This window comes from Pontibacillus chungwhensis BH030062, from assembly GCF_000770675.1.
Classification (GTDB): domain Bacteria; phylum Bacillota; class Bacilli; order Bacillales; family BH030062; genus Pontibacillus; species Pontibacillus chungwhensis.
Genome location: NZ_AVBG01000008.1, coordinates 115,344 through 173,014, shown reverse-complemented (window position 1 = coordinate 173,014; position 57,671 = coordinate 115,344). Strand labels below are relative to the sequence as shown.

The following is a 57,671-nucleotide window of genomic DNA, read 5'->3' as shown; positions in this document are numbered from 1 at the left end:
GGATTGTTGGCTTTATCCTCTTCGCGGTTTGTACCTACATTACGTTTAGTTGGGTACGGAAATCTTATCTAAGACACTTTAATGAAGGGCAGTTACCGACGCTTGTTACGAGTAAGAAGTGGAGTCGATCGTTGGTACTTCTTTTGGCTCTATTCATTGGACTGATTGGAAGTACAATTGTTCAAGGAGTGGGCTGGGAGCCATGGCTTAAGTTTTTAAATTATGAGCCTTTCGGTGTAAGCGATCCACACTTTGATCGTGATGTATCCTTCTATATGTTCGTGCTGCCATTTATAGAGTTCGCACTATCGACAGTACTAGGTCTTGCGATTTTCTTCTTGTTTGTGGAAATTGGGTTGTATTCTGTTTTCACGATGTATCGCACAAGTCGTACGGCGCAATTGCATCTAGGTACGACGCTAGCGATTATTGGTGTGTTACTAGCAGCGCAACATGTGCTTGAACCGTTCTATTCACTACTTACCAATCAGGTCAATGTGGCGCAACAAAGTGTTGTGCATGGCTTAAGCTATACGGACGATGTGATTAATAACCCAGCTTCATATGTTCTGGCTGGTGTCGCTTTACTCGGTACAATCTGGGTGATCATTTCTTTATTCCGTGGCAATTGGAAGAGCATGATTCTGCCGATTATTCTTTATATTGTCGTGGGGATTGTGGCACAAGGTGCATCCATGATTGTACAAAACTTCGTTGTGTCGCCGAATGAATTTTCTAAAGAAAGTCCTTATTTGGAAGAGAACCTCTCTATGACAAGAACTGCCTATGAGCTTGAGGATATGACGGAGGCTCAGCATCCTGGAGCGGATACGCTTGATCGTGAGATGGTGGAACGAAACCAGGATACGATTAATAATGTACGCATTAATGATAGTCGACCAATTCTTGATGTGTACAATCAGCTGCAAACGTTCCGTACGTATTACGAATTTAATGATATTGATATTGATCGTTACAACATTGACGGGGAGTACCAACAAGTCTTCTTGGGAGCTCGTGAATTGAATACGTCTGACTTACCTTCACAAGCACAGACGTGGGTGAACCAGAACCTTCGTTATACGCACGGTTACGGGCTTGCGATGAGTAACGTTCATGAGATTACACCACAAGGACAACCGGAGTATATGGTTCAGAACTTGCCTCCTCAAGGAGAACTGGAGATCACACGACCGCAAGTTTACTTCGGTGAAGAGCAGTATGACACGGTTGTTGTAAATAGTGGGGTCGACGAGTTTGATTATCCTTCTGGGGATGAGAACAAGTCGAACCGTTTTGAAGCGGATACCGGCATTCCGCTATCTGGTATTAACCGGGCACTTTTTGCTCTTGATGAAGGATCGTTCCGATTATTTGTTTCGGACCAGGTAACGGGGGATAGCCAAATGCTTCAGACACGAAACATTATGGATCGTGTGGAGCGTATTGCACCATTCCTTTCTTATGATGAGGATCCATATATTTTCGTCAGAGATGATGGCACAATGGCCTGGATGATTGATGCATATGTAACAGAGAGTAATTATCCTTACTCTGAGGCCTATGAAGGAAGTAAAAACTATATCCGTAACTCGGTGAAAGTAACCGTAGATGCGTATACAGGAGAAACAACGTTTTATGTGGTAGACCCTGAAGAGCCATTGCTTGGGACGTACCGCAATATCTTCCCAGACCTGTTCACAGAAGAAGTGCCTGAAGATGTTCGCAGTCACTTCCGTTATCCGATCGATCTGTTCAAGATCCAGTCTAATCTGTATCAGACGTATCACATGACGAATCTTGAAGTCTTCTATAATCGTGAGGACTACTGGGAGATTCCAACGGAGAAATACTTTAACGACGATGTAACGATGGAACCCTATTATGTGACGATGCGTCTGCCTGAAGCAGAGGAAGAAGAATTCGTCCTCATGACTCCATTCACTCCGCGTAATCGTCAAAATATGATTGCTTGGATGGGTGTTCGAAACGATGGGGATAACTACGGGGAGATGATGGTGTACGAATTCCCTAAACAAGAAAACGTATACGGTCCGCAACAAATCGAGAACCGAATTAACCAGGACAGCGATATTTCGCAGCAATTGAATCTGTGGTCTCAAGGTGGATCTGAGGTTATCCGAGGAAACTTACTCGTTCTGCCAATTGAGGATACGATCCTTTACGCGGAACCAATCTATATAAAATCTTCTAATGAAACATCTTTACCAGAAGTCAAACAGGTCATCGTTGCCTATCAGAACCAGATTGTGATGGAGCCGACCTTTGACCGTGCTTTAGAAGTCTTGCTATCCCGCATTGATCCTGATAGCGAAGCGCCAGAAGGAGAAGGTGAGCAAGGCGAGACACCTGATACAGGAGAAATGCTTGAATCAAGTCAAGTGCTTCAAGAAGTATCCGATCTATTTGATCAGTATCAGGAACAAACGTCAGAAGGAAACTATCAAGAAGCCGGACGTATTATGGAGGAGATTCAGTCCTTGTTGGAAGAAGCTCAACAAGAACAACAACCTTCCCAGCCGGAAAATGATGGTGAAGAGGAGTCTGAAGAATCTTCTTCTGATACAGAAGGATAATAGATGCCATACCCACCCCTTTTAGGGGTGGGTATTTTTTTGGGAAGGGGGGACAGGTACCTTGTCCCACTTTTTTGGGCAGGGGGCAGTAAAAGTGGCTGTATTTGTGACGTTATGAGGTAGATAAAATGAAAAAAGGTCACTGATTCAACCGATCAGTGACCTTTTATTAGGTTTTTGTATTCAAAAAGTAAGAGAGCGAGGCTACCAATGACCTTTTTAAAGGTTATAAAGCTTGAAAGGTAAGAGAATGTCGCTCTCTGTTACCTTTTGACTTGAGAAAGGATGCAAAAGGTAGTAGATGCCCCCATGGGGACAAGGTACCTGTCCCCATGGTCCACGCGGCCCGCTTGTCCCCCCGGCCCGCTAAATGCTCCACAAACCCTCCGTGCCCCATTCGTAAGGAGTCTCCTGATAAACGCAATAATTCAGCCAATTCGAGAATAGCAGGTAGGCCTGTGATCGCCAGCGATTGAGAGGTTTCTGTTCAGGGTCGTCATCTGGATAGTAACCGGATGGAACATTGACATCGAGCCCTTTTGCTATATCGCGCTCATATTCTTCAGCTAATGTAGTCGATTCATACTCGATATGACCGGTGATCATCACATGCTTCTCATCATTAGACATCATCAATAATGCCCCAGCTTCCTTTGATGAAGCAAGGAGCGTTAATCGGTCGTTCGCAAGAATCTCCTCTTCTGATACATCAGTGTAGCGTGAATGAGGAGCCAGGAACGCATCATCCATTCCGCGGATTAACTTATTCGTCTCATTCATAATACGATGTTGAAAAACACCCGATATTTTCTCAGGCAGTTCATACTTCTTAATTCCGTAATGATGATACAGAGCCGCTTGTGCACCCCAACAAATATGAAGCACAGAGGTAACGTTTGTTTTCGTCCATTCCATAATTTCCGTTAGTTCTTCCCAGTATGCTACTTCTTCAAAAGGGAGCTGCTCGACAGGGGCGCCAGTAATAATCATCCCGTCGTAATTTTTCTCTTTAATGTCATCATATGTTTTGTAGAACTGACTCAAATGGGACTTGCTAATATTTTTCGATTCGTATGTAGACGTGTGTATGAATTCGACGTTAACTTGTAATGGTGAATTACTGAGTAAACGTAGCAATTGGCGTTCGGTTTTCTCTTTCTCTGGCATTAAGTTCAGAATGAGGATATTCAAAGGACGGATATCCTGGTTATTGGCGCGTGGGTCTTCCATGAGAAAGATGTTTTCTTTCTCCAAGATGTCTTTAGCAGGAAGTTGCTCTGGTATATTAATAGGCATTCGTATTCACCCCATATTTGAAATTTTTCAATATTTTATCTATTATAACAAAATTTAATGTATTCACCATCCCTGGATAGCAGGTTCCTTGCTTTATTTCGCTGTGGCGGGACAAGGGACCTGTCCCCAGATCCCAAAAAAATGCTTAATCGTCCAAACATTTACCCTTCATGTTGAATAGTCTATATATGAGTTGAAATTCACGATGAAAGGAGAAATAATGTATGGGATTTAAAGAGTTTGATGAATTCGATGATTTCTATGAAGAGGATGAGTTTGAAAGTAAGAGTGATTTTGAAAAGATTCAAAGTCTAAACAAGTGTAAATGCAAAAAATGTGATTGTTTGTGCAACCTTCTTAATAAATTTGCTAAAAACAAAGATGTAATCTTAAAAACAAAATCAGGAGATATGATTGAGGGAGAGTTATTAGCCATTACGAAAGACTGCTGTGCTGTTGTTCTTGAACCTGAGATGCTTACACCATATATGGAAAAACGAATTACTGCTGTTAGGTGTGAAGATATTGAGAGTTTCTCAATTGAACTTCCACACAACTCCTCGTGTTAAGTACATCTCTGATGTACTTAACTTTTTTTATTTCAGTTCATGTATATGGTTAATCTTTCGTATAAAGGTACTTCTACTGCGTAAAAGTGTATCTTTCATATCGGAGGTGTGATGGGCTGGATCGTTATAGCGGATGTGAATATAGTGTTGTTCTGATGTTGAATACATAGGTAAACCTCTCTCGAAGCACCTTCTCTGAAGACCGCTATCTTCTCCTTGATTAACATCTGGGAAAGGGTTCGTTCCAACCAAACATCGATTCCAGACCATAGTGGCTCCGCATAGAAAATGCTTGCTACTAAACGATTCTTCAACGTTCTTAGTAACCCATCTGTTTTGATGGTGAGGGTGATAAAGGCGTAGCTCACCAAATGCTTGTAAGTAGATTTGAAAACTTCCTTTACCGACCACAGCACACTGCTTAGACGTAATCGTTTGCACAGCTTCTTTAAGGAAGTGATCCTCATAATAATCATCGTCATCCAATTTGGCTACCAAATCGTATGTGGCTATTCGGTTCCCGTAATTTAGACATTCTCCAAGGGATTGATTCTTATCTAACTGAAAACATTGAGCCTGAATCTGTAAATCCTTCATCGTTTTTTGAACCTTTGATAGATTAAACTCCTTAGAATGAAGTAAAAGAATGAGTTCTTTATAGGGAACTGATTGACGCTTATAGTTTCTTATAATGTTCTCTATAAACTCCGGACGCTTTGTGCAAACAATGACAGAAATCAATTCTTTTCACTTCCTTTGCCAAAGTAATGATCGAAATCATTTGTTAAGGCTACTTTGTGGCAATGATGAAATAGACGGTCATCGCTGACTGTCCATGAATGTCCATGACCTAAGCCATATCTTTTTAGTACATATCCTTCGGCGCTGCCGGAGTATAAAGGAATTCCTCTTTGTATACACGCCTTCTGAAACCCAATGTCCTCTCCTTTATTGAGGTGAGGGAAGCTCGAAATGCCTTTTTTAAACACAAGTGTCCCGCCAGCTAAAGGAGTCTTAGTCGTTTGAATCCTCGCATTTTCCTTTCCATTCTGGAATAAAGTGAGCCATCCATTCTCTTCAAAATAGATATAGTACGTTGATTTCCCTACCACACCAGCATGATGGTGCTCCATATCCATTAATGATTGCTTCAGATAATCGGTGCCATAATAGTCATCATCATCAAACTTAGCGATCGTTTCATAAGAGGCCTTTGAAGAAGCCACATTTAGACACTCTCCTAAAGTGGTTGATGAGGGTCTTTGTTCTACATGAATAGATTTATAGGATTTTACTTTCTCTCGATAAATATCTATATCCAAGCTATCGGAATTTAGGATAAGGATTAACTCTTTAGGGGAAACATTTTGCCTCAGAAAGTTAGCAAGTAAATTATCGAACATGTCCTCACGGATCGTACTCGTGATCACAGTTATCATCACAAATGCCTCCTGCCCATACAAAACTCCTTATTCTTTCATATGATAATGATCATCATACTATTCAGCAATTAGGATCGGAGTGTGGCAAATTGACGAAAAGAATCGTAGTGACAGGTGCAGCTGGGTTCTTAGGATCTCATTTAGTGCAGGAATTAATTGAAGAAGGTCATGAAGTCATTGGAATTGATAACTTCCTCTCAGGGTCAGAAGATAATTTGGCTCATCTCAAAGATCGTTTTACGTTTGTGGAAGCAGATGCTTGTTCAACAGATTTATTGAAGCATACGTCGATATACGATATAGACGAAATCTATCATCTAGCTTCTCCTGCGTCTCCGAAATATTATCAACAATTTCCCTTTGAAACCATTGCGATTAATACAGACGGTACGAGAAATATGTTGAACCTCGCCGTTCAACAAAAAGCTAAAATGGTCTATACGAGCACGAGCGAGGCATACGGGGACCCTCTTATACATCCTCAATCTGAAAGCTACCGAGGAAATGTGAATACGTGGGGGCCACGTGCTTGTTATGATGAGGCAAAGCGTCTAGGAGAAGTATATTGTTATGAATATTTTACCCGATACCATACAAAGGTAAAGGTAGCTAGAATCTTTAATACCTATTCTGCAGGCCTTGCAAACGATGACGGGCGCGTGATCTCGAACTTCGTTAACCAAGCTTTAAAGGGTGAGGACATAACTGTATATGGGGATGGAACGCAAACGCGCTCATTCTGTTATGTGACTGATACGATTAAAGGGCTTAAGTTGATGATGAAACGAGATGAGGCAAACGGTGAAATCATAAATCTTGGCAACCCATATGAACATACCATTTTAAATGTAGCTCAATTGGTCAAACGGCTAACCGGAACTAAGAGCGCAATAACTTTTCACCCTTTACCTGAAGACGATCCAAAGAGAAGAAAACCGACCATTGATAAGGCAATGGAGTTGTTAGGATGGAAACCCGAAGTTTCATTGCAGCATGGGCTGGAACAGACTATTAACGCTTACCGAAACACCTTACAAAAATCCATTAAGGATAAAAAGGGGTAATTCTCTTGGAACTGTCTGTCGTGACTGCAGTATACAATGGTGCTCAGTACATTGAGGAGGCTATAGACAGCATTCTTAATCAAACGTATGAAGCATTTGAATGGATTATCGTAAATGATGGTTCCACAGATACAACGCCCTATATATTAGATAGTATTACTGACAAGCGAGTACGCATCATACACAATGATCAAAATAAAGGAACGGCTGCATCACTGAATAAAGCGATAGAATGTGCAAGAGGGGATTGGATCGCCATACAAGATAGTGATGACAAGAGCGTCCCTCATCGTTTAAATACTCAATTAGCTTTTCTAAAGCAACATCCAAAGACCCAACTTGTCGGGTCCTTAATCTCATGCATTCCAGGCGCAGAGAAGATATCTTCTCTGCGCCTGCGTAAAGAGGCAGAGGGGAGTAACCGTTTTAAGGAAACAGAAGAGTTGATGAAGAATCGGTTTCACGGCTGCCATCTGGCTCACGGAACGGTCATGTATTCGAGATCGTTATTTAATGAAGTAGGGGGATACAATCCTGCAATTAAGGTTGCGCACGATTACGACTTATTTATGAGGCTTTACCAGGTGACAGACCCTTATAAATTAAATGAAGTCCTTTACCTCTCGCGGGTGCATCCAAATTCCTTATGTCGTAGTGATATTGAACAAACGTGGAGAGAGGTGGTTGAGGTTTCTACCGATTATTTAAAAAGAATGATCCCTACTACTAGTAAAATCATTCTTATAGGTTCACCTCAAGCATGTAAACAACTTATGCTGCTAAATAAACCGTTCCCAATTTATGAGCATATAGACGTATCATCTCTGAAAGGTGAGAACCACGCTGATCCATCTCAACATGTTATCCTTATTCTGGATCATAAACACGCTAATCGAATCTCGGATAGAATGGAACGTAAAGGTTTTTCTTTAGGGGAGAACCTATTTAAACTATGGAATGTATACGGATAGGTTGATAGATTAACGGTTGTCTGCTAAATAATTATCAAAAAAAGAAACACGATTTTCGTGTTTCTTTTTCATTTCTAAATGTAGTTAAGGAGTTGATTGGTAGCCATCAGGGTGCCTCTTCATCCACTCCCAGTGTGATGAGATCATATCTTCTAATTGATGATGAGGCTTCCAGCCAAGTGATGATTGAATCTTCGTTGAAGACGCCACGAGGTGAGGGGGGTCTCCAGCACGCCTTGGCTGGGAGGTATAGTGTACTTTCTGGCCCGTTACCTTTTCGCATGCCTTAATGACCTCTAAAACAGAATATCCTCTTTCTGATCCGATGTTATAAACCTCTTGTTGGTTAGAAGTATTTAAAATCGAATCGAGGGCCCTGATGTGTGCATCTGCTATATCATTTACGTCGATAAAATCTCGAACGCACGTCCCGTCCTTTGTTGGATAGTCTGAACCATATATTTTTAACTCTTTGGAACCCTCTGCGATATGATTCAAGATCGAAGGGATCAGGTGAGTTTCAGGTGTGTGATCTTCTCCGATCTCACGAGATGGATGTGCTCCTGATACGTTGAAATATCTTAGAGAAATGTAAGATAATCCATGTGCACGCGAGAAATCTGCTAACATTTGTTCAACCATCAACTTAGAGCGCCCATAAGGGTTAATTGGGTGTGTAGGGTGCTTTTCATCTAATACGGAAGTGGTTGGTAGTCCATAGGTCGCGCATGTAGAAGAAGCAATAATCTTTAGGACGTTATGCTTCAACATGCACTTTACTAACTGCAAAGAATTAGCGACATTGTTCTCGTAATACTTCTCAGGGTGAATAACGGACTCATGTACATAACAAAGGGCAGCTAAATGGATGACAGCGTCCACGTGAAACCTTGTGAACACGTCTTCTAATAGCTGATTGTCTCCGATATCGCCCTCAATAAATGTGGCTTCTTTGTCAATTGCTTCTTTGTGGCCAGTTGATAAATTATCGATGACGATGACCTGATATTTCTTTAGGATTAGTTCCTTTACGATATGGCTTCCTATATATCCTGCGCCACCTGTAACAAGAATCATCGATAAATTTCCCCCTTTGTTTTAGGTTCATATCTTTTACCTTCCAACTCCATAATACTTATAGCCCATAGATCGCATTTTATCTCTATCCAACATATTTCTTCCATCGAAAATAACTGCCTGTTTCATCATATCTTTTAAATCATTCCAATCAGCCTCTTTATACTGAGGCCAATCTGTACAGATAATGACAGCTTCTGCATCTCTAACTGTTTCTTCTATTGTGGCATTTTGTACGGTACTCTCTAATGATATGTTGACAATAGGATCATGTGTATGCACTTGAGCACCCGCTTTTTTTAAATAGTCAATAATGAATAGACTGCGAGTTTCTCTTACATCATCAGTATGGGGTTTAAATGATAATCCAAGGACAGCGACTTTCTTATGGTTTAGGTCCCCCGTGTTTTCTTTTATCTTCTCAAAGAAGTATAAGGGTTGGGTTTGGTTTACTTGGGTCGCAGTGTTTAAAATGGACAAATCAGATTGATAGGTGTTTGCAATCTGAATTAATGCATTTACATCTTTGGGGAAGCATGAACCACCATATCCGATTCCAGCTTCCAAGAAGGAATTACCTATTCTGTGGTCTAGGCCCATTCCTTTTGAAACTTCATTAATATCGATGCCTAACTTATCACACAATCTCCCAAGCTCATTGATATAAGATATCTTAAGTGCGAGAAATGAGTTAGCTGCATACTTAATCATCTCTGCTGCAGAAGGGGAGGTTTCGATAAGCGGACATGTTAAATTCTTATATAATTCTTTTAAGAGTAGAGTTGCTTTGTGACTAGAAGTTCCTAAAATTACACGATCAGGATGTAGTGCATCTTGAAGGGCAGAGCCTTCTCTTAAGAATTCAGGATTTGATGCTACTTCGAAAGGAATAGATTTAATTTGAGAGGCAAGTATCCATTGCGTCACTTGTTTTGCCGTGCCAACAGGTACCGTGCTCTTAGTAACAATGAGTTTGTAACGGTTTATATATCTTCCAATTGACTCAGCTACCGATTTCACATACGACAAGTCTGCACTACCATCCTTAGATTCTGGTGTGCCTACACAAATATAGATAACGTCATTTTCTTTAACAGCTGTTTGTACATTATTTGTAAAGGTAATAGTCCCATTGTTTAAATGTTTCTTTAGTAAATCTTCAATACCTGGTTCGTAGAAAGGGAGCTTACCGGACTTCAACATGGATAGCTTGCTCTCATCCAGGTCCAGTCCTGTTACATCATGCCCCATTTCACAAAATAGAAGGGCAGTAGTGGTGCCTACATATCCCGTTCCAATTATTAAAACTTTCATACTGGCTACACCTTTCCGTTTAATTTATGAAAAAGGAAATTTATTAGCTTCACATATTCTGTTTCTTGGGCAATATCATAGCGGTCCCCGTTGATTTCTATACCATAACAATCTTTATTGGCTAACATCTTTTGGATACCATCTGTAAGTTGTATTTCTGCTCCGACTCCTGGTTTGAGGTCTGATAAGTATTGAAAAATCTCAGGGTCAAATACATACCTTCCTATGACTGCTAGTTGAGAAGGAGGATTTAATTGAGGTTTCTCAATGATATCGAGTACCTTGTAGCACTCCTTTGAAATCTCTTCGGCTTCCACTACCCCATAATGTTTAAGTTCATTCTTTCTCACTTTTTTTAAAGCAATAATATTTCCTTTATGTGATTGATACATATTTATAAGCTGAGTGAGGATGTTTTCTTCTTTAGTGATCATAATCTCATCCGGCAACATAACCACAAAGGGGTCAGATCCTACAAATGATTTCCCTAGTAGAATGGCAGAACCCAGGCCGGTTGGTTCAATTTGTCTTACATACTGAAGGTGCACATTAGGTGGGGTGATTATTTTTATTAGGTCACTCTTATGCTTAGCTTTTAAGTGCTCCTCTAACTCAATAGAACGATCGTAGTAATCTATAATCATGTCCTTTGAGCGAGATGTAACAATGAGGATTTCTTCTATACCCGCCTCTATTGCTTCCTCTACTAAATAATCAATAGCTGGTCTTCCACATATGGGGAACATCTCTTTAGGCAAGACTTTTGTTATAGGTAAAGATCTGGTTCCCATACCAGCAGCAGGTATAATGGCTTTTTTGATCAACTTATTTCCCCCTTTCGGACGACTTAGGTTTACAGTATTCAAATAGAAACGTTGTGGAAGTTGTACTTAGGTATTTTGGGCTGTATAAATGATCGGGGAATAGAAAAAAGCCTGCGTAAGGTTAGCAGGCATCTACTTACATTTATAAATAAATCTTAATGGGAGCTTTAACTACACAAAGGTGGAGTGAGTGAATAGATTGTAAGAGTAAGGATCTAAGGGGGAGATAGTAGTTTAAATTCTAAAGAAAATAAAAATAAAAGAGTTTGAAAAATTTTACTTGCAAACCTCTTAGTTAATAAAAAGGGTCCCTAGAGGAGGGGAATGAATGGGCAATGAACCAAAAAGAAATTTAATTATGGGCTTGATTTCTCACTATTCTTGGGAAGATATAAAACCATTTTTTTTATCATTAGAAAAGGTGAATTATAGTGGGGAAGTTGTTATGTTCTTTGAACATATTAATGAAGAAACCCAAAATACTCTAAAAAATTTAAACGTTAATATAAGTCTTATCCCTTACGAAAGAATAGGGTTAGAAAAAACTTTCGATATTATTGATTATAGACATTATCTTTATCTTAACTTCTTGAGAGCGCATGGACATCGCTACAATAAAGTTTTATTAACAGATGTTAGGGATGTCTTCTTTCAGTTAAATCCATTTGATGCTGGATGGAGCGATGGCTCTATAACTGTTGCTAAAGAAGAATTGAAAATAAAAGATGAATATTGGAATACGAAATGGATTTTAACTAAATTCGGAAATCATATTTATCAACAATTAGAAAACGAAACCATTATTTGTGCAGGAACAACTTATGGACCAACCGAATTGATTTTAGCTTATTTAGAAGAAATGGTTTATCATTTATTCCAACTTCATTACTTTCCTCAAATTATTAATGATCAAGCTGTTCATAACTATTTAATTCACTCAGGCAAAGTTCAACCAGTAGCTTATTCTGACAATGAAAAAGGCCCCATAATGACTGTGGCTTTTGAGCATAACTTTCATATTAATCATGCAAACCAAATCCTGCTTAAAAGTGGGGCAGTTGCAGCTATTATTCACCAGTATGATCGGCATGAGCATTTAATGAACTTAATTAAAGAAAAGGTAGATGAGTAAGGTCGTAGAATTATTTGTTTTGTGGATGTATAATCAACACCAAAAAATAGGCACACCTATGGCATCCAAACCTTAAATAAATTATCAGTGTATGAAAACCCTCTTTGGATTAAAAAGCGCAAAATCTCGTTATATCTTATGCTGACAGATAATATAACCCCATCGTAATGACCTGAACGTATAATGGTTCCAATCTCTCTTAACTTGTTAATGTTATCTTCATTCACACAATGCATCATTAGATAATCATCTCTTATTTTGAGATTCTCCTGGTAAAATTTAATGTTGCTTTCTGTGCCTAAAAATAGGATATTTGGTTTCCTGTTTAAATGGGCATACCTTATTTTTGAGATATTCTTAAAAGTGCTAATTAAGACTTCATTGGTGGTAACTAATTTATTGGAATGAGCTAGAGAGTCTCCATGAACCCTGTATTTATATAAAACCTCCGGAATTTTAAGGATGTCTCCTTTATCAAACATTCTCGTCCATAAATCATAATCATAGGCAATCTTAAACATAGGATCGTAACCTCCGATTGCATCATGTGCTTCTTTTAAATAAAAGCCGCTGCCATGGCAAAGAGGCGTACTGAAAAATTGGTCTACTCTTAGATTAACTTTATTATTAAAAAAGGATTCTTCCCATTCTAATGATGATTCATCCATCTTCTCCTTTCCTGTTATACATTCAATCGAGGAACCAACGGCCACAAGCTGGGGGTGTGATCTCACATAATCTATTTGCTTTTCAAGCCTATGTTTGACGCTCACGTCATCCGCATCTTGAATAGCAATCCATTTTCCCTTAGCTTCTTGAATACCGATATTTAATGCATTAGCGGCTCCACCGTTATTCTTTAGGTGGATCACTTTAACCCTTGAATCTTGTATTTTATCCAGGATCATCTTTGTATGGTCATGGGAGCCATCATTCACGATAATATATTCAAATTCGGTAAACGTTTGGTTCAAGATGCTATCGATCGATTCTTTAAGGTACTCTTCGCCATTATATACAGCAGTCACAACAGTTATATCCATCTCTCTCCTCCTTATTAAAGCTATCTGAACCATTGTATGTAAACAAAAACCTCTTTAAATACAACACGAATAAGATTTTTGATGAATAAACTACACTGATTATTCATTAGGAGAGGAAGAATGTTATGAAAAAGGTGTACTGTGTTGGTATGGTGAAAAATGAAGCAGACATCATCGAGTCGTATATACGTTATCATCTCAATATTTTTGATGGCATCGTGCTTCAGGATAACGGTAGTACGGATCGTACCATAGAGATTATCAAACTATTACAATCAGAGAACCTTCCCATTTATCTGCTCCAAGACGAAAACTTATCCTATGCTCAAGGTGAGAAGACCACTAAATTAATTCATTATACGTTTAATAAATTTGAGCCGGAATTTATCTTCCCTTTAGATGTTGATGAGTTTTTAATATCACCCAATCACTCTGCAAACCCGAAAGAATTCATAAATAAGTTATCATCTTCTAAGATATGTTACTTAGAAAGAGAACTTACGTATTTTCCTATACACTTAGATGAAAAAGAGTCATTTGTACCGGCTAGAGTCACTTATGCAAGTCCCATTAAAGATTACTGGCCAAAGGTAATTGTATCGAAAGAGATATGGGAGAAATACTCACCATCGATTACAGGTGGCAACCATGACTTGATGTTTGATAAGACAGGGGTGCAAGTTGAGGTGTTACAAGATCTGAAGCTCCTCCATTATCCTTATCGATCATTAGAACAAATAAAGTCAAAAATAACTGTCGGTTGGATTAACACACTAGCAACTCATTATTATAATGAAGGGCATAATTATCATTGGCAGGAGTTATTTGAAGAACTTAGAAAAAACAATTTACATTTTGACATGAATAAGATTTTGCAAAATGATGAAAGAAGTGTCCCGATGAAGTACGCCTTTTGTTCTCCGATAGAAATGAAATATACAAATCATGATGAAATCAGTGCGGTTAATAATCTATTACTCTACTGTGAGGCCTTAGCAACGAAATACAGAGAATTAGATCAACGTTTACGAGAGGGGTATTAGATGGACCCGATTTCAATTGTTGCACTTAGTAATGACCATTACGCGGTACATTTAGCTACCATGCTTTTTTCTTTATTTGAGAATAAAAAGGATGAAACAGAATACCAAATTTATATTATAGACGGGGACTTATCTCCTGAAAACAAAAGCAAGATCACTAAGCTTCTACAACAATATGATGCTACTCCTATCTATTTAGGTGTTGATAAAACAAAGTATAAAGACTGTAAGGGGTGGGGGCATGTAAGCCAAGAGGCTTTTTATCGAATATCTATTCCTGAGCTTTTAGATCACAGTGTGAAAAGAGCCCTTTACCTTGATAGTGACATGATTATTAAAGGCGACCTCCAAGAATTGTGGGACTCTAATCAATTGGATAGCTATGCCTTAGGCGCAGTTGTAGACCCTGTGGATTTCGCTGGTATTACACTGCCTGAAGGGTATGAATACTTTAATTCTGGCGTTTTGCTCTTTAATCTTTCCAGGTGGAGAGAAGAAAACATTTCAGAAAAGGTTCTGACATTTATAAGAGATAATCCTTCAAAGATTATGTGGTGGGATCAGGATGCCCTTAATGCGGTCTTATACGACAACTGGTTTCCACTCGATTATAAGTGGAATTTTCAAGTCTTTAGAATGAAGGATTTGAATATAGTGCCAAAGGTTATTCACTTCAACACAGATGTGAAACCCTGGAATGGAAATACATTTCTTAAAGAGGAATACGAGTTCTATAGAAATAGGCTGGAATGGTAGACGTCTAACACCTCTTGATTTTTCACGATCAATTCTATGGCCAACTATGTCTTGACCCTAAGCTCCTGGCTGTTAGAGAAAAACAAAATTCAGAGGGGAAAAGGAGGTGTTTCTTTGGATCAAACTTCTTTGCCATTTGGAACCTTTGAAACTATAAAAGATTGGTTAGATTCAGAAGGGGATTCTTGGGCAGGTGGGAATATGCTTAAGAAAATCCACGGGGAGTTTCCTGTACCACAGAATGCAAAGCTCCGGCCTCCTTGTCCTCCTTCATGGTATCCCAATCAGTTTTCAGGTGGTGATGTGTCGGTTATTCCAAATGGGCGTATATGGGGGAAGAATGGTGCCATTCTCACTCCTGACAATTATTTGATAGGCGATGTATCTTTTGAAGGCGTTCACATTACATCTGAAAATCACTCAATTTTCAAGCAAAAGGGGCTTCCTTCTGTTTCTCATTATAAGAATGTAGCCGACTTAACCCATGTTTATAGCGGAAATTATTATCATTACATGTATGAAGTACTTCCTAGAATTGACTTGCTTCATCAGAGTAACTTAACCATTAATTATTATGTCGTCAATGAAGGTTTTGGGGAAAGGTACCAATCTGAAACTTTGAAACGATTAGGTATAGACGAGAGACAGCTAGTGCCTACACATGATCATTTTCATCTTCAAGCTGAAAAATTAATTGTACCATCCCAGCCATCTTTCCCAACTAAGTGGGCTTATGAGTTCTTGCGTAAAACCTTTTCAAATCCCAACACCTCCTCTTCTGATAAGAAAAGGATTTTTATTAAACGTAGATGGTCGCGAAATTTCACAAATATTGATCAATTAGTAGAGCTTTTAGAAGGATTAGGTTTTGTAACATTGGAATTGGAAGACCTATCAGTAGCTAATCAAGTTGAAATCTTTTCTAGTGCAGAAATAGTAATTGCTGCGCATGGGGCAGGTTTAACAAATTTAACCTTTTGCCAGCCAGGAACAAAGGTTCTTGAGATTTTTGCACCAACTTACATCATTCCACACTATTGGGCGATTAGTGCTTTGGGAAATCTGAGGTATCACTATCTTATCGGTGAACCAAAAGACTCTTCTTCTGGTGTGAAGAACGAATGGGCAGGAGGAGATAATATCACGGTAGATATTGATAAACTTAAGACATATATAGAAGAGAATTTGTTGGCGTAAGGGATTGGGGGACAGGTTCCTTGTCCCGCCTTCTGGGACAGGAGAAGGATAGGTGGCTGGATCTGTGTCTTCTTGAGGTAAATGTAAACGAAAAAGGTCACTGATCCAATGGATCAGTGACCTTTTAATAGGTTTTTGTATTAAATAAGTAAGAGAGAAAGGGTATCTGCGACCTTTTCAAAGGGAAAAATGCTTGAATGGAAAGAGAAGGTCGCTATCTGTGTCCTTTTGTAGAGGTAAAGGATGCGAACGGTAAAAGATGCCTCTCTAGCGGGACAAGGTACCTGTCCGAGGCCACTGAAAAAAGGGGTGTTTTTTACGCCTTAATTTCGGCTAAGAGGCTTTGACATTGAATAATTCAATAAAATGGTAAAATGCGTATTATATTTACCTTTATTAGAGGATAGGATCTTGCCTATCCTCTTCAAGTTAACGGCAATAGCCGTTAACTTGGCCTGTTTAGACATACTTAAGCGACTGTACCACCTGGCACAGTCTAATCCGTGGAAGTTTTTCATCTCCCCATTCTTCCATTCCTGACAAGCTCGTTTTCGATACTTCTCTTTAAACTCATCAGACTTTTGACGTTGGCTATAACTATAAAGTGCCGGTGTGTTCACACCGACTTCCATAATCTTTGCCACAGTATTTGCGGTAATGCATTCATTCCTCAGAGGACAGCTCCTGCACGTCTCACGTTCAAAATAATATTTTAGAGACTGTTTGCCACACTTTCTAACTTTGTGATCCTTTCGAATTGTTTTATTCCCTTGATCACAAAACCATTCATCTGAATCCTTATTATAACTAAAACGATCCTCATCAATTTTATAGGCCATTTCACTAACTGGAATATATGGAATAGCTCCGAGCGATTCAATACTTTCTAGTATTGGCTTTCTAAAATAGGCTTTATCACCGAAGAATTCTTTAATAGTTAATCCACATTTCTTCGTCTTGTCTAACAGTTCATCAAAAGCTTTTCCATCTACATACGCTCCATTTTCTACATGAACGGCAGTAATAATACGTTCTTCTGTTGTCATCATATATTCCGTTTTGTAACCAAAGAATCGCTTCGTTTTACTTTTGTGACCGACTCGCGCTTCCTGATCAACGATAGAGCGAACCCCTTTAGATTGGAGGAATTTTGGGTCTTCTAATATTTCCTTAGCGTTCTCAATAACGCTTTTGGTTTTCGGATGATTCTTAAGTTCTACGGCTTCTTCAACTTGTTTCATCGTTTTTTCTAAATGAGACTTCATCGTCTGTTTAGCCTCTCGATGGTCCTCTATCTCCTTGTAGTTTGGGATATCCTGGTCCAATTCCTCCGGAATTGACCCGTTTTCTTCATCCAAATTTCGATAGATTTTCTTTGCCAGGCGCTTCATGACCCTTTCAGGGGTTGCTTGGAAGGTATGCGCCCGTGTGTGAGTCGTATCTATAGTTAGACCCGAACATTTGATAATTCCTTTTTCCACACACTGCCGATTAATGGTCTCCAGGATCTCATCAAGTAAAGAATCACCTAGCCGATGAACTCTGAACTTTGATAATAAACTTGGATCAGGCAGCTCATCTTCCGGGTTTATTCCTAAGAAGTATAAGTAAGCTAGATTTAAAGAAGCTTCTTCAATTAAGCGTTCATCAGATAAATCATATAAGTATTGAAGAACTAACAGTTTTACCATAAGTTCAGGTTCTTTGGCTGGTCTGCCATAGTATTTAGAGTAGGAATCTTCAAGAAGATCGTTAATGAAACTAAAATCAATCGCTTCATTAATCCTTTTAAGAGTATGATTTTCGGGGATTTTATCGTATAATATAGAATATAAACTTGCTTGCTTATTTTGAGTGAGCATTAGAAAAAGCCTCCAATTTGGTAGATGGTTTCTAGTCAATTCTATTTTACCAAACTTGGGGGCTTTTTCTTTATGCTTTTTTATGATTACCTTTTTTTAGGAGTCGTTTTTCAGTGCCTTCTACCTGTCCCCCAGTCCCGCTATAAACTCTCGCAAGCTAGCCCGTCATTATCCGATCCATCTAATCGATGGGGGTCTTGTTCTGGGCCTCCTGCTGCTTCAAAGAAAGCCTGGGCTTCTTCATGAGAATTGAAATCTCCGCAGTCACGATCGGGGCCGTCTGGGTCATAAGGTAAACTACTTCCGTTTTGTTCTTCAGATGTTTTGGGCTGCTGGGTATCTTCCTTAGCATTTGATGAAACGAGTACTTCCTGGTGGAACCCGTCATCTTGAACATAGTTGCCTTCTACACTCCAAATGCCAAGTTCTTGAGATTTAGCCTGATTCTGTGCTTTCATGAACGTTTCGTAATGGGTATAGGGAGGGTCGTACCTATAGGCTAACCGAGCATATCCATTTTCGAGTAATGCTTTATTAAAATTTCGTCCTTCTATCCAAACATAAGCAAGAAGTCGGTCGTATTTATCCCGTTTCGGACCGTCAAATTCGAGTCCAACTTTTGTTCCTGGTGTTAACATCTTCTTTGCATATGCCGATGCTTCTGGCCCGAATTCTTGAACAGGCTTTGATGGGTGTTTCACTTCAGGTGTATCCACAAGTAACAAGCGCACGTCTTCGGTTTTCCCGTTGTAGGTAACTTCGATGGTGTCGCCGTCTACTACCCTTGAAACAGTCGCTTGTTCATAAGGAGAGTTCTTCTTGTCTTCTTTGCTACCGTTATTGTTTAATTGGTCTGATTCATCTGTAGTTTGTTCTTCTGTGTCTTCTTTCTTGCTCTCGTTGGCAGTGGCGTTATTTTCAGTTTGCTCCGAGCTTTGCTTCTCTTTATTATCTACCTCATCAGGCTTGTTATCACTATTTTGAGGATTTTCTTCTCGTTCTTCCTTGTCCTCTTGAGTGGTAGTATCCTTTGATTCTTCCGCTGGCTCAGTTTCTTCAGCATAATCTTCTTCGCTAGATACAGTTGTTTCCTCCTCCATTTCTTCAAGGGAAGGAGCGGTAATACCAAACAGAATGAAACTGGCTACTAAGATTGCCGGATAAATTTTTAACACTTTCTTGCGACTCGCCTTGTTGCGATTCCAGAAGATTGCGAGTTTAGGAGCTATTAAGCCTGCAATCAATCCGAAGAATGACAGGAGCACGAGTATCATAAATACATTATTCAAAAAAAGTCCTCCAAACGTTTTTCAATCAGCGTTCATTATAAAATACATAGTAACTACAGATCAAAATAATTCCATCTTTCCTATAGGGCATTCAAAAAAAGACTGCTACAGTAGCAGTCTTTTTACCGTTAGGTTTGTTGCTCTTTCTTTGAAACGATCAGCAGGTAAATGCCGACCAATAAAAAAGGTAAGATACTGTTAATGATTAATTTAGTGTCCCCTTGAATTCTTGTCATATCAATAAGCACCTTTGGCAGGAACAAGAGAAGTGGAATTATAATCGTTACCCACGATTTACTCCATACAGCGATTCCGATAAAGACCGAAATGGAAACAACGACCGCCGACGCGACTCCAAAGGTTCCTAACTGAAACGCAGGTGTTTCAATAAAGTGATCTAAATAATAAATGCCAATAAATAATGCAGTAGGGACCATTCCGACAATGGATAGGATGAGCCATTGTTTGGTTGTAGATAATTTAGTGCTAGCTAAATATTTAAAAGCGGCGCCGATAAGAAAGAGGTTGATTAGGAAAACCGAGGGGTAACCGATGATCTCTAGTAATGCGTATTCTAAGTTACCTCGAATCGCGTCCTCCAGAAGGATAAACGAAAAGCCCCCAAGGATAATAATAGGAATAAACTTTAATACGCCTGTGAGATCAAGTGGCATTTCATCTGCTAACTGATTCATGTAATCTTTTGGAGACTGACCGATGATATCATCCACGTCTTTTCCATTCTTCTCAGCTTCATATAAATGATCTTCTAACTCTTCAACAATATCATTAATTTCTTGTTCGTTCTTACCGCTAGACAATAAGTACACCCTTAGATTTTTCAAAAATTCCTGACTTTCCTTAGATACCTGCATTTATTTAACCATCCTTTCCTAACAAAGTATCAACGCTTCCTGAAATAGCACTCCATCTCTTCTTGAACTCCTCTAGTTCTTCTTCTCCCTTTGAGGTTAAAGAGTAATATTTACGTTTTGGTCCACCTGAGGGCACCTTCTTTTGAGTCGTTGCTACAAGCCCTTCCTTTTTCATACGGAGTAATAGGGGATATATGCTCCCTTCTTTAACCATAGTGAAACCGGAAGCATGTAGTTTTTCTATCATTTCATAGCCATAGGTTTCTCCCTTACCAATAATCGAGAGAAGACACCCTTCTAGAATGCCTTTTAGTATTTGACTTGAAGACAATCACGTTCCTCCTTTTAATAGGTTAGATTTCGCTAACTAGCATGTAATGCAATATAGTTAATCAAAAAAATAACCAGAACCCTCAACTACTTTGTAATACAATATAGTTTAAAGATAATATACATTAGATGGAAACTCAAGTCTTTTGTTAATTTGTGGGATAATGGACCTGTCCCTAAGTCCCTTCTAGTCCCTTGAGTGTTACAATGTGTATAACGGTATGAATAAAGCGATAGGAGGTGATTTAATTGACATCAACTGTGATCTATATAAGGGCGTTTACAATGGAGGATATAGAAAGTTTGCTTCAACTACAGCAAAACAACCGGGCATTTTTTGAATCCACCTCGATGGCAAGAGAATCTGGCTTTTATACATATGATAATCAACTTAATAGGATTAAGAAGTTTATAGAATACCAAAGGCAGGATCAAAGTTATAAGTTTGGTATTTTCTTAAGGGAAAATGATGAGTTGATTGGAGAGGTGGGCTTATTTGAGGTGAAGCGGGGCGCCTTACAAAGCGCTATGATCGGTTATTCTTTGGCGCATGCTTATAACGGCAAAGGATATGCTACAGAAGCAGTAAAGTTAGTTGTTGCATATGCGTTTACTGTTTTGGGGCTACATCGTATTGAAGCGGGTGTTATGCCAAGGAACCAAGCCTCTTGTCGTGTGTTAGAGAAAGCAGGTTTTCATAAAGAGGGACTGGCAATTAAGAATGTGAAGATTAATGGAACCTGGGAAGATCATCAGGTGTTTGCGATTATTAATCCGAATGATCCATAAGTGTGGTGAATTCTTCAAGGGGTGCCATGATAATCAATGACATTTAACCAAATTAAAGAATAAAAGAGGTCACAGATCCAGAAGATCAGTGACCTTTTTCTTAAGCTAAGAACTAAAAAAGGTAAGAGAAGAAGGTTATCAGCGACCTTTTCCTATCCTCAAAGCCCTCAAATGTAAGGGAAGGCTGCTATCAGTGACCTTTTCTTAAGATGATGGGTGCAAAAAGGTAACCGATACTCCGAGCGGGACAAGGGACCTGTCCCCAAGTCCTATTACTTATGGGATAGCTCACCTTTCAACATAAACTCCTCAACCACCTGTGCGACGCCATGGTTCACATTCGTATCGGTCACAAAATCCGCGATTCCTTTAATATCCTCAGGGGCATTTCCCATTGCCACGCCAAGACCAGCGAATTCAATCATTTCCTGGTCATTGTAACTATCGCCCATGGCAATTACTTCTTCGCGTTTCACACCAAGTTCTTGTATTAATTTCTCAATGCTTGTTCCTTTTGTAATGCCTTTATCAGTGAATTCGAGGAAGAATGGCTTCGAGCGCATGACGCTAAATTCGTTCCCTAGTTCTTCTTGAAGTTTCTTTTCAACAACTTTAAGGTGCTCAGGTTCTCCAACCATTAGCACTTTCACAACGGGTTCAGTCACACCGTCCATAAATGAATCCACCACTTTAATCGGAAGACCTGTCAGATCTGATTCGATTGACGTATATGGGTTTTCTTCCGCTGTAACGATTTCATCTCCAACATAGGTGTGGATCTGAACGCCTTCTCGCTGGCTAATTTCGTTTAGCCGACGGACGGCTTCTACACTTAATGTCTGACTAAAGAATTCCTCATTTGTATGGCAGTTAATAATCTTTCCGCCATTAAAGGAGAGAATGAAGCTTCCGTATTCTGCAAGGGAAAGCTCTTTGGCGAAAGGTACCATGCCATAAGTAGGTCGCCCTGATGCGAGTACTACTTTTCCTCCTTGATCTTGTACTTTCATTAAGGCCTCTTTATTTCGTTCTGATATCTTGTGGTCATTGCCAAGTAATGTATCGTCTAAGTCTAGAATAATCATTTTGTAAGACATGCCTGCATAATCCTCTCTTTATCTAGCTTCTTTTTGTATCTATTGTCATTTTACTAGAATTCTTAACAAATGGGGAAGGGTCTTTCATGTGAAGTAGGGGGGAGATTGTGGATGAGGGCTTGTTTAATAGCTCTTGTTTCCTTAATAAAATATTGAGATTGACGATTATTTCGCATTTCGAAACAAATAAATTGACCATACTTTACTAGAAGCGTATCTTTATATGCACGCTCCATTCTTTGAATAATAGAAGCAACGAATCTAGAAAATTTATTAAATAGAATACTCATTTTGATTGAGACTTGATAAAGGAGAATCAATGATGGAAAACTATCAAGAACTAACGCAAAAGCAGAAGTCATTTTTCCGTACTGGGAAGACGAAACATACACAATACCGTATCGATACTTTAAATAAATTGAAAGATCTTATGACAACCCGTGAACAGGATATTCTAGACGCTCTTAAAGCGGATCTGAATAAACCAGAAGGGGAAACAAAGCGTGCCGAGATTGGTCTTGTCGTAGCGGAAATCAATTATATGATTGAGAACCTAGTGCATTGGTCCACACCGGAAGAAGTAGACACGCCATCAACACATGAGGGGGCTACAAGCTTTATCACACCTGAGCCTTATGGTTCCGCCTTAGTCATTGCCCCATGGAACTATCCGATTCAGCTTGCGCTTCTTCCGTTAGCAGGGGCAGTGGCGGCTGGAAACACAGCGGTCTTAAAACCATCTGAATTAACGCCAAACACATCCAATCTATTAGCAAATATGATCAATGACAATTTCTCAAGAGAGTATTTATGTGTCGTTGAAGGGGAAGTCGAAACAAGTACAGCTCTCTTAAAAGAGGACTTTGACTATATCTTCTTCACAGGTAGTACAGGTGTAGGGAGAATCGTTGCAGAAGCGGCGGCTAAGAACTTAACCCCTACAACACTTGAGCTAGGAGGAAAGAGCCCTGCCATTGTGCATGAAGATGCGGATCTTAATGAAGCAGCAAAACGTATTGCTGGCGGTAAATTCGCCAATGCGGGTCAGACTTGCGTAGCGCCAGACTATGTTCTTGCTCATAGCCGTATTAAAGATCCATTAATCGCTAAAATCAAAGAAGCAATCACAAACACGTATGGAGAAAATGTCTCTGCAAGTGACTATAATCACGTTGTGAGTGAACGACATTTCGATCGTCTGTACAACTTCTTGGATAATGGAGACATGGCTGTAGGAGGAAGATCAGATCGATCTCAGCTGTTTATTGAGCCAACGGTGTTAGACAATGTTTCTTTTGAAGACCCTGTCATGCAAGACGAAACCTTTGGCCCGATCCTTCCGGTGTTGACGTACGAAGAGACTTCACAAGCGATTGATACAGTTGCGAATCGTCCAAAACCATTAGCGCTATATCTTTTCTCTGATGATCAAGAGGTGCAAGATGATGTACTGAACAACATTTCCTTTGGTGGCGGTGCGATTAATGACACCATTAATCACATGACGACGCACTACCTGCCATTTGGCGGTGTGGGTGATAGCGGGATGGGCGCTTACCATGGTAAAGCGAGCTTTGACACATTCACACACTTTAAGAGCATTCTTAAACGTTCAAATAAATAAGGAATAAAAAGGGCTAGGAGATCCTCCGTATCAAGGGGAACTCCTAGCCTTTATTTTTTGAAAAAGTTCTATTCTATTGCTCTTTTGCCATCATCTTATAATACTTATAAAGCGCATGAGTCCCGTCATTATCCCCACCTGCTTCACTCAAACGGTCATATAGATCTTTGGCTAGCTTTAGCCCTGGGACCGGTAACTCCATTTTATCAGCGGACTCGATGGCAAGGTTCATGTCTTTAATGAAGTGCTTCACGTAGAAGCCCGGTTCAAAGTTTCCGTCGATCATACGAGGGGCTAGATTGGATAGGGAGAAGCTGCCTGCTGCTCCGTATTGAATACTCTCTAGAACCGTTTTGGGATCGAGTCCTGCTTTTTCTGCATACGTGATCGCTTCAACAACGCCCATCATCGTGGAGGCAATAGCAATCTGGTTACACATCTTCGTATGTTGCCCTGAGCCTGCTGGGCCTTGCAAGACAACATTTTGGCCCATCGCTTCAAAAGCCGGAAGAACGTCTTTGAAGTATTTCTTGTCTCCACCAACCATAATCGTTAACTTTCCTTGTTCTGCGTAAATGTCACTACCTGATACAGGAGCGTCAAAAGCGTGAAGATTATGTTCTTTTGCTGTGTCGAAGATTTGTTGAGCCAGCTGCGGCGAGGAGGTGGTCATGTCAATGAGGTAAGAACCGGAATTGGCATGTTGGATAATCCCGTTGTCTCCAAGATACACTTCTTCCACATCACTTGGGTATCCCACGATTGTGATAATAATATCTGAGCTTTCAGCGAGCTGTACCACATCGTCTTTCCACGAAGCACCCTCAGCAATTAGGTCTTCTGCCTTCGCTTTTGTTCTGGTATACACGTTGACGGAAATCCCTGTTTTCATCAAGTTTCGTGCCATGCTTTTCCCCATAACACCCGTTCCGATAAAGCCAATTGTTTTGTTCATATGTATTCACCATCCCACTTTTTAATCTACGTTTAGTATAGCAGGTAGGCGGTGGGGGTTACAGGAAATGGGGCTGTGGCATACGAACTCTACTGTTTCACATAAGACTTCCCATAGTCTCTAATTCGAATGTACTTCCGTATTGAAAACATAACCACCGTTAACCAAGCTGCTACAAGAATGCCGTAAATCATATAAATTAAAGTTGTATCTAAATGAACCGTTAAGAGTAACGTCCGTAGATTTGTTAAGACGATAAAGCCACCTGCTAACACACCGAGTATTAATGCTGGAATCACTTGAACAAGCCAGGCTGCAAGGGGAGCGGCGACCACGCCTCCTATGACAAATGCTGATACCCATAACCAGTTAAATTCCTCCCATCCGAGAAATAAAATAAATCCAAGTGTCGCGGAGGTTGTAATGGCGAATTCTGTTGTGTCGACTGTACCGATTACTTTCCTTGGGGTGGCTCCTTTTTGGGACAATAAAATCGGAGTGTTCACAGGTCCCCACCCACCTCCACCGATGGCATCTAGAAATCCAGCTACAAAACCAAGCGGATAGATGAAACGCTTCTTAAGAGAGAGGTTTGGTCTTGAGTTCGAACGCTCTACGTTAAGAAGTAAGAAGCGCACGAGTATGTAGACACCGAGTAGGAGTAGGAAGAATGAGACAAATGGCTTAATGACATCACCAGGGAGGCTGCTTAAGAAAGCCGCCCCACAAAAGGCGCTAATCGAGCCAGGTATGATAAGTGGCAGGATTAATGACTTATCAATGTTCTTAAATTTGTAATGGGAGTAGCCGGAGACAGCCGTAGTGGCAATTTCAGACATATGTATGGAAGAAGACGCCACTGCGGGAGCTACTCCATAAGCTAGCAAAAGCGAAGAAGAGCTTAATCCGTAAGACATACCTAACGCACCATCAATTAACTGAGCAAAAAACCCTACAAAAGCAAAGATTAATAGTTTCCTCAAAGTTTGGTCACCCCTAAATATATTATTCTCATCTTTTTACTCGGGATTAAAATGAAAAAATAAAGCTAAGCGAGTATAGACATAAAAAAATCCCCTTAGGTAAGAAGAGGTGAATAGTACCTTCTCCTTATCTTTCAGAACTATTTCTGCTGGACTGAGCACCTTCTTTATAAGCAAGAGGTTGCTGCGGGATCGTAAGACCAGTTTCCTCCCCCGGCTCTATATAAGGACATATTCGAATTTGAATAGTTTCTAATGTAAAATACAGCCAATAAATTGTCAACATTTTTATAAAATTATAAAAATTTAAATAAATCGTTGACATATTCTTCTATGGGGAATAGTATTTTGGATAATAAAATATTCAGCAAGCGATAACCGAATTTCTTATCCTGAGAGGTGGAGGGACTGGCCCTTTGAAGCCTCGGCAACGGGTCTTATCTAAAGATACTGTGCCAACTCCAGCAAGGGAATTACTTGGAAGATAAGAAGATGGCTCACTGTATAGCAGAGTGAACCTCTCTTCTTGTCTTCAAGAAGAGAGGTTTTTGTATTCGATTGAAGCAAGGAGGGAGGAGCTTATGACACGAGACGTTGTTACGTATGAGCAGTTCACAAGCGATCCATTCGCTTCTTATCGGCCAGATAATGAAGTAGAAGGTGCTTTAACGGTGTTGAAATGGGCGTATGAAACCTACGGAGATTCAATTGTGTATGCTTGTAGTTTTGGAGCTGAAGGAATCGTGTTGATTGACTTGATTTCGAAAGTAAAACCCGATGCGAAGGTTGTTTTCTTGGATACAGGTATTCATTTTCAAGAAACGTATGAACTAATCGATAAGGTGAAGGCCAGCTACCCTCAGTTGAATATTGAAATGAGAAAGCCAGATTTAACACTAGATGAGCAAGCTGAAGAATATGGATCAGCTTTGTGGAAGAAAAATCCGAATCAGTGCTGTTACATTCGAAAGATTAAGCCACTTGAAGATACGCTTAGCGGTGCCACAGCCTGGGTTTCTGGGTTGAGACGTGAACAATCAGCAAGTCGTAAGAACACAAACTTTGTTAATAAAGATGAACGATTCCAGTCTGTAAAGGTATGTCCTTTAATTTATTGGACGTGGGATTTTGTATGGCAATATATCCGACTAAACAACTTGGATTACAATGTTTTGCATGATCAAGGCTATCCGAGTATTGGATGTATGCCGTGCACATCTCCTGATGAAGGAGACGGACGATCAGGCAGGTGGAAAGGATTTAATAAGACGGAGTGTGGGCTTCACACGACAGGAAACCAAGATTAATTATTTTTGAGGAGGAAGAATATGACAGCCATTGCACCGCACGGAGGAACATTAGTGAATCAGTGGAGTACGAAAGAGGAAGCGCCAGAAGCAAATGTGAGCATCTCGATCGATAAGATGGCGTTAAGTGACTTAGAGCTATTAGCCAATGGCGCTTATAGTCCGTTAACGGGGTTCTTGAGTAAGGAAGATTATGAATCAGTTGTGGACCGGATGAGGTTATCAGATGGAACACCTTGGAGCATTCCGATTACGTTACCAGTTGATGAGGAGAAAGCAAAACAGTTGAGTAAAGGCGATGTAGCTGAGCTGAATTTAGAAGACACGGTGTATGGATATATTGAGGTCTCAGAGGTGTACCAGCCGAATAAGACAAAAGAGGCAGAGCAAGTGTACTTAACGACTGAACTGGAGCACCCAGGAGTGAAGAAGCTCTTCGCACGCCCTGATTATTATGTAGCTGGTGAGATTGTTCTTATAGAACGCTCAGAGCGCGAGCACAATGAAGGGTTTTATTTAGACCCAGCCCAGTCTAGACAACACTTTGAAGAGCTTGGGTGGAGCAAAGTCGTCGGTTTCCAAACGCGTAATCCTGTGCACAGAGCGCATGAATATATTCAAAAGGCGGCACTTGAAACGGTGGATGGCCTTTTCCTAAATCCTTTAGTCGGAGAGACAAAGAGTGATGATGTTCCGGCAGACGTACGGATGCAGAGTTATCAAGTGTTACTGAAGCATTACTATCCTGACAACCGAGTCGTCTTAGCGGTGTTTAGTGCTGCGATGAGATACGCAGGGCCTCGGGAAGCCATATTCCATGCTCTTGTCCGTAAGAACTTCGGCTGCTCTCACTTTATTGTTGGCAGAGATCACGCTGGTGTTGGTGACTATTATGGTACGTACGACGCTCAGAAGATCTTCTCCCATTTTGATGAAGAAGAGTTAGGAATTACACCTTTATTCTTTGAACATAGTTTCTATTGCAAGGCTTGTGAAGCGATGGTATCTGGCAAGACTTGTCCTCATGGAAAAGAAGAACATGTCATTCTTTCTGGAACTAAGGTCCGGGAACTGCTTCGAAATGGAGAGCGACCGCCTAAAACCATTAGTCGTCCAGAAATTGCAGATGTACTCATAGAAGGACTTAGGACAGATTCTTCTGTTCAATCTTAAACGGAAAGGGTGATGGATATGGGTTCAAATCTTACATGGCACGACGCTTCCTTGCAGGTTGATCATTACCGAAAGCGAAACGGGCACCATAGTGGAGTGATCTGGTTTACCGGTCTATCTGGTTCTGGAAAGTCGAGTGTGGCTAACCGCGTGAATGAGAAGTTATACGAGAAGCACCTCCAATCGTATTTGCTAGACGGGGATAACGTAAGGCACGGATTAAATCAAGACCTTGGCTTTGCAGCTCAAGATCGAGAAGAGAATATTCGCAGAATCGGGGAAGTTGCGAAATTGTTTACGGATAGCGGCACGATCGTGCTAACAGCGTTCATCTCTCCCTATCAGGAGGATCGCGACCGAGTTCGTAATCTGCTTCCTGAAGGGGATTTTATCGAAGTCTTTGTCGATTGTCCGTTAGAAGAATGTGAGAAGCGAGATCCAAAAGGGTTATATGAGAAAGCGAGAAGCGGTGAAATTAAAGGATTTACAGGAATTGATGCCCCCTACGAAGCGCCAATCGACCCAGAGTTGGTTCTACATACACACGAGCGGGATATTGAAACCTGTGCAAATCAAGTGATCGACTATTTAGAAGAAAGAGGCTGGGTGTAAAAGAAAACGTCCACTACATGAAGGAGTGAGAGCTGATGGCGAAGGTGTATATCGTAGGTGCAGGTCCAGGGGATGCAGAACTTATTACGGTGAAAGGATTACGAGCGATACAAGAAGCAGATGTGGTCTTATATGATCGTCTTATAAATGCAGATTTACTTAAAGAAGCGCGTCCGCATGCGGAACTTATATACTGTGGCAAAAGCCCTGATCATCCTTCTTTATCACAGGAGTCGATTAATGACTTGATGTGCAAGTATGCTTCTAAAGGGAGGACGGTAACCCGGTTAAAAGGGGGAGACCCGTTTATCTTTGGAAGAGGCGGTGAGGAAGCAGAGGCGCTAGCATCTTCACGTATTCCGTATGAAATTGTGCCAGGCATAACGTCAGGGGTGGCTGCTCCTGCCTATGCAGGGATTCCATTAACTCATCGGGATTACAGTTCTTCTGTTTCCTTTATCACAGGCGTCACGAATCTCGAGGAAGATGAGTACTGGGAGCATGTGGCAAAGAGTTCTGATACATTGTGCATTTATATGGGAGTGCGGAATCTTCCAAAGATCTGTAATAAGCTAATCCGTCATGGTCGACCTGCTGATACACCGATCGCTCTCGTGCACTGGGGCACAACAGAAGAGCAGCAAACCGTAACGGGAACGCTTCAAGATATTGTCGACGCGGCTAAAAGTATGAAAAATCCTTCCATGATCGTGGTTGGAGAGGTCGTAAAATTACGAGAAGAGTTGAAATGGTTTGAAAGCCTGCCAGCTATTGAACCTCTCGTTGTGGGATAGAAAGGAAGATGATGATGGAAGCTGTTCTGTACGTTAGTCATGGAAGTAGAGTAGAGGAAACGAAAGAAGAAGCAGTTTCCTATATTCATCAAGTGCATCAAGAAGTGGCTACTCCGTTATTTGAAATTTGCTTTCTGGAACTAGCCGAACCAACGATGGATCAAGGGATCAAGCGTCTTGTGGAGAAGGGGGCAACAGACATCACAATTGCCCCTGTCTTATTGCTAAGTGCTGGTCATTACTATCACGATATACCGGATGAAATACAAGCAGGTGTAGCTCTTTATCCGAACATTCGCTTCAAGTACGGGAAGCCCCTTGGCATACAGAAGCGGATAACGAGAGTTCTAGTTGACCGGATTCAGGAGGTCGCATCTTTACAAGAAGATCTTCACCTTGTCCTTGTTGGAAGAGGCAGTCGCAATCCTGAAACAAAAGCATCTATTGAACAGATTGCTAGCTGGCTAGGTGAAGAAGTAGGCGGAGCATATGTTGATGTATGCTATCTGGCTGCCTGTTCTCCTACTTTTGAGGAGGGAACCCGTCGGGCCGTCCTCTCAAATAAGAGAACGATTGTGATCCCATATTTATGGTTTACTGGGAAGCTCATTCAAACCATGAACAAGAGAGTGGAAAGTCTTCAACAAGAAGGGGTCCCGATTACAATGACACATTACCTCGGTGACCATCCGATTATGATTCAGGCACTGGCAGACCGTGTTCACGAAGCTTTTGTCAGTGAGGAATGGGACCAACAAATGAGAGTGAGATAGGAGGAAGCACACGATGAGTCAACTTCCTTTAATGGTCGAAATGACAGGCCTTTGTGCTGTCGTTATTGGGGGAGGAAAAGTCGCTTGTAAACGTGCTAAAGCCCTTGTTGAAAATGGGGCTATTGTTACCATTATCAGCCCGCACTTGACGGACTCCCTTCAAGAGTTGGTTAGCCTTGGGAAGATTAAGTGGCTTGATAAGCGGTTTGAAGCAAGCGATGCCCGCGAGGCGTTTCTATTGGTTGTGGCGACAGATGACGAAGAGGTGAATGAGAGAGTACTTCAGGTCGCTGCTCATATTCCACTTATTAATGACGCAACAAATGCTGAGCGAGGGAATATCACCTTCCCGGGGGTATTTAGGAAAGGGAAGCTCACCATATCAGTCTCAACGGCTGGGGCAAGTCCTGGACTCACCTCATCGATTTTATCAAAAATCAGGGAGCATTATGACGACTACGGACCGTATGTGGATTTTCTATATGAATGCAGGCAACAGATTAAGCACTCCTCTATGGATGAAGGGGAAAAAAGAAGGCTTCTTCGCGAGATTGTAGAGGAACGGTATAAGGATGAAGAAGAACAGCGTCAATTTAAAGAAGCAATAGATCGAAGGTGGTGAGGATGTGTCGGGATTAAAGGGTAAGGTCGTTGGCGTCGCAGCTGATCGCCAATTAGAAGCAATATGTACGCTCCTTCAAAAGAAAGGAGCGGAAGCGGTGGCTTACCCATCACAAGGAAAGCAGCAATTAAACCAAGATATTAGCGCGCAAAACGTACGCGATTATATCCAGCTAGAATTTGACTGGGTCATCTTAACGACCGGTATAGGAGCTAAAACATTAGAAGATGCTTCGATTGAACATGGTCTCGAACAACACTTTATACAGCAGCTACAGAAAGAATCCCTTGCTATACGTGGGAGTAAAACGTTGCGGTGGTTACAAGAAAAAGAGCTACAACCAGCGCTAGTCTCAGAAGATGGAACGATGGAAAATCTCGTCGCAGCTCTTCCAAGAGGCGCGGAGACCTCACGTGTCTTTCTCCAGGCCTATCATCAAGATGACGCCTTGTGGCAAGAGACGTTAGAGGGGTTAGGGTACGATGTATACGTTTCAAAGCCTTATGCTTTTGACCCTCCGGAACAAAGCGTCACGAATCGGCTACGTGAATCCATCATCGCTCAGTCACTTGATGCTGTTGTATTCACCAGTAAAACACAAGTTCTTAATGTTTTCGCTGAGCAAAAGCATGAAATGGTGCAATCGTTTAACAATGGCGTTATAGCGGTGGCAGTTGGCAAGATCACTGCCGGTCAATTACGAGAGCAAGGAATTACATATGTCGTTGAACCTGAGGTACAGAAGATGGGGGCAATGGTCGTTGAATTAGAACGCTATTATCGAACGTCTCAAGAACAACGTTTGGAGGTGACAACAGGTGTCATTAAAGGTAACGAATAGTCCATTTAACCAGGAACAAATAGATCTACTAAATCACCTTTTTCCTACGCTTACGGAAAGTCAAAAGATTTGGCTCAGCGGCTACTTAGCCTCAGCTCAAGTCGGCAATCAAGAAGGAACGGTAGAGGCGACAGATACCACGAAAGGAAACACACCACAAACTCGAAAAGTCACGATTCTTTATGGTTCTCACACAGGAAACTGTGAGGCGCTTGCTAAAGAATTTACGGAACAACTGCAAGCCGTCCATTTAGAGGTAGAATGCTTATCAATGGATGATATAAAACCAAAAAATATCAAGAAAGTAGAAGACCTCCTGATCGTTACAAGTACTCATGGAGACGGAGATCCGCCAGACAACGCTCTTTCTCTGTACGATTTCCTTCATAGTAAGAGAGCGCCAAGCCTTGAAGGTGTTCGTTTCTCTGTCCTTTCTCTAGGTGACAGCTCTTATGAATTCTTCTGTCAGACGGGAAAGGACTTGGATAAACGTTTGGAAGAATTGGGAGCTAGTCGGCTCTATAACCGGGTAGACTGTGATTTAGATTATGAGGAACCAGCGCAAGAATGGATCGAAGCAGTGAAACAAGAATTAGGACAGGAAGCCGTTGCCTCACCCGCCCCTGCATCTGCTGTGATTGAAGAGCAAACAAATTATTCTAAGAAAAACCCATTCAAGGCTGAAATTTTAGAGAATCTAGATCTGAACGGTCGAGGTTCCAATAAAGAAACGCGTCATCTTGAACTTGATTTAGAAGGGTCCGGGATTACCTATGAACCTGGGGATAGTCTTGGAATCTATCCTGAGAATGACCCGGCACTCGTAGAGCAGTTGCTTCAAGTTCTGGAGTGGGATGGGGACTTAACTGTTCCAGTTAATAAGCAAGGTGAGGAACTGGCGCTGAGAGAAGCTCTTCGCTCAATCTTTGACATTACCACTTTATCAAAACCCCTTCTTGAAAAGACAGCTTCCTTAAGTGATTCATTGCAGAAGTGGTTAGAAGAGAATGACTCTAAAGCGATACAAGACTATGTTTATGGAAGAGATTTGATTGATCTTGTTACCGATTTCGCGCCTTGGAAAGGGGAGGTAAGCGACTTTGTAGCACTACTCCGGAAAATTCCGGTTCGTCTCTATTCCATTGCTAGTAGTCAAAATGCGAATCCTGATGAAGTTCACCTGACAATCGGAGCCCTTCGTTATGAAGCACATGGAAGGAAAAGATCAGGTGTTTGTTCTGTACAGTGCTCGGAGAGATCAAGTATTGGAGATCACCTGCCTGTCTTTGTCCAGAAGAACTCCAACTTTAAGCTGCCTGAACAGAAAGATACGCCTATTATTATGATTGGCGCCGGAACAGGGGTTGCGCCTTATCGGGCTTTCTTGCAAGAGAGAGAAGAAACCGAAGACAAGGGGCCATCATGGCTCTACTTTGGTGAACAGCATTTCGTCAGTGACTTCTTATACCAGACAGAATGGCAGAGCTGGTTGAGTGATGGTGTACTATCGAAGATGGATGTCGCCTTCTCAAGAGATACCGAGGAGAAAGTGTACGTCCAGCATCGCTTACTAGAGAACAGTAAGGAAGTCTATGAATGGTTAAAAGGTGGCGCATATGTATACGTATGTGGGGATGAGACGTATATGGCGAAAGATGTTCAAAATGCCCTTCTAGAAATCATTCAAAAAGAAGGAAACTATACGGCTGAAGAAGCAGAAACGTACTTAAATCAGCTTCGTAAGGAAAAGCGATACCAGCGAGATGTCTATTAATAGAAGAGAAAGGGGAGGAGATCATGGGAAGAGATGAAGGGAAGCAGTCAGGAGGCGCCCCTAGTGCGATGGAACGGATTAAGCAGGATAGTAACTTCTTAAGGGGATCTCTAGTTGAAGAGTTCGGTAATCGGATTACAGCCAGTATCCCAGAAGAAGAGACGAAGATCCTTAAGTTTCATGGTAGCTATATGCAGGATGATCGAGATGTTCGTCAGGAACGAAAGCATAAGAAATTAGAACCCGCCTATCAATTTATGATACGCGTTCGTTTGCCAGGGGGAGTGGCGACACCAGAACAATGGCTGAAGATGGATGAACTAGCCAATACGAATGGCAATGGAACAATGAAACTGACGACTAGGCAGACATTTCAACTGCACGGCATTTTGAAATGGAATATGAAGCAAACGATTCAAGAAATGGATCAGGCGTTAATGGATTCCATTGCAGCGTGTGGAGATGTGAACCGGAATGTCATGTCGACAGCGAACCCTTATCAGTCTTCTGTACATAGCCAAGTCTATGACACCGCTAATCGAGTGAGTGAGCACTTGTTACCAAAGACAAAAGCTTATCATGAAATTTGGTTAGATGAAGAGAAGGTGTTAGACGGACGTGATGAGGACGAACCGATTTACGGCCCGTTCTACTTACCACGGAAGTTCAAGATTGGCGTCGCAGTACCTCCTTCGAATGATGTGGATGTCTTCAGCCAAGACTTAGGCTTCATTGGAATTGTCGAAGATGGGGCGCTTGTTGGTTACAACGTATCTGTTGGCGGAGGTATGGGCATGACCCATGGAGATACAACTACGTATCCTCAACTTGGACGCGTAATAGGATTCTGTAAAGTGGACCAAGCGAAAGAGGTTGCTGAGAAGATCGTTACGATTCAACGGGACTACGGAAATCGATCTGAGCGTAAGAATGCCCGGTTTAAGTACACAATCGATAAGAGAGGACTCGATTGGTTAAAGAACGAGTTAAACGATCGACTAGGATGGTCCTTAGAAGAAGCTCGCTCCTATTCATTTGACCATAACGGCGACCGATACGGCTGGGTTAAAGGAGATGGGAAGTGGCACCTGACTCTATTTGTGCAAAACGGTAGAATCAAGGATGAAGAGAACCATCAGCTTATGACAGGGTTAAGAGAGATTGCTAAACTGCATAAGGGAGAATTCCGTCTCACTCCAAACCAAAATTTGATTATTTCTGGTGTGGAGGAAGATGAGAAAGAAACGATTGAACGCATGGTGGAGCAATACGGTTTGTCTGATGGACGGTATAACTCTGCACTTAGAAGGAATTCGATGGCATGTGTAGCCTTTCCCACATGTGGCTTGGCAATGGCCGAGTCTGAACGCTACCTTCCGTCTCTCATTGATCGGCTTGAAGACATTATAGAAGAAGCGGGATTAAGAGATGAAGAGATTGTCATACGAATGTCTGGTTGTCCGAATGGATGCTCTCGCCCTGCACTAAGTGAAATCGGATTTATTGGCAAAGCCCCTGGTAAGTACAATATGTACTTAGGAGGAGGTTTTAAAGGCGAGCGATTAAATAAGCTTTATAAAGAAAATATCGGTGAGGATGAGATTCTAGCATCACTTAAACCAATCATTCACAGCTATGCAAAGGAGCGCTTAGAAGGGGAGCATTTCGGAGACTATGTCGTTCGAGCGGGATACATTGCGCCTGTCGAATCAGGGCTTGATTTTCATAAGTAGTACAACGTGCGGAAGGGACTAAGCAGTATCCCTTCCGCTATTTATATGGGTTAAAGGGCGGGGGAGTAAAGACTTATGAGCTCGGTGCTCATGTAAAATTATGTCGAAAATATTCACTTGAAAGGATCGGAATCTATGATACTATTAAAGCAATTAGAAACCGCTTTCATAGTTATTAATTCGAAACCGCTTTCGGAAAGTTCGTTTTGCTTTAATGGATCTAGTGAAAGTATTTTTTATGCGAAAAACGAAACCGGTTTCGATGTTGAGTGCAAGTGGTTTTCAAAATTTATAGGAGGCTGAATGTATGAGGAAACTTTTCGTGTTTTGTCTGTTGGTAGCTTTGGTAGTAAGCGGTACAACACAAGCAAAAGCGGCAAACGTTGAAGTAGAGTGGCTGAAACAGAAAGAATTTCACCCTGCTAATGAGAATGCAGCAACATCAAGGCTCGCTTTTGCAGATTTATTGAATCAAACTATCGGATATTCTGACGAGGAAAAAGAGATCTTGAATCTATCAGAAGAGCTAGGCTATTGGCTAGAGGAAGAGGAAGAGGGAGACGCGGATTCAGCTATTAAGCACGGAGAAGCAGTGAAGATGTTAACGTACTTTTTCCCGTATCAAACATGGAATGAGGACCCAGCACAGTCTAATGAGCCAGTAAAATGGGGAGAAGCCATTACCTACATTCAGTCTCTTGCAGATACGGTGTTTACCTCAGGTACATACACCAATGAGACAGTTGAGGGCTCAGCTCTAATTACTCAATCGGACGTTACTATTGAGAATGTCACGATTAAAGGGGACTTACTCTTAACAAAAGGCGCTAGTAATGCGGTACTGAACAATACGAAAGTAGAGGGCAACGTTTATATCGAAGCGTCTATTCAAAATACAGTAAAATTTGTTGAGTCCGACATCAATCAAGCGATTGTCTATACTTTTGGACAAGAGGCAACTGACTGGACGCTTGTTTGGAACGATGAGTTCTTAACGGAAGAAATAGATTCAGATAAGTGGACATACGACATCGGAAACTGGATTGTAGATGAGGATGGAAATGGAGTTGCTCCAGGTTGGGGAAACAATGAGCAGGAATATTATACTGATTCTCCAGAGAACTCCTATATTGAGGACGGCAACTTAGTCATTAAAGCCAAAAAAGAAAAGAAAACAGACCAATTTGGCTCTTATGACTATACCTCAGCCAAGTTAAAAACAAAAGGCCTATTTAGCAAAAAGTATGGCAAGTTCGAAGCGCGCATGAAGTTGCCTGAAGGTCAAGGGTATTGGCCCGCATTCTGGATGATGCCGGAAGATAGCGTTTATGGAAATTGGCCTGTTTCAGGTGAAATTGACATTATGGAAGCAGCAGGTAATGATACGAGCACGATTGGTGGAACGATTCACTATGGTGAAGAATGGCCGAATAACACGTATACGGGTGAGGAATATCACTTCCCAGAAGGGGAGAACTACACAGATTACCATACTTACTCAATCGAGTGGGAGCCTGGTGAAATTCGCTGGTATGTAGATGGTGAACTGTACCAAACGTTAAATAAGTGGTTTAGTAAAGGGACAAATGAAGCAGCGAACTATACATTCCCTGCGCCATTTGATCAGGAATTCTACATGATCTTAAACCTAGCCGTTGGTGGCTGGTATGGCGGTGACGTGGATGAGACTACTGAATTTCCTGGCCAGATGGAAGTTGACTATGTGAGGGTTTATGAACTTACAGGTCGTGACTATATGGAACCTGTAGAGCCAACCGTTGACATTGAGCCACTTCCAGAAGATGCGAAGCAACCACTTGAGGATGGAAATCTGATTTATGATCAGTCCTATGAAAATGGGTTTACCATTGTTGATGAAAATAGCGATACTATGGATAATACGTATTGGAACTTCCTTACCTTACCTGATTTTCAGGGACAAGGAAGTATTTCGACAGATGAGGTAAACGGCACTACGTTTGCCAAGACTGAAATAACAAATCAAGGTAATGCATTATGGGCTCTGCAATTGATTCAAAAATTATCAATTGGAGAAGGACGCACCTATAAAGTGAGCTTTGACGCTAAATCGGATGCGAATCGTACTTTGATGACGAAAGTATCTGGTGGTGCTGAACGAGGATATGCGAACTATTCAGGTGAAAAGACGATGGAATTGACTGATGAAGTTCAATCATACGAATATACGTTTACGCACAACCAAGATACAGATCTTGCGGCACGTTTAGAATTCAATCTGGGTCAGACTTCAACAAACCCTGTTTGGATTGGCAATGTAAGAGTAGAAGACATTACAGGGCAGGTTGATGAATCAAATCAAAAAGAACCGCTAGCAGATGGCAACCATGTGTATAATGGAACGTTTGACCAAGGCGACTTCAGCCGACTTGTTTACTGGGAAACCGTAACGCAAAACGGTGCAGAAGCTGAGTCTTATGTTACGGAAGAAGAGCGTTTTATGCATATGAATATAGAAGATGTTGGATCTGATAAGGAAGATATTCAGTTTAAGCAAAACGGTCTCCAATTCTTGAAAGGAAGTACTTATGACCTCACATTCCGAGCGAAGGCTGATCAAGATAGAGAGATGTCCGTTAGCTTTGTGAATGAAGATGGATCAATGGTCTATCAAGAAGCTGAAGTTGTTTCCTTAGGAAGCGAATGGAACACGTATACCGTTTCGTTTGAAATGACGAAAGAGTTGTCTGATTTAGATGGTCAGCTAATCTTCAACATGGGTGGAACTGCGGTAAACGTTTATATGGATGACGTTCGTCTGGATCAAACATCTAGTTATGTTGATTATAGTGAGATTGATTTGAGCCCATTAAAGAATGGGGACTTCTCAGAAGGTATGGATCCTTGGACTAACTACATTCACTTTGATGCAAATGCAACTATAGAAGTAAAGGATGAAGCGTTGAGTGTTGATATTACCAATGCAGGTAATGAAACATGGAGTGTCCTTCCAGAATATGCAGGGTTGGATTTAATTAAAGGTCTAAAGTACGAGCTATCCTTTGATGCCAAATCCTCTGTACCACGTGAGATCGAGGTTACGTTAGAGAATGCTGGTTATTACCGTTATCTTAGTGAGAAAGTTTCATTAAGCGAAGAGTACAACACGTTTACCTATCAATTCGAGATGACAGCTGATGACAAAGTTTCTCTAAAATATTTAATGGGCCAATTCGCTGAGGCGCATTCCATTGAAATTGATAACGTAAGTCTAGAAGTCGTTATACCAGAAGACGCAAATTAATAAGAAGACCTCCCATGCAATTAGGGTGCAAACCAAAACAGGCAGGAATCACAAATCGATTCCTGCCTATTTTTTTATGTCTTCATTCAATTGTTATACACCAACTAGAACAGTTTTGTTATAATAGTAGTAGAACAGAATGGAGGTGGGAGGATGTATATTCAGATAGAGCCAGAGTCGGATATACCGATCTATTCCCAGGTGAGCACACAAGTGATGGAAGGAATCATTCGCGGCGAGCTAGCAGCTGGTGAAGTGTTGCCTTCCGTACGTGGCCTCGCGTCGGACCTTGGTGTGAACATGCATACAATTAATAAGAGTTATCATGACCTGGAGGCCAAAGGGGTTATTACGATCGTTCCGAAATCAGGGGCTGTTATAAGCGTGGCCCCATTGAAAGGTGCCTCTAAAGAGCAAACGGATCTATTGTCTGAGAAGCTACGACCTACTGTTGTTGAGGCTATGGTTTCCGGGATGAACGATGATGAGATTCACGCGCTTGTAGACTCAATTATGAGAAATGTAAGGGAGATGAAGTAAATGGAAGGGATCATTTTATTCTTATCGACGTTGATCGTAAGTGTCATTCAAGTTTCTATTCCTTTCTTGGTTAAACGGACTGTTGTATTTGGTGTGACGGTGCCAATGGACCATACGAATCATGCGGTGATTAAGCAATCAAAAAAACGATATTCTCTTATTACCGGTGTTTTATCCCTCGGGGTTCTTACAACGTTCTTAGTCTGGAGCATGAGCACCACACCAACAGATGTTCAAATGGCACTTATGGGAACGATACTGCCGATGATTGTTATTGTTACCTCACTTGTACTTTATTTCTATTTTCATGTGAAGATCTCTAAGTTGAAGAAGGAACAGAGCTGGTTTGAGGGTAAAAAGCAAGTGAAAATCTCTGATTTAAACATCAGGGCTAAAGATGAAATGCTGCCCTGGTATGTCGTGTCCCTACCAATTCTTTTAACGATCGGATTAATGGCTTTTACAGCAGCCAACTATAATCAGTTTCCTGATCAGATTCCTGTCCATTGGGGAGCAGATGGGCAGCCTGATGCTTATACAGATAAGAGTGTTCTGTCTGTTTTCTCCCTTCCGATTATCTTGCTGGTTCTCCAAGGGATGTTTCTTGGTATCATTGAACTAACGAAACGTTCAGGTATAAAAATTCGTCCAACGAACAATCAGGCGTCCAAAAAGAGGCAAATAAACTTACGTAAATACACAAGCTGGTTACTGCTGCTCGTCTCTTTGTTACTGACCATGCTATTCTCGTTTTTACAAGCTATGACTCTATACGGAAACATGTTTGGTGACATGATGATTATGCTGGTGCCTCTGATCTTTATGTTTCTTACATTAGCCGGGGCTGTAGTGTTTGCTATTAAAGTTGGGAAAGTGGATTCTGACTTAGATGAAGTTGTGGTGACGGGTCAAGATGATAAAGTAGAGGAGTATGATGAAGACAGGTACTGGATCGGTGGCATGATCTATTTCAATAAACAAGATCCTTCTGTCTTGGTGGAGAAGCGGTTCGGGATAGGAATGACGGTTAACTTCGCCCGTCCAATGGCTTACATGGTGTTAGTGGTTCCCATTCTGCTAATTTTATTACTATCTTTCCTTTAAGAGTGTCTTATCAATACTGCCTAAAGCTCTTTGGTAGCAAAGGTGATGAGCTATTGATCAAACGTTTGATCAATAACATATACTAAAAAATAAGACAGGGGATTCAGCCCCTGTCTTATTTCTATACATATAAATTCTGAATTAGATGTCGCATCCTTCATCCGTACATACTTCTGTATCTTTATCACCGATCGATTCGAAAGCAGGAGCTTGCTTCTCTTCTTCGTAAGCTTTCTGTAAGCCTTGTAAGAAAACTTCTTTCGGCTGGGCACCTGATATAGCGAATTTGCGGTTAAAGACGAAGAATGGAACGCCCTGGACACCGATTTGTCCGGCTTCTTGTTCATCGCTTCTGACTGCTGTTGCATATTTCTCTTCAGTGAAGGCAGCTTTTACGTCGTCTTCTGAAAGTCCCGCTTGAAGGGCAATCTCTTTCAAGACGGAGCGGTCGCCAACATGCTTGCCTGCTTCAAAATAAGCATGGAACAATTGCTCAGATACTTTGTTGCCGATCCCTTGTTCAGCAGCACGTTGGAACAGGCGATGAGCGTCGAACGTATTTGTTGGAATCGTGCGATCAAAGTCAAAATCAAGACCTTCTTCGGCAGCTTGCTGAGTCATATTGGCTGTCATTTGTTTCGCTTCTTCTAACGTCTTGCCATATTTTTCAGCGAGTTTTTCATTTGTAGTTTGATTACTATTTACTGGAGCATTTGGGTCTAATTCAAAGCTTTTAAACTGTATATCAATCTCTACTTGATCTGCTTGTTCAAATTCTTTAAGAGCCGCTTCTAAGCGACGTTTCCCAATATAGCAAAACGGGCAGACTACATCTGACCATACTTCAATTCTCATGATACATACCTCCATGTCTCTTTCGTGCCTCTATTATAACATCGGAGTGGCTTGGGGGCATGTTAGGTGCTCTAGGGCTGTTTTTGTGCAAAGTAAGATTTGTTATAGTGGAGCCAAATAGGGTGTTTTGAAATTATTAATAAACTATGTTTTATGGAGGAAAGGACTGAACGTAATGAAAGTAAACCTTCAAACCATTGCAGAGAACGCTGAACTGAATGATGGCGATGTAAATATCTATCTGGATAAAGAGACAGGTGAGCTCATTACCATTACACATGATGAGATCCGTGATGCAGAAGATGAGAAACCGATTGACCATTTACAGGATTGGGAGCGAAAGAATCGCGAATGGGCCGATCTATTTGTTTGGGATGAGGATGGTCGCTTCGTAGAACTGCCAACACCACGTGACCTGGACGAGTATAGAGTGATGGAATCCTTCGCTCATTCGCTAGAGGATGAAGAGAAGGGGAATAAGTTACTCCGGGCGATCCGCGGCCGAGGAGCTTTCCGCCGTTTTAAAGATATGGTGGGAGACTTGGGGCTTGAGGAAGATTGGTACGCATATAAAGAAGCTCAATTTCTTAAAGTTGCCAAGAGATGGTGTGAGGATGAGGAAATTCCTTACGAATCATAAATTGATCAAACGTTTGATCAAGGAAAAAAAGAGGGAGACCGTTAACGGTCTTCCTCTTCTTCTTTCTCTTCTGCTTTTGTGGCACCGCCAAAGGCTTCTGGTAACATCTTAAAGCCTTCGATTTCCGCGTCTTCTTCTAGCTCAATCATAAGATAACGTCTGCCGTCGAAATTGACTTGTTTGACGTGTTCTAAGTCTTGCGGGCTAATGGAAATGTTGGCGAGCTTCGTGTTGATTTTAATGGATTTTGACTTATATTTCGGTACGATACTACTTGCTTTTAGTTCGTAATTATCGTTTTCTGTGTACCTTTTAAAGGATTCTTTAATTTTCTCGGTATCAATCTTTTCCTGCTCTACACCGCTCATCGTCAGAACGCGTTCGACGTCTCTGTAATCAAGCTTCGGTGGTTCTTCGCCTTCTTCATGGTCCTCGACAACTTGATTGACTTCACGATAAACGTTACCGAGCGTAGAAGGGTTCATTTGGTCACCCACGACATCGCGAATCACTTCTTCAAACACCGCTTTATCCTCCATAGCCGTCATTGGCTCTTCACCGTTTAGCACTTCTTCTACAAAATGAAGGTCTGGCTCATGCGCTTTCCCAGAAGCATAAAGAATATGGTTCACATCCGCTGAGTGATTTGTGAACGTAGGGAAGAGGAAGCCGCCCATTGGCGTATTCAAATCAACAACAGGGTCAACTTCAATGTTGTACTTAAACTCTTTCTGTACATAATCGAATTGATATTCCTTCTTCGGATCTTGTGTTTTGTTCACGCTGCAAAGGATGAAGGGATGGGAGTATACAGTATCCCGGTCGCTTTCTTCAGATTCTGAACTTCCTCTACGCGTTGGTTTCAGATATTCTGCGCGGACGAATGTAATAACTACATCGTGTTCATAAGGGCGTTCTGCGATCATCTTCTCCGTCATATAGAGCATTTCTTGCATCCAGTCCTGGACATTATTGGTTAACAGGCCTTTATGTAAAATAAGCTGCGTATGATTCTCGGCCTCTCGTTGAAATTTTAGTTCAAACAACTTCTCATCGAGCTTTCCTGTTAGCAACTTCTTAAAATTGTTCATAAACAGTTCTTGCTGTTCTCGCTCTAGTAGTTCAAATGGTTGACTTTGGTGGTGATAAATTTCTGTTGTTTCTTTCATGATATAGACGTTAAAGATGTTCTGGATCTTAAGTAGATCATTATCGACTTTTAACTGCCGGCGAATTCCGGCGATATCCTTCTTATCCATCGGTCGTTCACTCCTACGTGGTTCTGCTTATATTAGTTTATTTTAACATAGCTTTCCACCTTAAAAGAGGTAGAATCTCATAGAGATAGAAGATATAATACGAGTAGGACATAGGCCGAGACATGTCGTGTAAGAGGAATAGATGGAAGAGGGATGCTGTGCCTTCTTCCATCTATTTTTCTTTTCGTTTGTTTTTACATGAAAGGAAAGGGAGAGGCTTTAATGGATTTCTTTACAAGAATGGAAGAGGCAACAGGCGTTCGGTTGAATGAGGTGCAGCAGCAGGCTGTGTTGCATACGGATGGGCCGCTTCTGTTATTAGCTTCACCGGGTTCGGGGAAGACCACAACTCTTAATATGAAGATCGGGTACTTGTTGTTAGAGAAGAAGGTTAGACCCGATCGTATTATGGCAATTACGTTCAGTAAGCAGTCGGCTCAGGATATGTCAGAACGCTTTGACGAATTCTTCTCTGATCTGACTAGTGATAAAGTTCATTTCTCAACCATCCACAGCTTTGCTTTCAAGGTGGTCCGGGAGGCTTTAAGGAAAGAGGGGCAAGACTTTCAGCTCATCGAGGGACAGATTAATGAGGACGAGTGGAAGAAAGGATTCCAGGGGGAGCATGTGCCTCTTCACAAGAAGTTTATCTTAAAGAAACTCTTTGAAGATGAGAACGGAACCCAAATCTCTGATGATGAGATGGACGAGCTGATGACGTATATTAGTTATGTAAAAAACCGTATGCTTAGTGGGAAAGAGCTTTATAAAGTGAAAGCAAATGTGAAGAATGCAGCTTCCATCTATGAGTCTTACGAGCGGTTTAAGAAAGAATATACGAGCTCCTTGTTGCTCGACTTTGATGATATGCTGACTTATTGCCATCAAAGCTTGTTGGATGATCCGCAGATCCTGAGCAGGTATCAGCAACAGTTTGAATATATTCTAACAGATGAGAGCCAGGATAATTCAGTTGTTCAGCATGAGATTGTTGAGTTACTAGCTAAGCCTCAAAATAACTTATGTGTCGTGGCCGATGATGACCAGTCAATCTTTATGTGGCGCGGGTCTGATGTGACGAAGCTTCTTCAGTTTGAGAAGACGTACCCGTATGCGACTGTACTCACAATGTCGCAGAACTACCGGTCCTCAGTTGAGATTGTTGAAGTCTCCAATCAGTTTATTAAGCGGAATCAGAACAGATTTCATAAAGAAATGTTCACGGAGAACCCTTCAGCGAACCCGATTGCGATTAAAGCGATGCGCAGCTACGAGGATCAGTTAAAGTACGTGACAGAGCAAGTGAAACAAAGTGGACCAGAAGAAGAGGTTGCTGTATTGTATCGGAATAATGCCTCTGCAGTACCCCTTGCGGATAAGCTTAGTAAAGCAGGGATTGACTTCTATATGAAAGATATTGATGCGAAGTTCTTTAAACATTGGATTGTTGAGGATATTTTGAACTTTATGAGACTCACTTATAATGATCGCCGCGTTGATATTCTAGAGAGAATTCATACGAAGTTTAATGCGTATATCACAAAGAGGCAGATTGCGTTTCTCAGAAGCCGCAGCGGGCAAGAATCAGTCTTTGATCTCCTTCTTGAAACTGAGCTCCCTTCTTATCAGAAGAAAAACGTGACGCAGGCGAAGAAGCTATTCGCTGAGATGAACAAGATGGAACCAGCGAGAGCAATCCGTGCCATCAGAGACCGACTTGGGTATGATAAAGCCATTCAGAAGATGGTAGAGAAATTCGGCTTTAACGGCGAGCATTTGTTCACGATTTTAAATACGCTTGAAGAGATTGCTGAAGGACTCGGTTCTTTAAAAGGTTTTGCAGACCGTCTGAAGGAGCTTGAACAATTGGTGCAAACGTCTAAATATAATAAGCATTCGTGTTCGCTTACCCTGACCACGTTCCACAGCGCCAAAGGACTTGAGTATGACAAGGTGTATATGATTGACCTGATTAATGGGGTTGTGCCTTCGAAGGATGACATGGATAGCTATCGGAAGAAAGAATATGGCCCGATGGAAGAAGCGGTTCGCCTCTTCTACGTTGGTATGACGCGTGCACGTACTCACTTGGAGCTGTTGACTTATGGGTATAAAGGGGACGAGCGTGTATCTGAGTCGCAGTTTGTGACCAACGTGCGCAGAATTGCCAAGTTTCCTGATGAGAAGAGAGCTGTAACACGACGTAAACGTCCAGCTCCCGATTTATCTGATGAGAGTTTGCTTGGATGGGATGAGATTGAGGTTGGACGAGAAGTGGAGCATCAAAAATTCGGCGTTGGTGTTATTAAAGAGTACGGCGGCGATGCCATTACGATTCAATTTAAAGAAGTAGGATATAAAGAATTTAATGCGGAGATCTGTATTGATAATGGGATCTTGCGTAAGAAAGAGTAGGACTTCCTGTAATTAGGAAGTCCTTTTTTTTAGTTTTGTTCAGGATTCTTGGATTTGCGAGCGCGTTTAGCTGATTCTTTATGTGCTTTGTTCGCTGCGGCGCTTCCGAATTCTCCTGCTACTTCTTGTCCGAATTCCACGTCCATTTTCTTTGGATCGAACCCTTTTTTATGCTTTTGCTCTGCGTCGTTTTTCTTCGTCTTCTTTGCCATGTGAACCCCTCCTTTTCATCACGTTTAGTATGTTTCTGGTAGAAACATTTATACCATTCCTCTTTCCTTAGTCCATGATTTAGAGAAAAGAATTGTAAACTTTTTTGTGATATGTGAAACTTTTCCTGTTATGTAAACGTGGTTGTATCAGAAGGGAGGGAAGTCATGGAGATTGAGGACTATTACGAACGTTATGTGAAAGACGTCTATCGTTATATCTTATCGCTTTGTGGCGACCCTTACCTGGCAGAAGATGTGACTCAAGAAACGTTTATTAAAGCTTTTCATACGCTTGGAGCTGAACCACCGATGCGAATGAAGCCGTGGTTGTTTACCATTGCTTATCGAACGTTTGTCGATGATTACCGGAAGACAAAGCGGGTGCGTCCTAGAGACCCCGATGATTTTCGTACATTGTCAGATTCTTATACGCCAGAAGATCAAGCGATGAACATGTCGATGCAGAGAACTTTCTATAAATGGTTGGATGAACTACCTTCTTCTCAGAAGCAAGCTATCCTATTGGTGGATGTGAATGAATTATCGATTCGGGAAGCTTCCAAGGTACTTGCTATTAAAGAAAATACATGCAAAAGTCATCTATTCCGAGGACGTACAAAGCTTAAGAAGAAAATCAAGGAAAGGCGGGAGAGCGATGACAGATGAATTTAAGGAGCGACTCAAGCGTTATCACGAGGGACAATTGTCAGCTGACGAAGAAGCAGAAATGGAAAGAGAGCTTGATAAGTTCGATGTGTATCAATCGTTCCTTGATGAGCAAGAAGAGGAGGATCATACAGAAATTAATAGTCAGGAGGTCATCCGAAAGGGGTGGTTTCACCAGCGCTTCTCGATCATCGCTACCGTGCTGACTATTTTGTTGCTCATCATTCCCCTTCTTGGGCTAAGCAGTAAAATCTATTACGTCGGTAAAGCAAGCGATCTCGTTGATCTCACAACGAAAACAGTCTATCTGACGGAACCGAATGTAACTGTAGGGGAGGGTCAGTTAGACGTAAACGATCATTTCTTTAACATGTCCTTCACAATGGATCTTTACAAGCAAGTTGGGGGTGAGAAAGTGAGGATTGGAGAATGGGACGTTCTTTACGACTTGAATCGTGTAGACTATCCCGATTATCCCAATCGTAACTATGTCATAGAAAACCCGCCTCTAGATATTCCGCGTCCTGAGGAGAAGAAGCTCTATCACCCTGATGAGTACGCACCTTCATCAGGTTGGGATCAGCTTGAGCAGTTGCCTGATGGAACGGTTGCTGAAGTATATATATCGTTTGATCAGTTGTATCGAGAAAGTGATATAAAAGAACTGCTTGGACAGATGCGGACAGATTGGCAGTGGTTTGCAGTTAATACGGGGCTTGAGCAGAATGGGAAAAGTGTAGAGGGTGGTTATATGACACCGATCGGATACCCTTCAGAATCGAATGCACGGGACTGGTCTCCAAGAGAAGGGATTGACGATCGTGGCAATTCAAATGAGGAGCAGTTTCTGCGTGTAATGAAAGAATTAGAGGATTATGAACAACAGGCGACTGATATTGCTCGAACAAAGTGGCTTGATTTGAAGGAGCGAAATGATTATTTGGATGAGAACGGAGTCGAAGTGTATGGAGCTGTCATTACAGGTCCCGTTGAGGAGTTGCTTTCATTAAAGGAAAGGCGAGAGATTCGCAATATGAAAGTTGGGGAGGTGCGCCTGTGGAATTACAAGTAAAGGGAGGCAATACAAGGCAGTCAGAAACGCGTTTTGGTATGGCTTCTATTATCCTTGCGCTCATTTTCTTAGTATTTCTAAACGCCTTGGTATTAACGGAGAGAATGATTTTACCGGGAGGACTTTTTATGCCGCTCCCTGGTATAGGTCTTCTGTGCGGGCTAATAGGGTTAGCGCGTTTCCGGAAGAAGTTCTCCTATTCGGTCTTTGGTATTTTGTTGAATGGAGCCTGTTATGTAATTTTGTTTCTATACTTCGTTGCAAGCCTTTCAGTGTATCCAGTGCCTTAAAAGAGGTGTTCGTTTTTAAAGGGGGATGTATGATGAGTAAAAGGGCATTTCATATTTACAATATTATAATCTTACTACTGTTGTTGTTTATGAATTTACTAGTTTTATTCGCTTTTGGTATTAGTGAAGGAGGGATCAATCTTTCAGCTATCCTAACGATTGTCCTTTCTTTTGCTCTTTGGGGGGCATTCTATCTCCTGCAGTTTATGCGTGATAGAAAGGTTTGGAGGGTCTCTTGGTTATGTGTAATGGTAGTGGTTCTTTACTTTTGGCAGACAGGGCTTGGTGCAAGTTTTGGAAGGTGGATAGTTTAAGGCTATACACCAAGATCGTATCTGTCACTATGAATAAACATTGTGACATCATCTCCTGCTTAACTTCTTTCATTTTGGGGTATGGGATTATTAGAAATAAAGGACTGGAATGAAGATGATGTTACGGAGGGTGAAGATATGAAGAAGATGAATCGAGGAATATTGACAGCTTTATCATCAATAGGGATCGCTCAAGGGCTAAAAATCTTAACCCATAAGAAACTTTCAGGCAACTGGGACTGGAAGCAGGTAGCAACGACAGGTGGAATGCCAAGTTCACACTCGGCTGGGGTTTGTGCCTTAGCTACGTACTTAGCTTCTCATAAGGGGGCCCGTCATACAGAAACGGCGCTAGCCACGGTTTTCGGAGCGATTGTTATGTATGATGCTCAAGGAATAAGGCGACATACTGGTGAGATCGCTCGCCTAGTAAATGAGTTAGAGGACAGCTTTGCTTCTTTAGCTGGTGACTTCCCGAGCTTTGAATTTGTAGAGCGAGAGAAAGAGTTAAAGGAGCTTCTTGGACATCAACCTGTGGAAGTATTAGGCGGAGCCCTGTTCGGTTGTGCGCTCGGTTTTGCTTCGGCTAAGCTAGAGAATAACTAAAAGTATGAACGAAATGTAGCCTCTCTTAAAAATAAGGGAGGTTTCTTTCATGTTGAGAACCATATAAAGTGGAGCTGTCAATTTAAAATCAACAAGAAAACACTATTCCTTTCTATATATTACAAATTGGTGATAAAGGTTGCCATTCTTCTTAGACAGGCATATGATTAAATGTGAAAAGTTTCACAAAATGGACGGATGGTGATGGATATGGAAGAGAAAACGATCCACCAAGTTGTACAAAAAGCGTTGGGGAAGAAGGAAATGGTTGAGGAGAATCCAAGTCATTACCTGATACGAGCAGCCTTAGCTGGCGTATATATCGGATTTGCTGTGATTTTGTCTTTTAAGCTAGCTCAGCCTTTTTACGAGCAACATGCATCATCTACTTACTTCATTAACGCATTGTTCTTTGGAATTGCCTTTTGTTTGATCATTTACGGGGGTTCAGAGCTCTTTACGTCCAATACAATGTATATGACCGTTTCTTCTCTGAAGAAGGAGACCACTTGGTTCGATACGCTTAAAGTGTGGAGCTATTGCTATGGAGGTAATGTGGTAGGCATTTTGTTCTTCACAGGGATGATCTATTTCACAGGTCTCTTTCAATCTATTATTCCTGAAGAATCTTTTCTCATTGCAGCGGCTGAGAAGAAGATGAACGTCCCAACCTCTCAGCTATTTTTCCGAGCTATATTAGCCAACTGGCTCGTCTGTTTAGCAGTATGGATTCCTATGCAAGTAAAGGAAGATGTCTCAAAGATTATTCTTATGCTTCTGATTGTGTTCACCTTCTTCCTTTCAGGCTATGAACACAGCATCGCCAATATCGCTCTGTTCTCAATCGCGCTATCCTCTCCCCACACAGCCTTAGTAACGGTGGAAGGCTTCATGCATAACGTCATTCCAGTAACGCTCGGCAATATAATTGGCGGAGGTTTCTTTGTGGGAGCTGTCTACGTTTACTTAAACCAGAAAAAACAACACACACCTATGTCAGTAAAAGGAATGAAGCCGTTGAAAGGTCCATCCTCTAAAACCTCTCAGGTATAAGTATGAATATGGTCTCGGACCATTTTCCTCTTACACAAAAGTAACGGAAACATTTAACATTATTATTTAAAAATAATGGTAGAAGCGTTATAATAGCCCTGGGAGAGATGAACAAACTTTTCTCCTATAATAGAAACCACAATTGTCTACCTAAGCCATTGAGGGTCAGCCTTCTTTGGCTTTTTTGAACGCTTCTTAAACGATTTGTTTAGCTTGTTTTCTTAAGTGGTAATTATATCTATCAGATGATAGTAGAAACTGCGAAAGAAAAGGGTTGAGAGATATGGAGGAGAAGTCTGTTCAAGCTGAATTAGCGAGTTATACAGGGAAGCTTTTACGAGAGCATTATGGCAAAGGACCAGCTTCTGTCTATGTATCGATTAAGCATCCGTTTATTACATTTTATCTTCGTGATTTCCTCACCCCGACAGAGCGTGTCCTGCGAAGTCAAGGTCACGATCGGAAGGTGGAAGAGACGCGGGACCTCTTAATGAAAGAAGTCTTACATGAACTGAAGGCTACGTTAACGGTTGTGGCGGACCTTCACGTTGAAAACTTATATTATGACTGGTCGTTAGAAAACCGAACGGGTATTATTCTTGGCGTACTGTCAGAAGATAAAGCAAACAAGGACGAACACTTTGATGAATATCCGGCCAAAGGGAAGCTCCATGAAGAGATTAACCGTGTAAGTCGTCAGGTGGAGAAAGAGCCGGAAGAAACGAATTCTCTTTATTTAAACGATCGAACGCTTGTTATTCAGCGTAAGGGTATCCTAGTTGATATTGAGAAAGAATTGATTCGATCAGGGTATGAGCAACCGCTTCGCTTGAGTAAGCGACGGTTAGAGAAAGACATGCTCGATCGTCGACTCTATGAATCTATATTAGGTGTCACGATAATCGATCTTTTTGTAGACTGGGATTTTCAGTTGGATCAGAGTTTTATAACATTAATTATTCAAAAGAATAAACCGATGTAGGTGGAAATGAGCTAGACTATAGAGCTAGACATAAGCCGAAAAGACGTCATATGACGTCTTTTCGGCTTTTTTTTGTGGATAAAACGAATGAAAGAAAAGGAGTAAGAAAACATGTTTGGATTTGCAGGTGTAATTAAACTTATTTTATCAGCATTTATTATATTGCCCGTTGTATCCATTATTAGGGAAGGGGGCTATTTAATTGCGAGTTATTTATTGGGGGCCAGCAGTTCTAAGGTAACGGTAGGATGTGGGCCGAAGGTATTTAATTTAGGAGTTTTTGAAGTGCGGCGCTACTATTTTATGTATAGTTGGTGTAGCTATGATACTTTAAAATTTGATAAGAAATGGGCTCATATCGTCATTTATTCTGCGCCCATATTAAGTAATGTAGTGGTAGCAATTGGAGTGAACGCTCTTCTGGCGATAGATGGGATCCCTATGGAATCGTTCTGGACTCAGTTTATTTTCTATGCGTTTTACTTTGTCTTATTCGATTTTCTTCCTGTGTATTACCCTGATGGTCAGCCGAGCAATGGGAGGGTAATCTATGACCTTATTCGTCATAATAAATTTCCCGATTTCGAAAAAGAAGGGGAGTGAGACACTTTTTCCAATGGACGACCTCTAATCCTTCCTCCATGGGCATATCATGTATAGATGAGTTGAGATAGGAGGGACATCAATGTGGAATCAGAATGGATATCATATGTATCCTTATTATCCTTTTCAAACTCCTTATTACCATGATGCCCGATACGCTGGACAGGAAGGCTATGGAACCGAGCAGAAACCTGTTTATTATGATCCAGTGCAAGTTCCAATTTTATATGCCGATCAGCCTGTAGTACAAGATGGGATTGAGCCAGCCTATCGAGCTAGTTGGAAGTCATGGGAGGACCTTGACTCTCCGCCGAGGGGAATGAAAGGAGCGCCGTCAGTAGCTTCTTGGCAGCCCAATCGGTTGGATTGTTTCGTACGGGGGGACGATAACGGCATGTGGCATAAATGGTGGGACGGTTCCCGGTGGAGGGAGTGGGAGAACCTTGGCGCACCACGAGGAGGTCTTAGGAGCTACCCAGCTGCTGTCTCATGGGGGCAAAATCGCATTGACTGTTTTGTTCGTGCGCGCAACGAACGAATGTGGCATAAGTGGTGGGACGGTTCCCGGTGGAACGAGTGGGAGGACCTTGGTACGCCTCCAGGAGGAATGAAAGGAGCCCCATCTGTGGCATCATGGCAGGCAAACCGATTAGATTGTTTTGTTCAAGGTGAAGACAACAACATGTGGCACAAGTGGTGGGATGGTTTCAGGTGGAGCAACTGGGAGAACTTAGGATCCCCTAAAGGCGGGCTGCGTGATGGTCCTGGTGCTGTGTCATGGGGGCCGAATCGAATTGATTGTTTCGTGCGCGGTCGTACTGATCAGCTATGGCATATATGGTGGGATGGTTCTAGGTGGAGCAACTGGGAGAATCTTGGCGCTCCTCGTGGTGGATTTGAAAATGCACCAGCAGCTTCATCGTGGTCTTCGAACAGAATCGATTGCTTCGTTCGAGGTGATAACAATAGTTTGTGGAAGAAAACATGGAAAGGTACGAGATGGAGTAATTGGAAAGACCTCGGTGCTCCACAAGGTGGTATCCGCTCAAGCCCTGCGGCAGTCTCATGGGCAAGGAAACGAGTGGATTGTTTCGTAAGAGGGCGTAACGATAATATGTGGCATAAGTGGTATTCGTAGAAAAAGCCTGCATCTCCTATAGGAGGTGCAGGCTTTTCGTTGTTGTAATTTGGCCACTGGTCAATAGAGATGAGTAATGCTCAAACGCAGATGCGCATGGCTAGAAAATGAGAGAGCATGGCCGGAAAACTTATTTTACTTATCTTGATTTGACTCAGATCGTCTATAGACCATTAGTTATCATGTATAGGTATGATTTGTCCCCTAATCTCCCCTGCAAGGTTTTGTTCTGTATGGACATTCACATAAGTTAATTCTTTCTTCATACAATCGAGGAGGTCAGCAATGGAGTGAATGCCGACGTCATTCTTCACAATGTCTTCATCCCTTAGAATGCTTGTTACCACACCCATACGAGTAGAGATGCCGTTTTGGTTTGGTAGTGTATCAAGGTCTGCCCCGAATAAAAAGGCTACAACAGGCCCATTCTGGTCACGATCGCCAAAATGGATATGTGCTTGAACAAAGTTTTCAATGTCTTCTACTTTTAAAACGAATTTAATTTTTGTGTCATGCTTATTTGCGACAAATTTTGCAAAGCCAGACGCTTCAGATTCAACTGGTGGAACTTCGTTTTTTCCTTTTAAGCGTGCTTTAAAATACTTTTCCATATCATCGCCTCCTGTAGTGAACGCTCTTATCTTATTCACTGGGCTCTGAATGGTGTTTGTATGAGGATATTTCCGTTTGATTTTATTGAGTGTAAGGTGGTTCGGGAAATCACTCTGGCTGGGGAACAGGGAGACTCGTATAAGGGAAGAAGCCTAGTTCCGGCGAGAAGGGACATAGCGAGAAAAGATGTCTTATCTGTATCCTAGGCACCACGCCTACACATTTCTAGGTCGATGAGAACCACAGAGAACCCTAGAGATAAAAAGAAAGAGGAAGTTCGACTAAAACCGTCACGTCCTGTGACAACGTCGAACGCCCCCCTCATCGTGTGGGGCTGCCCGTGGAAAGGGAGTCGTTCCCTAGACAACTCACCTATAACTAAATGTAACGGCCCACCCCCTTGTCTCAGACTGAGTCTTCAATATAATGCCTTTTTGTTTATATGCTCTTTAGAAGTAAGTCCACTTCTTCTCGTACGGCGGCCCATGCTTCTGTTTTTGTGTCGATCAGCATAAAGTGTTCGGCTTCTGTAAGTTCTACAAACTTCACAAATTCAGCCAGTTCTTCAGCGATGCGATGGTATCGTGAGCTAATTCCAATAGGAACATGTATATCTAGTGCGCCGTGAACAAGGACGTGCGGAACGTTAAAGGGAAGCAGTTCAAGCGGTGAGGCTGCTTTTATTCGTTCCGATACATCTTTAGGGCTGCCTTTTAATAAATCGGCAACAGGGTTGTTTGGTTCTGCTCCCATAGAAGTATCTCTGAAATGGTGGACGTCGTGCATTGTCTCAAGGTCGACTACACCTGCAAGGCTCATAGCTCCTGCTACAGAATGGGGATGTTCTACATAAAGATCGCTTGTCGTCTGAATCTTATGACGACCTGCAAGCCACATCGCTAAATGACCGCCAGCTGAATGACCAATGGTAATGGTTTTGGTGGTATCTAGATTATATTCTTTTGAAAGCTCAAGTACGTAATCGAACGCTGCCCCTACGTCTAAAAGGGTATTAGGCCATGCGCCATCATCTTGTCCAACGCGGCGATATTCAATATTCCAAGTAGCGAAGCCTTGAGCGGTTAGGTCTTCTGCAACATCATGCATAAGATCCACCTGGAACTGTTCTTTCCAGAATCCTCCGTGTATAACAACCGCAACGGGATGAGGGCCTTCTCCTTCTGGGAGTCTTATTTCTCCAAATTGGTCTTTTTTGTCTCCGTAAAAAATCTTCTTCATCGTAACACCTCATTACTCTTTTTTTATAAGGCTATGTTAAAGTTTAATGTTGCTATTCTTTATAACAAGCTTGTTCAAGAATCGGGAAGGATTGTTGAAGCTGAGAGAATGTTTTCTTTAACTTCAATTGAGCGTAAGGTGGGCCTGGAAACCACTCGCTTTCCTGTGGGGAGCTGGTGAGCCTCCTCTCCCGGCAAAGCCGGTTTCCGGGGTCTCACCTAGGCTCTTCTGCCCACGGGAGTCTCGCAGTTTCCAGGCCCACCTTTGCCATATAAGGATGAACGAAAACATGCCATGTAGGGTGACATCAGACCACCTGGTGTTAACTGTGGGGCCGTTCACCCTTTTAATGTCAGGGCTTGCTCGGGGACTGCGAGACTCCCGCGGGAAAAGGAGCCTCGGGAAGACCCCACAGAGAGCGAAAGCGAACGAGGAGGCTTCCCAGCTCCCCGCAGGAAAGCGAGTTGTCCCCGAGCAAGCCCAAGCACTCATAATGGTAACGGCCCTTTCCATACTAAAATGTCTCAACTTCGAGTCTTCCACATAAGGGGGCTTAGGCTTAGAACAAAGCAACACTAAACAGTAACAGAGCCTTCTATAAAGGTATTATCTCATAGATGAATAAACAAAAGGCAAAGTGTGCCCGGTATAAAAGATTTAATTTTCTGATTACTTGTTGACTTTCCTTTTCTTTCAAGATAAGTTAGTAAGTAGATAATATAACGATAAATATAATTCCGGTAATTTAGTGCAATACGTTTGGGTTCTGTCTGCCTGGTTTTAGGAATGATTCTAAGCGAAAATGGGGGAAGATACATGATTTTGCACAAAAATGAAAGCGCTTCAAAAAGTGATATGGAACAAGTGCAGCTAGATGGTCTTAAGGCTACTGTTCAACGAGTTTACGAGAATGTTCCGTTTTATAGGGAACAATTTGATGCACTAGGCCTGAAACCGAGTGATATTCAAACAGTTAAGGATGTTCAAAAGCTTCCTTTCTTGCAGAAGAAGGACCTTCGTGCACATTATCCTTTTGGGTTATTCGCAGTAGATCGTAGTGAACTGGTGCGTCTGCATGCTTCTTCTGGGACAAGCGGAAAGCCGACTGTTGTTGGCTATACAAAGAAGGATGTACAGATGTGGTCTGATCTTGTTGCTCGTGCGATCTCTTTAGCGGGTGGGAAGAAGGGGGAAATTCTGCATAATGCTTATGGATACGGTTTATTTACAGGCGGGCTTGGCCTCCATTTTGGAAGTGAAGAGTTAGGGATGGCTACCGTCCCTGTTTCAGGTGGGAATACCGAACGTCAGATTACGCTGATTGAGGATTTCAAGCCAACGGTAATCTGTGGTACCCCTTCGTATATGTTGAATATTGCAGAGCGTATGGAACTTATGGGGAAAGATCCACGTGCTACTTCCTTAAAATATGGCATCTTTGGAGCAGAGCCATGGTCTGAGGAGATGCGACGCACGCTTGAGGAGAAATTTGATATTAAAGCGTGCGACATATACGGTCTAAGTGAAGTGTTAGGGCCAGGTGTGGCTATGGAATGTCATGAAGCACAAGATGGTCTTCATGTTGCTGAGGATCATTTCCTCGTTGAGGTCATTGACCCTGAAACAATGCAGCCAGTGCCGGATGGTGAAGATGGAGAGCTTGTCTTTACAAGTTTAACGAAAGAGGCCTTTCCAGTCATTCGTTACCGTACGGGTGACATCGCTTCGGTTACACGTGAGCCTTGTGCTTGTGGGCGTACGACAGCGCGCATGTCGAGAGTGAAAGGTCGAATCGATGACATGCTTATTATAAGGGGAGTAAACGTATTTCCTTCTGAGATTGAACATTTTCTATTGCAGGTAAAAGGAATTGTTCCTCATTATCAGCTGCATTTAATGCGTAAAGGAAGCATGCAACAAGTTGAATTGCAGGTGGAGGTCGATGAAGCGTTCTATGGGAGTATCGGAGAGAATCTGAAGCATGAGAAATGCGCAACCTTATCAAGACAGATTAGGACCATCATGAAAAATAACTGTCTCGTCTCTGTCGATGTACGTGTGAACAAACCGAATTCCATCCCTCGTTCTGAGGGGAAAGCGGTTCGGGTCGTAGAGCAGATGATGAGTTAGGAGTAGAGCCTACTAAAAAGCCTAAATCGTATATACGATTTAGGCTTTTTAGATTTTATAATATTTTACTTAAGAAGGACTGAGTTCTAGGATTTTGAGGGTCATCAAAGATTTGAGATGGAGACCCTTCTTCCATAATAATGCCTTCGTCCATAAAGAGAACACGGTCACCTACTTCGCGGGCAAAGCCCATTTCGTGGGTAACAACAACCATAGTCATACCTTCAACGGCAAGGTCTTTCATAACTTGAAGAACGTCTCCGACTAGCTCTGGATCAAGAGCAGAAGTTGGCTCATCAAAGAGCATGACTTTTGGATTCATGGCAAGAGAGCGAGCAATGGCCACACGCTGTTTTTGACCACCTGATAAACTCTCAGGATAGACATTTGCTTTGTCACCAAGTCCTACCTTATCAAGAAGAGCTTGCCCTTCTTTATCCGCTTCACTTTTAGACAGGCCTTTTACTTTAATAGGAGCTAGTGAGATGTTCTCTAATACAGTTTTGTGTGGGAATAGGTTGAAGTGCTGAAACACCATTCCAACTTGGGAACGTACAGCATTAATATCCACTTTCGGGTCTGTTAAGACATCTCCATCAATCTCAATCTCACCAGAGGTGACTTCTTCTAAGAGGTTCAGGCACCTTAGGAAAGTACTTTTCCCTGAACCTGAGGGACCAATTACACAGACTACTTCACTTTCCTCAACTTTCGCGTCAATTCCTTTTAAGACTTCTGTTTTACCAAACGATTTGTGTAGATCTTTTACAGTAATCATTTATACGTCAAGCTTCCTTTCTAATCTTCTTAAGAAAAATGAGGCAGGGATTGTGATACATAAGTATAAGAAACAGACAACAATTAGCGTCTGAAATGGAGAATACGTTATGTTGTAATACT

The 57,671-nt window shown here is 41.7% G+C and carries 55 protein-coding genes and 2 riboswitches (2 of these 57 cut by a window edge); of the genes, 34 read left to right on the top strand and 21 right to left on the bottom strand.

The window, feature by feature from the left end; translation table 11 throughout:
• Positions 1 to 2,597, top strand: partial view of a UPF0182 family membrane protein gene (locus tag N780_RS11945; RefSeq protein WP_332307816.1) — the 3' portion only. The gene continues 217 nt to the left of window position 1, outside the view; only the last 2,597 of its 2,814 coding nucleotides appear in the window; the start codon falls outside the window, past its left edge; its stop codon occupies positions 2,595 to 2,597.
• A 366-nt stretch (positions 2,598 to 2,963) separates the two neighbouring features.
• Here N780_RS11945 and metA read toward each other — a convergent pair whose 3' ends face one another.
• On the bottom strand, positions 2,964 to 3,893 hold the full coding sequence (metA, locus tag N780_RS11940) for a homoserine O-acetyltransferase MetA (protein WP_036784218.1): 930 nt from the start codon (positions 3,891 to 3,893) through the stop codon (positions 2,964 to 2,966).
• A gap of 224 nt (positions 3,894 to 4,117) precedes the next feature.
• Between metA and N780_RS11935 the strand changes: the two genes are divergently transcribed.
• Positions 4,118 to 4,462: a hypothetical protein gene (locus N780_RS11935; protein WP_036784216.1), complete on the top strand. Its 345-nt coding sequence runs from the start codon at positions 4,118 to 4,120 to the stop codon at positions 4,460 to 4,462.
• A gap of 27 nt (positions 4,463 to 4,489) precedes the next feature.
• Here N780_RS11935 and N780_RS11930 read toward each other — a convergent pair whose 3' ends face one another.
• Both N780_RS11930 and N780_RS11925 read right to left on the bottom strand, forming a co-directional pair.
• A complete protein-coding gene (locus N780_RS11930) occupies positions 4,490 to 5,203 on the bottom strand; it encodes a glycosyltransferase family 2 protein (protein ID WP_036784213.1) in 714 nt (237 codons plus the stop codon).
• Positions 5,200 to 5,901, bottom strand: coding sequence for a glycosyltransferase (locus N780_RS11925; RefSeq protein ID WP_052115047.1), 702 nt, complete (start codon positions 5,899 to 5,901; stop codon positions 5,200 to 5,202). The genes N780_RS11930 and N780_RS11925 overlap by 4 nt, the downstream gene beginning before the upstream one ends.
• A 92-nt stretch (positions 5,902 to 5,993) precedes the next feature.
• On the opposite strand from N780_RS11925, the gene N780_RS11920 reads away from it, so the two are divergent.
• Both N780_RS11920 and N780_RS11915 read left to right on the top strand, forming a co-directional pair.
• Entirely contained in the window at positions 5,994 to 6,968 is a 975-nt protein-coding gene (locus tag N780_RS11920) for an NAD-dependent epimerase/dehydratase family protein (protein ID WP_036784211.1), read from the top strand.
• Positions 6,969 to 6,973: 5 nt separating this feature from the next.
• The gene (locus tag N780_RS11915) at positions 6,974 to 7,939 is read left to right on the top strand and encodes a glycosyltransferase (RefSeq protein WP_052115045.1); all 966 of its coding nucleotides are present in this window, start codon (positions 6,974 to 6,976) and stop codon (positions 7,937 to 7,939) included.
• Positions 7,940 to 8,023: 84 nt separating this feature from the next.
• On the opposite strand, the gene galE is transcribed toward N780_RS11915, so the two are convergent.
• From galE to N780_RS11900, 3 genes are read right to left on the bottom strand one after another with little or no spacing between them, the layout of a single operon-like run.
• On the bottom strand, positions 8,024 to 9,016 hold the full coding sequence (gene galE, locus N780_RS11910; protein WP_036784209.1) for a UDP-glucose 4-epimerase GalE: 993 nt from the start codon (positions 9,014 to 9,016) through the stop codon (positions 8,024 to 8,026).
• Positions 9,017 to 9,052: 36 nt separating this feature from the next.
• Positions 9,053 to 10,330: a UDP-glucose dehydrogenase family protein gene (locus N780_RS11905; protein ID WP_084599556.1), complete on the bottom strand. Its 1,278-nt coding sequence runs from the start codon at positions 10,328 to 10,330 to the stop codon at positions 9,053 to 9,055.
• Between the two features lie 5 nt (positions 10,331 to 10,335).
• Positions 10,336 to 11,154 carry a UTP--glucose-1-phosphate uridylyltransferase gene (locus tag N780_RS11900; protein WP_036784206.1) on the bottom strand — a complete coding sequence of 273 codons (819 nt, stop codon included), beginning with the start codon at positions 11,152 to 11,154 and terminating at the stop codon, positions 10,336 to 10,338.
• A gap of 328 nt (positions 11,155 to 11,482) precedes the next feature.
• Here N780_RS11900 and N780_RS11895 point away from each other — a divergent pair, with 328 nt between their 5' ends.
• Positions 11,483 to 12,286 (top strand): hypothetical protein, encoded by an 804-nt coding sequence (locus N780_RS11895; protein ID WP_036784204.1) that lies wholly within the window; start codon positions 11,483 to 11,485, stop codon positions 12,284 to 12,286.
• Between the two features lie 56 nt (positions 12,287 to 12,342).
• On the opposite strand, the gene N780_RS11890 is transcribed toward N780_RS11895, so the two are convergent.
• On the bottom strand, positions 12,343 to 13,329 hold the full coding sequence (locus tag N780_RS11890; RefSeq protein ID WP_036784202.1) for a glycosyltransferase family 2 protein: 987 nt from the start codon (positions 13,327 to 13,329) through the stop codon (positions 12,343 to 12,345).
• A 125-nt stretch (positions 13,330 to 13,454) separates the two neighbouring features.
• Between N780_RS11890 and N780_RS11885 the strand changes: the two genes are divergently transcribed.
• The 3 genes from N780_RS11885 (at position 13,455) to N780_RS11875 (ending at position 16,325) form a co-directional block, all read left to right on the top strand.
• Positions 13,455 to 14,372, top strand: a complete 918-nt coding sequence (locus tag N780_RS11885; protein ID WP_036784200.1) for a glycosyltransferase family 2 protein — start codon at positions 13,455 to 13,457, stop codon at positions 14,370 to 14,372.
• Positions 14,373 to 15,128, top strand: a complete 756-nt coding sequence (locus N780_RS11880; protein WP_036784198.1) for a glycosyltransferase family 8 protein — start codon at positions 14,373 to 14,375, stop codon at positions 15,126 to 15,128. It begins immediately after the preceding gene.
• Between the two features lie 114 nt (positions 15,129 to 15,242).
• The gene (locus N780_RS11875) at positions 15,243 to 16,325 is read left to right on the top strand and encodes a glycosyltransferase family 61 protein (protein WP_052115043.1); all 1,083 of its coding nucleotides are present in this window, start codon (positions 15,243 to 15,245) and stop codon (positions 16,323 to 16,325) included.
• Between the two features lie 323 nt (positions 16,326 to 16,648).
• Here N780_RS11875 and N780_RS11870 read toward each other — a convergent pair whose 3' ends face one another.
• The 4 genes from N780_RS11870 to N780_RS11855 all read right to left on the bottom strand — a co-directional run bounded on the left by N780_RS11870 (position 16,649) and on the right by N780_RS11855 (position 20,682).
• Positions 16,649 to 18,187, bottom strand: a complete 1,539-nt coding sequence (locus N780_RS11870) for an IS1182 family transposase (protein ID WP_036784196.1) — start codon at positions 18,185 to 18,187, stop codon at positions 16,649 to 16,651.
• 140 nt (positions 18,188 to 18,327) lie between these two features.
• On the bottom strand, positions 18,328 to 19,476 hold the full coding sequence (locus N780_RS20070) for a thermonuclease family protein (RefSeq protein WP_198135856.1): 1,149 nt from the start codon (positions 19,474 to 19,476) through the stop codon (positions 18,328 to 18,330).
• A 128-nt stretch (positions 19,477 to 19,604) separates the two neighbouring features.
• The gene (locus N780_RS11860) at positions 19,605 to 20,351 is read right to left on the bottom strand and encodes an HAAS domain-containing protein (protein WP_036784194.1); all 747 of its coding nucleotides are present in this window, start codon (positions 20,349 to 20,351) and stop codon (positions 19,605 to 19,607) included.
• Positions 20,352 to 20,355: 4 nt separating this feature from the next.
• On the bottom strand, positions 20,356 to 20,682 hold the full coding sequence (locus N780_RS11855; protein ID WP_036784192.1) for a PadR family transcriptional regulator: 327 nt from the start codon (positions 20,680 to 20,682) through the stop codon (positions 20,356 to 20,358).
• Between the two features lie 248 nt (positions 20,683 to 20,930).
• Between N780_RS11855 and N780_RS11850 the strand changes: the two genes are divergently transcribed.
• Positions 20,931 to 21,470, top strand: coding sequence for a GNAT family N-acetyltransferase (locus tag N780_RS11850; protein WP_036784188.1), 540 nt, complete (start codon positions 20,931 to 20,933; stop codon positions 21,468 to 21,470).
• Positions 21,471 to 21,742: 272 nt separating this feature from the next.
• Here N780_RS11850 and N780_RS11845 read toward each other — a convergent pair whose 3' ends face one another.
• The gene (locus N780_RS11845) at positions 21,743 to 22,567 is read right to left on the bottom strand and encodes a Cof-type HAD-IIB family hydrolase (RefSeq protein WP_036784185.1); all 825 of its coding nucleotides are present in this window, start codon (positions 22,565 to 22,567) and stop codon (positions 21,743 to 21,745) included.
• Positions 22,568 to 22,889: 322 nt separating this feature from the next.
• Between N780_RS11845 and N780_RS11840 the strand changes: the two genes are divergently transcribed.
• Complete coding sequence (locus N780_RS11840) at positions 22,890 to 24,191, top strand: aldehyde dehydrogenase (RefSeq protein WP_036784182.1); 1,302 nt, start codon at positions 22,890 to 22,892, stop codon at positions 24,189 to 24,191.
• A gap of 73 nt (positions 24,192 to 24,264) precedes the next feature.
• On the opposite strand, the gene N780_RS11835 is transcribed toward N780_RS11840, so the two are convergent.
• Complete coding sequence (locus tag N780_RS11835) at positions 24,265 to 25,146, bottom strand: NAD(P)-dependent oxidoreductase (RefSeq protein ID WP_036784179.1); 882 nt, start codon at positions 25,144 to 25,146, stop codon at positions 24,265 to 24,267.
• An 89-nt stretch (positions 25,147 to 25,235) separates the two neighbouring features.
• The gene (locus tag N780_RS11830; protein WP_036784175.1) at positions 25,236 to 26,129 is read right to left on the bottom strand and encodes a sulfite exporter TauE/SafE family protein; all 894 of its coding nucleotides are present in this window, start codon (positions 26,127 to 26,129) and stop codon (positions 25,236 to 25,238) included.
• Between the two features lie 124 nt (positions 26,130 to 26,253).
• Positions 26,254 to 26,359: riboswitch (SAM riboswitch) on the bottom strand.
• Between the two features lie 154 nt (positions 26,360 to 26,513).
• Positions 26,514 to 26,620: riboswitch (SAM riboswitch) on the top strand.
• Positions 26,621 to 26,710: 90 nt separating this feature from the next.
• On the opposite strand from N780_RS11830, the gene N780_RS11825 reads away from it, so the two are divergent.
• The 12 genes from N780_RS11825 to N780_RS11770 all read left to right on the top strand — a co-directional run bounded on the left by N780_RS11825 (position 26,711) and on the right by N780_RS11770 (position 40,685).
• Positions 26,711 to 27,436 (top strand): phosphoadenylyl-sulfate reductase, encoded by a 726-nt coding sequence (locus tag N780_RS11825; RefSeq protein WP_036784172.1) that lies wholly within the window; start codon positions 26,711 to 26,713, stop codon positions 27,434 to 27,436.
• Between the two features lie 21 nt (positions 27,437 to 27,457).
• Positions 27,458 to 28,609: a sulfate adenylyltransferase gene (gene sat / locus N780_RS11820; protein WP_036784169.1), complete on the top strand. Its 1,152-nt coding sequence runs from the start codon at positions 27,458 to 27,460 to the stop codon at positions 28,607 to 28,609.
• Between the two features lie 18 nt (positions 28,610 to 28,627).
• The gene (gene cysC, locus N780_RS11815) at positions 28,628 to 29,221 is read left to right on the top strand and encodes an adenylyl-sulfate kinase (protein ID WP_036784166.1); all 594 of its coding nucleotides are present in this window, start codon (positions 28,628 to 28,630) and stop codon (positions 29,219 to 29,221) included.
• Between the two features lie 35 nt (positions 29,222 to 29,256).
• On the top strand, positions 29,257 to 30,015 hold the full coding sequence (gene cobA, locus N780_RS11810; protein WP_036784162.1) for a uroporphyrinogen-III C-methyltransferase: 759 nt from the start codon (positions 29,257 to 29,259) through the stop codon (positions 30,013 to 30,015).
• 8 nt (positions 30,016 to 30,023) lie between these two features.
• Positions 30,024 to 30,788, top strand: coding sequence for a sirohydrochlorin chelatase (locus N780_RS11805; RefSeq protein ID WP_232299533.1), 765 nt, complete (start codon positions 30,024 to 30,026; stop codon positions 30,786 to 30,788).
• 13 nt (positions 30,789 to 30,801) lie between these two features.
• Entirely contained in the window at positions 30,802 to 31,410 is a 609-nt protein-coding gene (locus N780_RS11800; protein WP_036784156.1) for an NAD(P)-binding protein, read from the top strand.
• Between the two features lie 4 nt (positions 31,411 to 31,414).
• A complete protein-coding gene (locus tag N780_RS11795) occupies positions 31,415 to 32,251 on the top strand; it encodes a uroporphyrinogen-III synthase (protein ID WP_052115041.1) in 837 nt (278 codons plus the stop codon).
• Complete coding sequence (locus N780_RS11790; RefSeq protein ID WP_036784153.1) at positions 32,229 to 34,025, top strand: assimilatory sulfite reductase (NADPH) flavoprotein subunit; 1,797 nt, start codon at positions 32,229 to 32,231, stop codon at positions 34,023 to 34,025. The genes N780_RS11795 and N780_RS11790 overlap by 23 nt, the downstream gene beginning before the upstream one ends.
• A gap of 23 nt (positions 34,026 to 34,048) precedes the next feature.
• Complete coding sequence (gene cysI, locus N780_RS11785) at positions 34,049 to 35,758, top strand: assimilatory sulfite reductase (NADPH) hemoprotein subunit (protein ID WP_036784151.1); 1,710 nt, start codon at positions 34,049 to 34,051, stop codon at positions 35,756 to 35,758.
• A gap of 307 nt (positions 35,759 to 36,065) precedes the next feature.
• Positions 36,066 to 39,041 (top strand): carbohydrate binding domain-containing protein, encoded by a 2,976-nt coding sequence (locus tag N780_RS11780; RefSeq protein ID WP_036784148.1) that lies wholly within the window; start codon positions 36,066 to 36,068, stop codon positions 39,039 to 39,041.
• Positions 39,042 to 39,194: 153 nt separating this feature from the next.
• Positions 39,195 to 39,581 carry a GntR family transcriptional regulator gene (locus N780_RS11775; protein WP_036784145.1) on the top strand — a complete coding sequence of 129 codons (387 nt, stop codon included), beginning with the start codon at positions 39,195 to 39,197 and terminating at the stop codon, positions 39,579 to 39,581.
• The gene (locus N780_RS11770; RefSeq protein WP_036784142.1) at positions 39,582 to 40,685 is read left to right on the top strand and encodes a DUF1648 domain-containing protein; all 1,104 of its coding nucleotides are present in this window, start codon (positions 39,582 to 39,584) and stop codon (positions 40,683 to 40,685) included.
• 141 nt (positions 40,686 to 40,826) lie between these two features.
• Here the strand turns inward: N780_RS11770 and N780_RS11765 are convergent, their stop codons facing one another.
• The gene (locus N780_RS11765; protein ID WP_036784139.1) at positions 40,827 to 41,540 is read right to left on the bottom strand and encodes a DsbA family oxidoreductase; all 714 of its coding nucleotides are present in this window, start codon (positions 41,538 to 41,540) and stop codon (positions 40,827 to 40,829) included.
• 175 nt (positions 41,541 to 41,715) lie between these two features.
• On the opposite strand from N780_RS11765, the gene N780_RS11760 reads away from it, so the two are divergent.
• Positions 41,716 to 42,180 (top strand): UPF0158 family protein, encoded by a 465-nt coding sequence (locus N780_RS11760; protein ID WP_052115039.1) that lies wholly within the window; start codon positions 41,716 to 41,718, stop codon positions 42,178 to 42,180.
• A 41-nt stretch (positions 42,181 to 42,221) separates the two neighbouring features.
• Here N780_RS11760 and N780_RS11755 read toward each other — a convergent pair whose 3' ends face one another.
• The gene (locus N780_RS11755; RefSeq protein WP_036784136.1) at positions 42,222 to 43,439 is read right to left on the bottom strand and encodes a DUF4317 domain-containing protein; all 1,218 of its coding nucleotides are present in this window, start codon (positions 43,437 to 43,439) and stop codon (positions 42,222 to 42,224) included.
• A gap of 222 nt (positions 43,440 to 43,661) precedes the next feature.
• Between N780_RS11755 and N780_RS11750 the strand changes: the two genes are divergently transcribed.
• Positions 43,662 to 45,854 (top strand): ATP-dependent helicase, encoded by a 2,193-nt coding sequence (locus tag N780_RS11750; RefSeq protein WP_036784134.1) that lies wholly within the window; start codon positions 43,662 to 43,664, stop codon positions 45,852 to 45,854.
• Between the two features lie 29 nt (positions 45,855 to 45,883).
• On the opposite strand, the gene N780_RS11745 is transcribed toward N780_RS11750, so the two are convergent.
• Positions 45,884 to 46,066, bottom strand: a complete 183-nt coding sequence (locus N780_RS11745; protein ID WP_036784131.1) for a hypothetical protein — start codon at positions 46,064 to 46,066, stop codon at positions 45,884 to 45,886.
• A 165-nt stretch (positions 46,067 to 46,231) separates the two neighbouring features.
• On the opposite strand from N780_RS11745, the gene N780_RS11740 reads away from it, so the two are divergent.
• The 9 genes from N780_RS11740 (at position 46,232) to N780_RS11700 (ending at position 52,790) form a co-directional block, all read left to right on the top strand.
• Positions 46,232 to 46,732 carry an RNA polymerase sigma factor gene (locus N780_RS11740; RefSeq protein ID WP_036784128.1) on the top strand — a complete coding sequence of 167 codons (501 nt, stop codon included), beginning with the start codon at positions 46,232 to 46,234 and terminating at the stop codon, positions 46,730 to 46,732.
• Positions 46,722 to 47,804: an anti-sigma factor C-terminal domain-containing protein gene (locus tag N780_RS11735; protein ID WP_052115038.1), complete on the top strand. Its 1,083-nt coding sequence runs from the start codon at positions 46,722 to 46,724 to the stop codon at positions 47,802 to 47,804. Before N780_RS11740 ends, N780_RS11735 begins: the two co-directional genes overlap by 11 nt.
• Positions 47,789 to 48,094 (top strand): hypothetical protein, encoded by a 306-nt coding sequence (locus N780_RS11730; protein WP_036784126.1) that lies wholly within the window; start codon positions 47,789 to 47,791, stop codon positions 48,092 to 48,094. Before N780_RS11735 ends, N780_RS11730 begins: the two co-directional genes overlap by 16 nt.
• Before the next feature lie 32 nt (positions 48,095 to 48,126).
• Positions 48,127 to 48,408, top strand: a complete 282-nt coding sequence (locus N780_RS20390; protein ID WP_036784124.1) for a hypothetical protein — start codon at positions 48,127 to 48,129, stop codon at positions 48,406 to 48,408.
• Positions 48,409 to 48,546: 138 nt separating this feature from the next.
• A complete protein-coding gene (locus N780_RS11720; RefSeq protein ID WP_036784329.1) occupies positions 48,547 to 49,014 on the top strand; it encodes a divergent PAP2 family protein in 468 nt (155 codons plus the stop codon).
• 210 nt (positions 49,015 to 49,224) lie between these two features.
• A complete protein-coding gene (locus N780_RS11715; protein ID WP_036784327.1) occupies positions 49,225 to 50,067 on the top strand; it encodes a formate/nitrite transporter family protein in 843 nt (280 codons plus the stop codon).
• 283 nt (positions 50,068 to 50,350) lie between these two features.
• Positions 50,351 to 51,049: a Na-translocating system protein MpsC family protein gene (locus tag N780_RS11710; RefSeq protein WP_036784122.1), complete on the top strand. Its 699-nt coding sequence runs from the start codon at positions 50,351 to 50,353 to the stop codon at positions 51,047 to 51,049.
• Positions 51,050 to 51,160: 111 nt separating this feature from the next.
• The gene (locus N780_RS11705; protein WP_052115037.1) at positions 51,161 to 51,652 is read left to right on the top strand and encodes a hypothetical protein; all 492 of its coding nucleotides are present in this window, start codon (positions 51,161 to 51,163) and stop codon (positions 51,650 to 51,652) included.
• Between the two features lie 82 nt (positions 51,653 to 51,734).
• On the top strand, positions 51,735 to 52,790 hold the full coding sequence (locus N780_RS11700) for a PLL family lectin (protein WP_052115036.1): 1,056 nt from the start codon (positions 51,735 to 51,737) through the stop codon (positions 52,788 to 52,790).
• Positions 52,791 to 52,963: 173 nt separating this feature from the next.
• On the opposite strand, the gene N780_RS11695 is transcribed toward N780_RS11700, so the two are convergent.
• Both N780_RS11695 and N780_RS11690 read right to left on the bottom strand, forming a co-directional pair.
• Positions 52,964 to 53,401 (bottom strand): CHRD domain-containing protein, encoded by a 438-nt coding sequence (locus N780_RS11695; protein WP_036784120.1) that lies wholly within the window; start codon positions 53,399 to 53,401, stop codon positions 52,964 to 52,966.
• 439 nt (positions 53,402 to 53,840) lie between these two features.
• Positions 53,841 to 54,641 carry an alpha/beta hydrolase gene (locus tag N780_RS11690; protein ID WP_036784118.1) on the bottom strand — a complete coding sequence of 267 codons (801 nt, stop codon included), beginning with the start codon at positions 54,639 to 54,641 and terminating at the stop codon, positions 53,841 to 53,843.
• An 816-nt stretch (positions 54,642 to 55,457) separates the two neighbouring features.
• Here N780_RS11690 and N780_RS11680 point away from each other — a divergent pair.
• A complete protein-coding gene (locus N780_RS11680; RefSeq protein WP_036784111.1) occupies positions 55,458 to 56,771 on the top strand; it encodes a phenylacetate--CoA ligase family protein in 1,314 nt (437 codons plus the stop codon).
• Between the two features lie 55 nt (positions 56,772 to 56,826).
• On the opposite strand, the gene N780_RS11675 is transcribed toward N780_RS11680, so the two are convergent.
• Positions 56,827 to 57,549: an amino acid ABC transporter ATP-binding protein gene (locus N780_RS11675; protein ID WP_036784108.1), complete on the bottom strand. Its 723-nt coding sequence runs from the start codon at positions 57,547 to 57,549 to the stop codon at positions 56,827 to 56,829.
• On the bottom strand, positions 57,550 to 57,671 hold the 3' portion of the coding sequence (locus N780_RS11670) for an amino acid ABC transporter permease (RefSeq protein WP_036784105.1). 544 nt of this gene lie beyond the right edge of the window; 122 of the gene's 666 nt are visible here — the last part of the coding sequence; its start codon lies off the right edge, out of view; the stop codon is at positions 57,550 to 57,552.

Excerpts from the sequence above, each read along its gene's own strand:
- N780_RS11840 (WP_036784182.1), top strand. The coding sequence starts at position 22,890 with ATGGAAAACTATCAAGAACTAACGCAAAAGCAGAAGTCATTTTTCCGT.
- cobA (WP_036784162.1), top strand. The coding sequence starts at position 29,257 with ATGGCGAAGGTGTATATCGTAGGTGCAGGTCCAGGGGATGCAGAACTT.
- N780_RS11860 (WP_036784194.1), bottom strand. The coding sequence starts at position 20,351 with ATGCAGGTATCTAAGGAAAGTCAGGAATTTTTGAAAAATCTAAGGGTG.
- N780_RS11800 (WP_036784156.1), top strand. The coding sequence starts at position 30,802 with ATGAGTCAACTTCCTTTAATGGTCGAAATGACAGGCCTTTGTGCTGTC.
- N780_RS11935 (WP_036784216.1), top strand. The coding sequence starts at position 4,118 with ATGGGATTTAAAGAGTTTGATGAATTCGATGATTTCTATGAAGAGGAT.
- N780_RS11715 (WP_036784327.1), top strand. The coding sequence starts at position 49,225 with ATGGAAGAGAAAACGATCCACCAAGTTGTACAAAAAGCGTTGGGGAAG.
- sat (WP_036784169.1), top strand. The coding sequence starts at position 27,458 with ATGACAGCCATTGCACCGCACGGAGGAACATTAGTGAATCAGTGGAGT.
- N780_RS11710 (WP_036784122.1), top strand. The coding sequence starts at position 50,351 with ATGGAGGAGAAGTCTGTTCAAGCTGAATTAGCGAGTTATACAGGGAAG.
- N780_RS11690 (WP_036784118.1), bottom strand. The coding sequence starts at position 54,641 with ATGAAGAAGATTTTTTACGGAGACAAAAAAGACCAATTTGGAGAAATA.
- metA (WP_036784218.1), bottom strand. The coding sequence starts at position 3,893 with ATGCCTATTAATATACCAGAGCAACTTCCTGCTAAAGACATCTTGGAG.
- N780_RS11745 (WP_036784131.1), bottom strand. The coding sequence starts at position 46,066 with ATGGCAAAGAAGACGAAGAAAAACGACGCAGAGCAAAAGCATAAAAAA.
- N780_RS11765 (WP_036784139.1), bottom strand. The coding sequence starts at position 41,540 with ATGAGAATTGAAGTATGGTCAGATGTAGTCTGCCCGTTTTGCTATATT.
- galE (WP_036784209.1), bottom strand. The coding sequence starts at position 9,016 with ATGATTCTTGTTACAGGTGGCGCAGGATATATAGGAAGCCATATCGTA.
- N780_RS11880 (WP_036784198.1), top strand. The coding sequence starts at position 14,373 with ATGGACCCGATTTCAATTGTTGCACTTAGTAATGACCATTACGCGGTA.
- N780_RS11770 (WP_036784142.1), top strand. The coding sequence starts at position 39,582 with ATGGAAGGGATCATTTTATTCTTATCGACGTTGATCGTAAGTGTCATT.
- N780_RS11895 (WP_036784204.1), top strand. The coding sequence starts at position 11,483 with ATGGGCAATGAACCAAAAAGAAATTTAATTATGGGCTTGATTTCTCAC.
- N780_RS11705 (WP_052115037.1), top strand. The coding sequence starts at position 51,161 with ATGTTTGGATTTGCAGGTGTAATTAAACTTATTTTATCAGCATTTATT.
- N780_RS11700 (WP_052115036.1), top strand. The coding sequence starts at position 51,735 with ATGTGGAATCAGAATGGATATCATATGTATCCTTATTATCCTTTTCAA.
- N780_RS20390 (WP_036784124.1), top strand. The coding sequence starts at position 48,127 with ATGAGTAAAAGGGCATTTCATATTTACAATATTATAATCTTACTACTG.
- N780_RS11720 (WP_036784329.1), top strand. The coding sequence starts at position 48,547 with ATGAAGAAGATGAATCGAGGAATATTGACAGCTTTATCATCAATAGGG.
- N780_RS11755 (WP_036784136.1), bottom strand. The coding sequence starts at position 43,439 with ATGGATAAGAAGGATATCGCCGGAATTCGCCGGCAGTTAAAAGTCGAT.
- N780_RS11780 (WP_036784148.1), top strand. The coding sequence starts at position 36,066 with ATGAGGAAACTTTTCGTGTTTTGTCTGTTGGTAGCTTTGGTAGTAAGC.
- N780_RS11750 (WP_036784134.1), top strand. The coding sequence starts at position 43,662 with ATGGATTTCTTTACAAGAATGGAAGAGGCAACAGGCGTTCGGTTGAAT.
- N780_RS11775 (WP_036784145.1), top strand. The coding sequence starts at position 39,195 with ATGTATATTCAGATAGAGCCAGAGTCGGATATACCGATCTATTCCCAG.
- N780_RS11845 (WP_036784185.1), bottom strand. The coding sequence starts at position 22,567 with ATGTCTTACAAAATGATTATTCTAGACTTAGACGATACATTACTTGGC.
- cysI (WP_036784151.1), top strand. The coding sequence starts at position 34,049 with ATGGGAAGAGATGAAGGGAAGCAGTCAGGAGGCGCCCCTAGTGCGATG.
- cysC (WP_036784166.1), top strand. The coding sequence starts at position 28,628 with ATGGGTTCAAATCTTACATGGCACGACGCTTCCTTGCAGGTTGATCAT.
- N780_RS11925 (WP_052115047.1), bottom strand. The coding sequence starts at position 5,901 with ATGATAACTGTGATCACGAGTACGATCCGTGAGGACATGTTCGATAAT.
- N780_RS11805 (WP_232299533.1), top strand. The coding sequence starts at position 30,024 with ATGATGATGGAAGCTGTTCTGTACGTTAGTCATGGAAGTAGAGTAGAG.
- N780_RS11695 (WP_036784120.1), bottom strand. The coding sequence starts at position 53,401 with ATGGAAAAGTATTTTAAAGCACGCTTAAAAGGAAAAAACGAAGTTCCA.
- N780_RS11835 (WP_036784179.1), bottom strand. The coding sequence starts at position 25,146 with ATGAACAAAACAATTGGCTTTATCGGAACGGGTGTTATGGGGAAAAGC.
- N780_RS11825 (WP_036784172.1), top strand. The coding sequence starts at position 26,711 with ATGACACGAGACGTTGTTACGTATGAGCAGTTCACAAGCGATCCATTC.
- N780_RS11675 (WP_036784108.1), bottom strand. The coding sequence starts at position 57,549 with ATGATTACTGTAAAAGATCTACACAAATCGTTTGGTAAAACAGAAGTC.
- N780_RS11760 (WP_052115039.1), top strand. The coding sequence starts at position 41,716 with ATGAAAGTAAACCTTCAAACCATTGCAGAGAACGCTGAACTGAATGAT.
- N780_RS11680 (WP_036784111.1), top strand. The coding sequence starts at position 55,458 with ATGATTTTGCACAAAAATGAAAGCGCTTCAAAAAGTGATATGGAACAA.
- N780_RS11735 (WP_052115038.1), top strand. The coding sequence starts at position 46,722 with ATGACAGATGAATTTAAGGAGCGACTCAAGCGTTATCACGAGGGACAA.
- N780_RS11905 (WP_084599556.1), bottom strand. The coding sequence starts at position 10,330 with ATGAAAGTTTTAATAATTGGAACGGGATATGTAGGCACCACTACTGCC.
- N780_RS11890 (WP_036784202.1), bottom strand. The coding sequence starts at position 13,329 with ATGGATATAACTGTTGTGACTGCTGTATATAATGGCGAAGAGTACCTT.
- N780_RS11885 (WP_036784200.1), top strand. The coding sequence starts at position 13,455 with ATGAAAAAGGTGTACTGTGTTGGTATGGTGAAAAATGAAGCAGACATC.
- N780_RS11740 (WP_036784128.1), top strand. The coding sequence starts at position 46,232 with ATGGAGATTGAGGACTATTACGAACGTTATGTGAAAGACGTCTATCGT.
- N780_RS11870 (WP_036784196.1), bottom strand. The coding sequence starts at position 18,187 with ATGCTCACTCAAAATAAGCAAGCAAGTTTATATTCTATATTATACGAT.